This is a genomic window from Fusobacterium sp. JB019 (assembly GCA_030673965.1).
Taxonomy (GTDB): domain Bacteria; phylum Fusobacteriota; class Fusobacteriia; order Fusobacteriales; family Fusobacteriaceae; genus Fusobacterium_B.
The window spans coordinates 57,672-111,475 of the sequence record JAUTCN010000018.1; the positions used below are offsets into that span (position 1 = coordinate 57,672).

At 27.3% G+C, this 53,804-nt stretch carries 52 protein-coding genes and 3 tRNA genes (1 of these 55 only partly in view); 47 read left to right on the top strand and 8 right to left on the bottom strand.

The features are described 5' to 3' along the window. The 13 genes from Q7K47_09215 to Q7K47_09275 all read left to right on the top strand — a co-directional run. Positions 1–443: the 3' portion of an HAD-IIA family hydrolase gene (locus Q7K47_09215; protein ID MDP0507377.1), read on the top strand. The gene continues 349 nt to the left of window position 1, outside the view; the window shows 443 of its 792 coding nt (coding positions 350–792); its start codon lies off the left edge, out of view; its stop codon occupies positions 441–443. A gap of 307 nt (positions 444–750) precedes the next feature. Beyond that, positions 751–1,479: an MIP/aquaporin family protein gene (locus Q7K47_09220; protein ID MDP0507378.1), complete on the top strand. Its 729-nt coding sequence runs from the start codon at positions 751–753 to the stop codon at positions 1,477–1,479. 52 nt (positions 1,480–1,531) lie between these two features. Next, positions 1,532–3,028, top strand: a complete 1,497-nt coding sequence (glpK, locus tag Q7K47_09225; GenBank protein MDP0507379.1) for a glycerol kinase GlpK — start codon at positions 1,532–1,534, stop codon at positions 3,026–3,028. A gap of 91 nt (positions 3,029–3,119) precedes the next feature. Next, on the top strand, positions 3,120–4,115 hold the full coding sequence (gene dhaK / locus Q7K47_09230) for a dihydroxyacetone kinase subunit DhaK (protein ID MDP0507380.1): 996 nt from the start codon (positions 3,120–3,122) through the stop codon (positions 4,113–4,115). A gap of 12 nt (positions 4,116–4,127) precedes the next feature. Next, a complete protein-coding gene (dhaL, locus tag Q7K47_09235; GenBank protein ID MDP0507381.1) occupies positions 4,128–4,760 on the top strand; it encodes a dihydroxyacetone kinase subunit DhaL in 633 nt (210 codons plus the stop codon). After that, positions 4,757–5,155, top strand: a complete 399-nt coding sequence (gene dhaM, locus Q7K47_09240; GenBank protein MDP0507382.1) for a dihydroxyacetone kinase phosphoryl donor subunit DhaM — start codon at positions 4,757–4,759, stop codon at positions 5,153–5,155. The genes dhaL and dhaM overlap by 4 nt, the downstream gene beginning before the upstream one ends. Before the next feature lie 148 nt (positions 5,156–5,303). Further along, entirely contained in the window at positions 5,304–6,740 is a 1,437-nt protein-coding gene (locus Q7K47_09245; GenBank protein MDP0507383.1) for an NAD(P)/FAD-dependent oxidoreductase, read from the top strand. 13 nt (positions 6,741–6,753) lie between these two features. Continuing rightward, complete coding sequence (locus Q7K47_09250; protein ID MDP0507384.1) at positions 6,754–8,013, top strand: FAD-dependent oxidoreductase; 1,260 nt, start codon at positions 6,754–6,756, stop codon at positions 8,011–8,013. Further along, entirely contained in the window at positions 8,013–8,357 is a 345-nt protein-coding gene (locus Q7K47_09255) for a DUF1667 domain-containing protein (protein MDP0507385.1), read from the top strand. The genes Q7K47_09250 and Q7K47_09255 overlap by 1 nt, the downstream gene beginning before the upstream one ends. Before the next feature lie 130 nt (positions 8,358–8,487). Further along, the gene (gene rapZ, locus Q7K47_09260; GenBank protein ID MDP0507386.1) at positions 8,488–9,357 is read left to right on the top strand and encodes an RNase adapter RapZ; all 870 of its coding nucleotides are present in this window, start codon (positions 8,488–8,490) and stop codon (positions 9,355–9,357) included. Continuing rightward, entirely contained in the window at positions 9,348–11,132 is a 1,785-nt protein-coding gene (uvrC, locus tag Q7K47_09265) for an excinuclease ABC subunit UvrC (GenBank protein MDP0507387.1), read from the top strand. Before rapZ ends, uvrC begins: the two co-directional genes overlap by 10 nt. Positions 11,133–11,187: 55 nt before the next feature. Then, entirely contained in the window at positions 11,188–12,726 is a 1,539-nt protein-coding gene (locus tag Q7K47_09270) for a SpoIIE family protein phosphatase (protein MDP0507388.1), read from the top strand. Beyond that, positions 12,716–13,624, top strand: coding sequence for a DUF1385 domain-containing protein (locus Q7K47_09275; protein MDP0507389.1), 909 nt, complete (start codon positions 12,716–12,718; stop codon positions 13,622–13,624). Before Q7K47_09270 ends, Q7K47_09275 begins: the two co-directional genes overlap by 11 nt. Positions 13,625–13,671: 47 nt before the next feature. Here Q7K47_09275 and Q7K47_09280 read toward each other — a convergent pair whose 3' ends face one another. Beyond that, entirely contained in the window at positions 13,672–14,085 is a 414-nt protein-coding gene (locus Q7K47_09280; protein ID MDP0507390.1) for a hypothetical protein, read from the bottom strand. Positions 14,086–14,307: 222 nt separating this feature from the next. Between Q7K47_09280 and trmFO the strand changes: the two genes are divergently transcribed. The 7 genes from trmFO to Q7K47_09315 all read left to right on the top strand — a co-directional run bounded on the left by trmFO (position 14,308) and on the right by Q7K47_09315 (position 21,221). Further along, complete coding sequence (gene trmFO / locus Q7K47_09285) at positions 14,308–15,615, top strand: methylenetetrahydrofolate--tRNA-(uracil(54)-C(5))-methyltransferase (FADH(2)-oxidizing) TrmFO (GenBank protein MDP0507391.1); 1,308 nt, start codon at positions 14,308–14,310, stop codon at positions 15,613–15,615. 32 nt (positions 15,616–15,647) lie between these two features. Next, positions 15,648–16,526: a tyrosine-type recombinase/integrase gene (locus Q7K47_09290; GenBank protein ID MDP0507392.1), complete on the top strand. Its 879-nt coding sequence runs from the start codon at positions 15,648–15,650 to the stop codon at positions 16,524–16,526. 19 nt (positions 16,527–16,545) lie between these two features. Further along, positions 16,546–17,079 carry an ATP-dependent protease subunit HslV gene (hslV, locus tag Q7K47_09295; protein ID MDP0507393.1) on the top strand — a complete coding sequence of 178 codons (534 nt, stop codon included), beginning with the start codon at positions 16,546–16,548 and terminating at the stop codon, positions 17,077–17,079. A gap of 30 nt (positions 17,080–17,109) precedes the next feature. Next, complete coding sequence (gene yqeH / locus Q7K47_09300) at positions 17,110–18,234, top strand: ribosome biogenesis GTPase YqeH (protein ID MDP0507394.1); 1,125 nt, start codon at positions 17,110–17,112, stop codon at positions 18,232–18,234. Between the two features lie 10 nt (positions 18,235–18,244). Next, positions 18,245–18,730: a hypothetical protein gene (locus tag Q7K47_09305; GenBank protein ID MDP0507395.1), complete on the top strand. Its 486-nt coding sequence runs from the start codon at positions 18,245–18,247 to the stop codon at positions 18,728–18,730. A gap of 9 nt (positions 18,731–18,739) precedes the next feature. Next, positions 18,740–20,137 carry an FAD-binding protein gene (locus tag Q7K47_09310; protein ID MDP0507396.1) on the top strand — a complete coding sequence of 466 codons (1,398 nt, stop codon included), beginning with the start codon at positions 18,740–18,742 and terminating at the stop codon, positions 20,135–20,137. A 127-nt stretch (positions 20,138–20,264) separates the two neighbouring features. Then, complete coding sequence (locus Q7K47_09315; GenBank protein MDP0507397.1) at positions 20,265–21,221, top strand: L-lactate dehydrogenase; 957 nt, start codon at positions 20,265–20,267, stop codon at positions 21,219–21,221. Between the two features lie 91 nt (positions 21,222–21,312). On the opposite strand, the gene Q7K47_09320 is transcribed toward Q7K47_09315, so the two are convergent. After that, complete coding sequence (locus Q7K47_09320) at positions 21,313–22,374, bottom strand: branched-chain amino acid aminotransferase (GenBank protein ID MDP0507398.1); 1,062 nt, start codon at positions 22,372–22,374, stop codon at positions 21,313–21,315. A 489-nt stretch (positions 22,375–22,863) separates the two neighbouring features. On the opposite strand from Q7K47_09320, the gene Q7K47_09325 reads away from it, so the two are divergent. Further along, positions 22,864–23,841 carry a P1 family peptidase gene (locus Q7K47_09325; GenBank protein MDP0507399.1) on the top strand — a complete coding sequence of 326 codons (978 nt, stop codon included), beginning with the start codon at positions 22,864–22,866 and terminating at the stop codon, positions 23,839–23,841. 8 nt (positions 23,842–23,849) lie between these two features. After that, the gene (ade, locus tag Q7K47_09330; protein ID MDP0507400.1) at positions 23,850–25,613 is read left to right on the top strand and encodes an adenine deaminase; all 1,764 of its coding nucleotides are present in this window, start codon (positions 23,850–23,852) and stop codon (positions 25,611–25,613) included. A gap of 43 nt (positions 25,614–25,656) precedes the next feature. On the opposite strand, the gene rpmA is transcribed toward ade, so the two are convergent. From rpmA to rplU, 3 genes are read right to left on the bottom strand one after another with little or no spacing between them, the layout of a single operon-like run. Continuing rightward, positions 25,657–25,941: a 50S ribosomal protein L27 gene (rpmA, locus tag Q7K47_09335; GenBank protein ID MDP0507401.1), complete on the bottom strand. Its 285-nt coding sequence runs from the start codon at positions 25,939–25,941 to the stop codon at positions 25,657–25,659. Next, positions 25,942–26,277: a ribosomal-processing cysteine protease Prp gene (locus tag Q7K47_09340; GenBank protein ID MDP0507402.1), complete on the bottom strand. Its 336-nt coding sequence runs from the start codon at positions 26,275–26,277 to the stop codon at positions 25,942–25,944. A gap of 8 nt (positions 26,278–26,285) precedes the next feature. After that, positions 26,286–26,597, bottom strand: a complete 312-nt coding sequence (rplU, locus tag Q7K47_09345) for a 50S ribosomal protein L21 (protein ID MDP0507403.1) — start codon at positions 26,595–26,597, stop codon at positions 26,286–26,288. A gap of 191 nt (positions 26,598–26,788) precedes the next feature. Here rplU and Q7K47_09350 point away from each other — a divergent pair, with 191 nt between their 5' ends. The 4 genes from Q7K47_09350 to Q7K47_09365 are packed head-to-tail and all read left to right on the top strand — an operon-like array spanning position 26,789 to position 31,015. Beyond that, positions 26,789–27,520, top strand: coding sequence for a tRNA threonylcarbamoyladenosine dehydratase (locus tag Q7K47_09350; GenBank protein MDP0507404.1), 732 nt, complete (start codon positions 26,789–26,791; stop codon positions 27,518–27,520). 1 nt (position 27,521) lies between these two features. Next, a complete protein-coding gene (locus Q7K47_09355; protein ID MDP0507405.1) occupies positions 27,522–28,025 on the top strand; it encodes a flavodoxin in 504 nt (167 codons plus the stop codon). A gap of 23 nt (positions 28,026–28,048) precedes the next feature. Further along, positions 28,049–28,399 (top strand): Hpt domain-containing protein, encoded by a 351-nt coding sequence (locus tag Q7K47_09360; protein ID MDP0507406.1) that lies wholly within the window; start codon positions 28,049–28,051, stop codon positions 28,397–28,399. Positions 28,400–28,441: 42 nt separating this feature from the next. Then, positions 28,442–31,015: an EAL domain-containing protein gene (locus Q7K47_09365; GenBank protein ID MDP0507407.1), complete on the top strand. Its 2,574-nt coding sequence runs from the start codon at positions 28,442–28,444 to the stop codon at positions 31,013–31,015. Positions 31,016–31,082: 67 nt separating this feature from the next. Here the strand turns inward: Q7K47_09365 and Q7K47_09370 are convergent, their stop codons facing one another. After that, on the bottom strand, positions 31,083–32,429 hold the full coding sequence (locus Q7K47_09370; GenBank protein ID MDP0507408.1) for an MATE family efflux transporter: 1,347 nt from the start codon (positions 32,427–32,429) through the stop codon (positions 31,083–31,085). Between the two features lie 135 nt (positions 32,430–32,564). Between Q7K47_09370 and ligA the strand changes: the two genes are divergently transcribed. From ligA to Q7K47_09425, 11 genes are all read left to right on the top strand, one after another. Further along, entirely contained in the window at positions 32,565–34,595 is a 2,031-nt protein-coding gene (gene ligA, locus Q7K47_09375) for an NAD-dependent DNA ligase LigA (GenBank protein MDP0507409.1), read from the top strand. A gap of 102 nt (positions 34,596–34,697) precedes the next feature. Then, a complete protein-coding gene (gene secA / locus Q7K47_09380; GenBank protein MDP0507410.1) occupies positions 34,698–37,310 on the top strand; it encodes a preprotein translocase subunit SecA in 2,613 nt (870 codons plus the stop codon). A 17-nt stretch (positions 37,311–37,327) separates the two neighbouring features. Beyond that, entirely contained in the window at positions 37,328–38,053 is a 726-nt protein-coding gene (locus Q7K47_09385; GenBank protein ID MDP0507411.1) for a hypothetical protein, read from the top strand. Between the two features lie 63 nt (positions 38,054–38,116). Further along, on the top strand, positions 38,117–38,962 hold the full coding sequence (locus tag Q7K47_09390; GenBank protein ID MDP0507412.1) for a PHP domain-containing protein: 846 nt from the start codon (positions 38,117–38,119) through the stop codon (positions 38,960–38,962). A 48-nt stretch (positions 38,963–39,010) separates the two neighbouring features. Continuing rightward, positions 39,011–40,009, top strand: coding sequence for an ADP-glyceromanno-heptose 6-epimerase (rfaD, locus tag Q7K47_09395; protein MDP0507413.1), 999 nt, complete (start codon positions 39,011–39,013; stop codon positions 40,007–40,009). A gap of 8 nt (positions 40,010–40,017) precedes the next feature. Then, positions 40,018–40,827, top strand: coding sequence for an undecaprenyl-diphosphate phosphatase (locus tag Q7K47_09400; protein ID MDP0507414.1), 810 nt, complete (start codon positions 40,018–40,020; stop codon positions 40,825–40,827). Positions 40,828–40,848: 21 nt separating this feature from the next. Continuing rightward, complete coding sequence (locus Q7K47_09405) at positions 40,849–41,910, top strand: PilT/PilU family type 4a pilus ATPase (protein ID MDP0507415.1); 1,062 nt, start codon at positions 40,849–40,851, stop codon at positions 41,908–41,910. A 9-nt stretch (positions 41,911–41,919) separates the two neighbouring features. Further along, positions 41,920–43,317 carry a coproporphyrinogen III oxidase gene (locus Q7K47_09410; protein MDP0507416.1) on the top strand — a complete coding sequence of 466 codons (1,398 nt, stop codon included), beginning with the start codon at positions 41,920–41,922 and terminating at the stop codon, positions 43,315–43,317. Positions 43,318–43,336: 19 nt separating this feature from the next. After that, positions 43,337–43,834 (top strand): helix-hairpin-helix domain-containing protein, encoded by a 498-nt coding sequence (locus tag Q7K47_09415; GenBank protein ID MDP0507417.1) that lies wholly within the window; start codon positions 43,337–43,339, stop codon positions 43,832–43,834. 22 nt (positions 43,835–43,856) lie between these two features. Next, positions 43,857–44,756 (top strand): Hsp33 family molecular chaperone HslO, encoded by a 900-nt coding sequence (hslO, locus tag Q7K47_09420; GenBank protein MDP0507418.1) that lies wholly within the window; start codon positions 43,857–43,859, stop codon positions 44,754–44,756. 166 nt (positions 44,757–44,922) lie between these two features. Then, complete coding sequence (locus Q7K47_09425) at positions 44,923–46,128, top strand: nucleoside transporter C-terminal domain-containing protein (GenBank protein ID MDP0507419.1); 1,206 nt, start codon at positions 44,923–44,925, stop codon at positions 46,126–46,128. Between the two features lie 2 nt (positions 46,129–46,130). On the opposite strand, the gene Q7K47_09430 is transcribed toward Q7K47_09425, so the two are convergent. Then, the gene (locus tag Q7K47_09430; GenBank protein MDP0507420.1) at positions 46,131–46,772 is read right to left on the bottom strand and encodes a Crp/Fnr family transcriptional regulator; all 642 of its coding nucleotides are present in this window, start codon (positions 46,770–46,772) and stop codon (positions 46,131–46,133) included. A gap of 79 nt (positions 46,773–46,851) precedes the next feature. Between Q7K47_09430 and Q7K47_09435 the strand changes: the two genes are divergently transcribed. The 5 genes from Q7K47_09435 to Q7K47_09455 are packed head-to-tail and all read left to right on the top strand — an operon-like array spanning position 46,852 to position 51,345. Further along, a complete protein-coding gene (locus tag Q7K47_09435; protein MDP0507421.1) occupies positions 46,852–48,165 on the top strand; it encodes a thymidine phosphorylase in 1,314 nt (437 codons plus the stop codon). A gap of 44 nt (positions 48,166–48,209) precedes the next feature. Then, positions 48,210–48,854, top strand: coding sequence for a deoxyribose-phosphate aldolase (gene deoC / locus Q7K47_09440; GenBank protein ID MDP0507422.1), 645 nt, complete (start codon positions 48,210–48,212; stop codon positions 48,852–48,854). A gap of 1 nt (position 48,855) precedes the next feature. Next, positions 48,856–50,016, top strand: coding sequence for a phosphopentomutase (locus Q7K47_09445; GenBank protein MDP0507423.1), 1,161 nt, complete (start codon positions 48,856–48,858; stop codon positions 50,014–50,016). Positions 50,017–50,027: 11 nt separating this feature from the next. Beyond that, complete coding sequence (gene cdd, locus Q7K47_09450) at positions 50,028–50,420, top strand: cytidine deaminase (GenBank protein ID MDP0507424.1); 393 nt, start codon at positions 50,028–50,030, stop codon at positions 50,418–50,420. Positions 50,421–50,439: 19 nt separating this feature from the next. Next, positions 50,440–51,345: an arginine deiminase-related protein gene (locus Q7K47_09455; protein ID MDP0507425.1), complete on the top strand. Its 906-nt coding sequence runs from the start codon at positions 50,440–50,442 to the stop codon at positions 51,343–51,345. Positions 51,346–51,347: 2 nt separating this feature from the next. Here Q7K47_09455 and Q7K47_09460 read toward each other — a convergent pair whose 3' ends face one another. Beyond that, positions 51,348–52,238 (bottom strand): DMT family transporter, encoded by an 891-nt coding sequence (locus Q7K47_09460; protein ID MDP0507426.1) that lies wholly within the window; start codon positions 52,236–52,238, stop codon positions 51,348–51,350. Positions 52,239–52,408: 170 nt separating this feature from the next. On the opposite strand from Q7K47_09460, the gene Q7K47_09465 reads away from it, so the two are divergent. From Q7K47_09465 to Q7K47_09485, 5 genes are all read left to right on the top strand, one after another. Then, a complete protein-coding gene (locus Q7K47_09465) occupies positions 52,409–53,236 on the top strand; it encodes a radical SAM protein (protein ID MDP0507427.1) in 828 nt (275 codons plus the stop codon). 72 nt (positions 53,237–53,308) lie between these two features. Continuing rightward, positions 53,309–53,384, top strand: a tRNA-Thr gene (locus tag Q7K47_09470). Positions 53,385–53,392: 8 nt separating this feature from the next. Beyond that, positions 53,393–53,467: transfer RNA gene (locus Q7K47_09475), tRNA-Glu, on the top strand. Between the two features lie 18 nt (positions 53,468–53,485). Continuing rightward, positions 53,486–53,570 (top strand) — tRNA-Tyr (locus Q7K47_09480). Positions 53,571–53,695: 125 nt separating this feature from the next. Next, the coding region (locus Q7K47_09485) for a GTP-binding protein (GenBank protein MDP0507428.1) at positions 53,696–53,804 on the top strand (109 nt) is incomplete at its 3' end.

Consider the following 53,804-nt stretch of genomic DNA (forward strand, 5'->3'; position numbering starts at 1 on the left):
AAAAAATTGATTTTGTGGTATTAGGATTTGATACTACATTAACTTATGAAAAATTATGGATAGCTTGTGATTATATAGCTGAAGGAGTAGAGTATATAGCGACTCACCCTGATTTTGTGTGTCCTTTGGCTGAAGGTAAATGTATGCCAGATGTGGGATCGATAATAGCTTTAATAAAAGGAACTACAGGAAAAGAACCTTTAGTAGTGGGAAAACCTAATAAATATATTGTAGAAGCGATTTTAGAAAAATATAATTTAAAAAAAGAAGAAATAGCTATGGTTGGGGATAGATTGTATACGGATATTAGAACAGGATTAGATAATGGATTATCTTCTATTTTGGTAATGAGTGGAGAAACAGATAGAAAAATGTTAGAGGATACAAAATTTGTACCAAATTATGTGTTTAATTCAATAAAGGAAATGATTGAAATATTATAAAAAAAATTGATAGAGGGTGTTAAGTAAAAAAATAGTTTCCTAAAGAGTGAAGGCTTTCCTTTGCTCTTTTTTTGGTGGTTTATGTAAAAAAATAGATTATTTGAAACAGAAATGATACGTTCTGTATGTCAATATTTGTAATTTTATATTGACAAAAGAAAAAACATAGGGTATTCTTAAATTAACGGAATATAGCTCGGAGAAAAAGAAAGGAGGCTTAAAATAATAACTTTTCTAAAGTTATAATTTAAGGTTTTCTTTTTTTATTAATGTTATATTTTATCGTGAATTAAAAGGAGGAATTAATATGACACCAGGAGCAATGTATTTAGGAGAATTTGTAGGAACAGCAGCACTTTTATTTTTTGGTAACGGAGTTAATATGACGACAAGTTTAAATAAAAGTTATGGAAAGGGTTCCGGTTGGATAGTAACTTGTATAGGTTGGGGATTATCGGTTACTATGGCAGTTTATATGGTTGGTTGGGTTAGTGGAGCTCACATAAATCCAGCAGTAACTATTGGACTAGCAGCAGCAGGAATGTTTCCTTGGGAATTAGTTCCAGGGTATATTATTGCTCAAGTTGCAGGAGCTTTTGTAGGAGCTTGCCTAGCATGGCTAACTTATAAAGATTTAATGGATGAAGAACCAGAAGCAGGAACAAAATTAGGTGTTTTCTCTACAGGTCCAGCTATAGATAATAAACCAATGAATGTAGTGACAGAATTTTTGGGAACATTTTTATTGCTAGCAGGTTTATTAGCCATTGGATATGGAGATGGAGTTACAGGAGGAATGGCACCATTTGTTGTAGGAATGTTAATAGCAGTTATAGGAATGGCAACAGGTGGAGCAACAGGATTTGCTATAAATCCGGCCAGAGATTTAGGTCCAAGAATAGCTCATGCAATATTACCAATAAAAGGAAAAGGTGGATCAAATTGGGGATATGCTTTAGTACCAATAGTAGGACCTATATTAGGTGGAATAGTTGGTGGAGTTTTTTATGCAGGATTTATTGCAATAGCACATTAATTTTATAAAGCAATTTTAAATTTACAAAATTATTTATTAGGAGGAAAATAATATGAAATATATTGTAGCTTTAGATCAAGGGACAACATCTTCAAGAGCAATAATTTTTGATGAAAATCAAAATATGGTTGGGGTAGCTCAAAAAGAATTTGCTCAGATATATCCAAAAGAAGGTTGGGTAGAACATGATCCTATGGAAATTTGGTCTAGTCAAAGTGGAGTGCTTGCAGAAGTGATAGCAAGAACAGGGATTTCTCAACATGATATTATAGGATTAGGAATTACCAATCAAAGAGAAACTACAATAGTTTGGGATAAAAATACAGGAGAACCTATATATAATGCAATAGTTTGGCAATGTAGAAGAACTGCTGGAATTTGTGATAAGTTAAGAAAAAAACAAGGAATAGTAGAGTATATTAAAGAAAATACTGGATTAGTATTGGATGCTTATTTTTCAGGGACAAAGATTAAATGGATATTAGATAATGTTGAAGGAGCTAGAGAAAAAGCAGAAAAAGGTGATTTATTATTTGGAAATGTTGATTGTTGGTTAATATGGAAACTTACAAATGGAAAAGTTCATGCAACTGATTATACAAATGCTTCAAGAACTATGATTTATAATATTAAAGAATTAAAATGGGATGAAAAATTACTTGAAGAATTAGGAATTCCAAAATCAATGCTTCCAGAAGTAAAAGATTCTTCAGGGACATTTGGATATGCTAATTTAGGAGGAAAAGGCGGACATAGAGTTCCTATAGCAGGTGTAGCTGGAGACCAACAAGCAGCATTATTTGGTCAAGCTTGTTTTGAAAAAGGAGAAGCAAAAAATACATATGGAACAGGATGTTTCTTACTTATGAATACAGGTGAAGAAATGGTTCAAAGTAAAAATGGATTGTTAACTACAATAGCTATTGGATTAGATGGAAAAGTTCAATATGCTCTTGAAGGAAGTATTTTCGTAGGTGGGGCTAGTGTTCAGTGGTTAAGGGATGAATTACAGCTTGTTAATGAATCTAGAGATACAGAATATTTTGCTAGAAAAGTAAAAGATAGTGCAGGAGTATATGTAGTTCCAGCTTTTGTAGGGTTAGGAGCTCCTTATTGGGATATGTATGCAAGAGGAGCAATAGTAGGACTTACTCGTGGAGCAAATAAAAATCATATAATTAGAGCTACACTAGAGTCCATAGCTTATCAAACAAGAGATGTATTAGAAGCAATGCAAGAAGATTCTGGAATTGAATTAAATGGACTAAGAGTAGATGGTGGAGCAGCAGCTAATAATTTCTTAATGGAATTTCAATCTGATATATTAGGTAAGACAGTAAGAAGACCTACAGTTTTAGAAACTACAGCTTTAGGAGCTGCTTATTTAGCAGGGCTAGCAGTTGGTGTTTGGGAAACTAAAGAAGAAATTAGAGAAAATTGGGTATTAGATAAAGAATTTTCACCAGTTATGGATAAGGATTTAAGAGGGAAAAAATATAATGGTTGGAAAAAAGCTGTAAAAAGATCTATGGATTGGGAAGAAGAATAAAAAATAGAAAAAATTTAAATATAAAATAATATTAGGCTAGGTAAAGCGGCACTTTTCTTTATCTAGCCAAAATTTCTAAACAGGAGGATTTATGAAAAAAATATTAAATAACGTGGATAATATAGTTGATGAAATGTTAAGTGGAATGATAGATGCTCATGGAAATTTATTAGATAGGGTAGATGGAAGAAATATAATTATAAGAAGAAATAAAAAAATAGATAAAGTAGCTTTAATAAGTGGAGGAGGAAGTGGACATGAGCCAGCTCATGCAGGTTATGTAGGAAGAGGAATGCTTGATGCAGCAGTTTGTGGACAAATTTTTTCTTCTCCAGGAGCAGATGAGGTTTATGATGCAATAAAAGCAGTTGCTACGGATGCAGGAGTTTTATTGATAATAAAAAACTATAGTGGAGATGTAATGAATTTTGAAATGGCAGCAGAATTAGCAGCAGCAGATGGGATAAAAGTAGATAAGATAGTAGTTAATGATGATGTAGCAGTTGAAGGTAGTACTTATACAGTTGGAAGAAGAGGAATAGCAGGGACTGTTTTCGTTCATAAAATAGTTGGAGCAGCAGCAGAGAAAGGTTATTCTTTAGAAGAATTAAGAAAACTAGGAGAAAAAGTTATAGATAATGTAAAAACTATGGGGATGTCTTTAGAACCTTGTTTTGTACCTACAACAGGAAGAAAAAGTTTTGATATTGCAAATGATGAAGTAGAAATAGGATTAGGAATTCATGGGGAACCAGGAACTCATAGAGAAAAAATAAAAAGTGCAGAAATTCACGTTAAACAACTTTTAGATGAAATATTTAAACATTCAAACGCTAAAACAGATGATGAAGTAGCAGTTATGGTTAATGGATTAGGGGCTACCACATTAATAGAATTATATATTGCTAATAAAACAGTCAAAGAATTTTTAGATGAAAGAGAAATAAATATTTATAAAACTTTAGTAGGAAATTTTATGACTTCTATAGATATGGAAGGCTTTTCAATAAGCATATTGAAATTAGATGAAGAAATGAAAGAATTATTAGATGCTCAAAGTGATACTGTTGGGATGAAAAATCTATAAAAAGGGGATAATATGCAAAAAATAATTATAGAACTGATAAATAGAATTGCAGAAGTAATAAACACTAATAAAGATTATTTAACAGATTTAGATAGAACAATTGGTGATGGAGATCATGGAGTTAATTTAAATAGAGGCTTTTCTAAAATAAAGGAAGATGCAGGAGGATATTCTAATTTAAGTGATAGCGAAATATCTAATAAAATAGCAATGACTTTAATATCTAATGTTGGTGGAGCTTCAGGAGCTCTTTATGGTACTGCATTTATGAAAATGGCTATATTTTTGAAAGGGAAAGAAAATATTTCAAAAAATGATATACCTGATATTATCAGTGTAGGAATAGAAGGTATTAAAATGAGAGGGAAATCTGATGTTCAAGAAAAAACAATGTTAGATACTTTGGTTCCATTTTCTAATTATTTGAAAAAAAATATTCAAAAGGAAGAAAAATTAAATATAATTTTTTCAGAAGCTTTGATTAAAGCTAAGGAAGGTCGAGATTCAACTATTGATATGTTAGCTAAAAAAGGAAGAGCGAGTTATTTAAAGGAAAGAAGTATAGGACATTTAGACCCAGGAGCAGCATCTTCTTATTTAATATTAGAAACTATAACAGATGTATTGCGAGGTAAAGATATATGATAGGTATAGTAGTAGTATCTCATAATAAAAAATTAGGAGATGAAATAATCGAACTTTGTAAAGAAATGCAAAATAAAGAATTTAAGCTATTAAATGGTGGAGGAATGGAAGAAGGAAGATTTGGTTCTAATCCTTTAGTTATAAAAACAGCTATAGAAGAAGCTTATGAAAAAGATGGAGTTTTAATTTTTTGTGATTTAGGAAGTTCAATATTAAATTCAGAAATGGCTATAGAGTTTATAGAAGGAGAGGAGTATAATAAAGAACTAATAAAAATAGCAGATGCTCCTATAGTTGAAGGAGCTATTTTAGCAGTTTCAATGAATGATGAAAATATAAAAATAGAAAATATTGAAAAAGAATTGGAGGACCTAAAAGCTTTTAAAAAAGTTTAAAAACTAATTGACAAAATATCCTAAATAAGAGATAATTAAGTGTAAAAATAATATTGACTAGAGATCAAAGAGAGTCAAACAAAGGAAAGGGATATTACCCTCTTTTCTTTGTTTGACTATTTTTTTTTAAGAGTTCAGGGAGGTAAAAATGTTAGACGTGTTAGTAATAGGTGCTGGAATAATGGGGGCATCAGTTTCAAGAGAACTATCAAAGTATAATTTAAACGTTGCTGTATTAGAAAAAGAAAATGATGTATCTAATGGAACAACAAAAGCAAATTCAGCAATAGTCCATGCAGGTTATGATGCAAAAGAAGGATCTTTAATGGCAAAATATAATGTTGCAGGATGTGGAATGTATGAAGAATTAAGTAAGGAAGTAGATGCTCCTTATAGAAATATAGGTTCATACGTTATGGCTTTTTCAGAAGAAGAAAGAAAACATGTTGAAACTTTATATAAAAGAGGACTAGCTAATGGTGTTCCCGGTATGAAAATTATGGAAAAAGATGAAATATTAGCAAAAGAACCCAATATAAATAAAAATATAGTATGCGCTTTATGGGCACCATCTGCAGGAGTAACAGGACCATATGAATTTTGTATAAAATTATTTGAAAATGCAGCAGAAAATGGTGTAGACGTAATACTTAATGCTGAAGTTAAAAATATAGAAAAAAGAAACGGAAATTATAATGTAGTATTAAAAGATGGAAGAGAATATGAAACTAAAACTGTTATAAATGCAGCAGGAGTTTATGCTGATAAGATCAATGATATGGTTAGCAAAGAACATTTTGATATTCATCCAAGAATAGGAGAATATTATATTCTTGATAAAGTTCAAACACATTTAACAAATAGTGTTATATTTCAATGCCCTACAGAAATGGGAAAAGGAGTGTTAGTTGCACAAACAGTTCATGGAAATATAATAGTTGGACCAACTGCTCATGATGTTGAAGATAGAGATTGTGTAGCAAGTACGCAAGAAGGATTAGATGACATAAAAAGACAAGCAGAAAAAAGCATAAAAAATATAAACTATAGAGATAATATTAGAAACTTTACAGGAATAAGGGCAGAACCTAGTACAGGAGATTTTATAATAGGAGAAGCAAAAGATGCTGAAGGTTTCTTTAATATAGCTGGAACAAAGTCACCAGGACTTTCATCTGCTCCAGCAATAGGTAAAGATGTAGCTGAAATGGTTGCTGAAAAATTAAATGCTACTAAAAAAGAAAATTTTAAAAAGAATAAAAAACAAGTTCATTTCATGGAATTATCACAAGAAGAAAAAGCAGAAATGATAAAAAAAGACCCTAGATACGGAAGAATTATTTGTAGATGTGAAAGTATAACTGAAGGTGAGATAGTAGATGTTATTCATAGAAAAGTTGGAGCTCACACAGTTGACGGAGTTAAAAAAAGATGTAGACCTGGAACAGGAAGATGTCAAGGTGGTTTCTGTGGTCCAAGAGTTCAAGAGATACTAGCAAGAGAACTTGGGAAAGAGTTAAACGAAGTAGTTCAAGATAAAAAAGGTTCATACATTTTAACAAATGAGACTAAAGAAGTTAAATAGGGAGGGTCAGGAAATGAAATATGATTTAGTTGTAGTTGGTGGAGGACCAGCAGGTTTAGCTGCCGCAGTTGAAGCGAAAAAAAATGGAATAGAAAGTATACTAGTAATAGAAAGAGATAAAGAATTAGGTGGAATATTACAGCAATGTATTCATAATGGATTTGGACTTCATGAGTTTAAAGAACAATTGACAGGACCTGAGTATGCAGGAAGATTTATAAAACAATTAGAAGAAATGAATATAGAATTTAAATTAGATACAATGGTATTAGATGTAACTCCAGAAAAACAGATTCATGCAATAAATACAAAAGATGGATATATGTTAATAGATGCTAAAGCAATAGTTCTTGCTATGGGATGTAGAGAAAGAACTAGAGGAGCGATATCTATCCCAGGAGAAAGACCAGCTGGAATATTTACAGCAGGAACAGCTCAAAGATATGTAAATATGGAAGGATATATGGTAGGTAAAAAAGTACTTATTTTAGGGTCTGGAGATATTGGGCTTATAATGGCTAGAAGAATGACATTAGAAGGAGCAAAAGTAGAAGCAGTAGTAGAACTTATGCCTTTTTCTGGAGGATTAGCAAGAAACATAGCTCAATGTTTAAATGATTATGACATACCTTTATATTTATCACATACAATTATAGATATAAAAGGAAAAGATAGATTAGAGAGTGTAACTATAGCTGAAGTTGATGAAAATAGAAAACCAATTTCTGGAACTGAAAGGACATATGAAGTAGATACATTATTACTATCAGTTGGGCTTATACCAGAAAATGATATTTCAAGAGCAACTGGTATAGAGATAGATGGAAGAACAAATGGAGCAGTAGTAAATGAAATGATGCAAACTAATATTGATGGAATTTTCGCTTGTGGAAATGTTTTACATGTTCATGATTTAGTTGATTTCGTAAGTGCTGAAGCTAGAAAAGCAGGAGTTGCTGCATCAAAATATATAAAAGGAACAGTTTCAGAGGGAGAATATAAAGAAATCAAAAATGGATTTGGAATAGGATATACAGTTCCTCAAAAATTTAGAATGAATAATATAGATAAATCTCTAGAAGTATTTATGAGAGTTAGAAATATTTATCATGATATGAAACTTGAAGTTAAAGATGGGGAAAATGTAGTTATGAGTATAAAAAAACCTCATGTAGCTCCAGGGGAAATGGAAAAAATAATGATACCTAAAGTTATTTTAGAAAAAATTCAAGGAAATGAAATAACTGTTGAATTAGTTAGAGGTGATAAATAATGAAAAAAGAAATGATATGTATAGTTTGTCCAATGGGATGTCATTTATCTATTGATACAGATACTTTAGAAGTAACTGGAAATAATTGTCCAAGAGGGGAAGAATATGCTAAAGAAGAGTTAACAGCTCCAAAAAGAGTTATTACTTCAACTGTTAAAATAAAAGGAGGAATTCATAAAAGAGTTCCAGTTAAAACTGATGGAGCTATTCCAAAAGATTTTAATTTTAAATGTATGAGAGAATTAGATAAAATAGAGCTAGTATCACCAGTTAAGGTTGGAGACGTAATAATTGAAAATCTTTTAGGAACTGGTATAAATGTAGTAATTTGTAGAGATATGTAAAAACAATTACATATAAATGAAACAATCGCCCAAAAAACCACAGAATTTATTCTGTGGTTTTTTCTTTGAAAATTTAGTATAATTAAAATAATAGGTATATTTTAGTTATATTGAAAATAAGGAGTTTATCATGAAAGTAATAATTGTAACAGGATTAAGTGGAGCAGGGAAAACTACAGCATTACACGCTTTAGAAGATAAAGGCTATTTTACTATGGACAATACATTATGTAGAATTGCAATTTTTCTTTTGCAAAATATAGATAAAGGTGAAACAGAATTAAATATAGATAAATTAGCTTTGGGAATAGATAATAGAGCAATTTCTTCTAATAAAGAGTTTACTTTATTACTTCAATGTCTTGAGAGTATAGCAGTAGATTATGAAATTTTATTTTTAACTGCATCAAATGAAACGATACTAAATAGATATAGTTTAACAAGAAGAAGACATCCTTTTGGAGCTTCAACTTTATTACAAAGTATCAAAGAAGAAAGAAAAATAATGACTAATGTTAGAGAAAAATCAACATTTATTTTAGATACTTCTGATATGAAAGCCAAAGAATTAGCAAAAATGATTGGGGAGATAGGGAAGATAAATAAAAAACAACAAATAAGTATTCATATTAGATCTTTTGGTTTTAAATATGGAGTACCAATGGATACAGATTTAGTTTATGATGTAAGAATGCTTCCTAATCCTTATTACCTAGAAGAACTAAGAGATAAAACAGGCAATGATAAAGAAGTTTCAGACTATGTGATGAAGTATAAGGAATCTAAAGAATTATATTCGAAAATATTAGATATGGTTGAATTCTTACTTCCTCTTTATATAAAAGATAATAAACATCATTTAACTATTGGGATAGGATGCAGTGGAGGTCAGCATAGATCAGTAACTTTTGTAAATAAATTATCTAAAGATTTATCATTTAATAAAATAGGGAAAATATATGTAAGTCACAGAGAAGAGGAAAATAATCATTGGAAATAAAAAAATATAATATTCCTGAATTACCAGGTGTATATTTAATGAAAAAAAGTAATAAGGTAATTTATGTTGGAAAGGCTAAAAATTTAAAAAAAAGAGTTTATTCCTATTTTATTTCAGAGCAAAAAAGTGAAAAGACTAAAAAATTAGTTGAAAATATAGATGATATAGAAACTATTATTTGTAATAGTGAGATAGATGCATTTATTTTAGAAAATAATTTAATTAAAAAATATTTTCCTAAATATAATATTCAATTAAAAGATGAAAAAACTTATCCGTATATAAAGATTTCAAAAGAAAAGTTTCCAAAAATATCAATAATTAGGACAACTAAATTATTAAATAGAAAAAATGGAGATTATTTTGGCCCTTATCCAAGTGGAGCTTGGAAATTAAAAGATACTATTGCAAAATTATTTAAAATAAGAGATTGTAATAGAAATATGAATAAAAAATTTACAAGGCCTTGTTTAAAATATTATATGAAATTTTGCAGTGGCCCTTGTGTATACAAGGATATTGAGAAAGAATACAATGAAAATATTTCATTAGCAAAAGAAATATTAAAAGGAAAAGGTAAAAAGATAATAAAAGAATTAGAGTTATTAATGAAAATAGCTTCTGAGAAGATGGAGTTTGAAAAAGCAATAATTTATAGAGAACAAAAAAAAGAAATAGAAAATGCAGTAAATAATCAAATTTCCCAATATGGAGAGGGTTTAGATGAAGATGCATTTTGTATAGTTAAAGATGGCAATAAAATATTTGCTTGTATATTAAATATGAGAGAGGGTAAGATTTTAGGAAAAAGTTCAATTAATTTAAATTTAGAGAACAAAATAGAAGATAATATATTTGAAAATATAGTAAGAGAATACTATATAAAACATCCTATTCCAAATAATATTATATTTCAATATGAATATAAAGAGAATAAGGAATTAATTGAAGAGTGGTTAAAAATAAGAAAAAAAAGAAAAGTAAATTTAAGCTTTCCAGTGCGAAGTGGAAGAAGAAAAGAAGTGTTGAATATGGCTTATTTAAATTTAAATAAAGACATATTGAATTATTATCAGAAAAAAAGTGTCTTAGAAGAGTCGATGTTAAAATTATATAAAGTATTAAAATTAAAAAAATATCCACGTAAAATAGAGTGTTTTGATATTTCAAATATCCAAGGAAAAGATGCAGTAGCATCAATGAGTGTAACAATTGAAGGGAAAAGCTCTAAAAAAGATTACAGAAAATATAAGATTAAATCAAAAGATACTCCTGATGATTTTCAAATGATGAAAGAAGTTATAATTAGAAGATATTCAAAGTTAAAACTTGAAGAATTTCCAGATATAATATTAATTGATGGTGGACTAGGACAAATAAATTCAGCTGGAGAGGTTTTAAAATCAATAAATAGAGATGAAATATCAGACTTGCTAAGTATTGCTAAAAAAGAAGAATTAATTTATAAATATGGAGAGAAAGAACCGTATAAATTTTCTCAATCAGATGAAGCTTTAAAAATATTAATAAGATCCAGAGATGAAGCTCATAGATTTGGTATAACTTATCATAGAAAACTTAGAAGAAAAAGAATTATAAAAAGTCAATTAGACGATATAGAGGGAATTGGAGAAAAAAGAAGAAATGAATTATTAAAGTATTTTGGATCTGTAGAAAATATAAAAAGGTCAACTATTGAAGAAGTATCTAAAGTTGTTTCTTTAAAAATTGCAGAAAAAATTTTAAAAAAATTAAAAAAGCTAGATAATAACTAGAAATATTTGGTATAATATGTTTTAAGGTTATAAAATTAAATTTGGAGGATTTTTAATGGCAATATATTTAACTATATTAATTTTAATAGGGATATTTATTTTTCTTTTAAAAAATCAAGAAAAAGAAAGTATTCTTACGATTGAAAAGATATTAAAAAGTTTAAAGGATAAAAAATTCTATGATAAAATACCTCAAGAACTAAAAGAACAATATATAGAAACTTTAAAGAAGATTATAAAACAAGATTTAGAACTAGACAATTCTTTAGAAGAATTAAGAGAATATAGAAAAGAGTTAGAAGTTACTTACAATTCTTTATTAGAAAAATCTAAAAAATTAGAATATAGTAATCAAATATTGGAAACAAGAGTTACTAATCTTTCAAATATAAATGCTTTATCAAGAACAGTTTTATCTATAATAGAATTAGAACATATTATAAACATAATTTTGGATGCTTATTTTGTGTTAACAGGTGCAAAAAAAGTATCATTATATTTATGGGAAGATGGAAAACTAACAAATAAGCAAATAAGAGGAGACATTGATTTTAAAGGTGAGGTAGCCTACTCACTAGAAATTTTAAAAAAATTCACTTATCAAGACTATAAAAAAGTTTATGAAGATTTAAAAAAAGGGTTTACTTTAGAAAAGGATGAGATTGTAGTAATATCTCCTCTTTTAGTTAAAGGAAAAGAATTTGGGGTTATTTATATAATAGAGGATAAAAATAAATTTACTGATAGTGATGAAGAAACAATTTCGGCATTAACTATTCAGGTAGCGATAGCAATTAATAATGCTAAAATTTATGCGGATTTAAGAATTAAGGAAAGAATTTCTCAAGAGTTAGAAGTGGCTTCAAGAATTCAACAAAAAATCTTACCTAAAAATATAAAAGAAATATATGGACTTAGAATAGCAAATCATTTTAATCCTGCTAAAGAGGTTGGGGGAGATTATTATGATTATAATATTTTAGATAAAGAAAATTTTTCTATAACTATTGCAGATGTAAGTGGAAAGGGTGTTCCTGCAGCATTTTTAATGGCTTTAGGAAGATCTATATTAAAGACATTAGAAATTCAACATATAAATCCTTCTGAAAATATGGGGAAATTGAATAGGATTATTTATCCAGATATAACAGAAGATATGTTTATAACTATGATGCATACAAACTTTAATTATAAAACTAAAATATTGACATATTCAAATGCAGGTCATACACCTCTTATGGTATATAAAGCAAAAAAAGATAGAGTAGAGTTAGTTACAGTGAAAGGTGTTGCAATAGGATTCTTGTCAGAATATAAATATAGACAAGGGGAATTAAAACTTGATAAAGGAGATATTGTTGTTTATTATACTGATGGAATAACAGAGGCTGAAAATCCAAATAAAGAATTATTTGGTTTTGAAAGATTAAAGGAAGTTGTTTATAATAATAAAGAAAATGATGTTGATATTATAAAGAAAAATATATTAAATGAAATAGATATATTTTGTAAAGGATATCAACAAGTTGATGATATAACTTTTGTAGTAATAAAAAATACGGAAGAAGATAAAGGGGAAATAGATGAAAAATAAATGTACTAATGTGGGAGGACAAGCAGTTATTGAAGGGGTTATGATGAGGAATGGCTCTTTACTAGCTACTGCAGTAAGAAAAACAACGGGAGAAATAGTTTATAAAAAAACTTATTTTGCTGAAAATAGAAAAAAATTATCAAAGATTCCATTTGTTAGAGGTGCAGTTCTTTTGTTTGATTCTTTAGTTACAGGAGTGAAAGAATTAACATTTTCAGCTAATGAAAGTGAAGAAAATGAAGAAGAACAAATGACAAATAAAGATGCAATTTTGACAACTATTGTATCTTTAGGATTAGGGATATTATTATTTATAGTATTACCTTCATTATTAGGGAGTTTTGTTTTTAAAGAGAGTAGAGGTTATGCTAATATCTTAGAAGGAATTTTAAGGTTAGTTTTCTTTTTATTATATGTATGGATAATTTCCTTTTCTAAAGATGTAAAAAGAGTTTTTGAATATCACGGGGCAGAACATAAAACAATATATACTTATGAAAATAAATTAGACTTAACTCCAGAAAATGCAAAAGAATTTACTACATTACATCCAAGATGTGGAACAAGTTTTTTACTTATAGTTATGCTTATAGCAATAGTTGTATTTAGTATTATAGATTTTATATTACCTATTCCAACAACATTTTTAGGAAAGATATTATTAAAAGTATTGTTGAGAGTAATTTTAATGCCTTTTATAGCAGGATTATCTTATGAATTTCAAAGGTTTACAAGCAATCATTTGGATAATAAAATAATAAGAGGACTAGCTCTTCCTGGTTTATATCTTCAAAAATTAACAACTAAGGAGCCTGATGAAAAACAATTAGAAGTTGCTATAGTTGCTTTAAAAATAGCTTTAGATGAAGAAGTAGAGAATGCAAGAGAAGTTTTTTAAAAAAATAAAAAAAGACTAAAGGAAAATATCTTTAGTCTTTTTATTTTTTAATCAAATAATTCTTCAAAAGAGAAAACTAATTCTTCTCTTTTTTCTTTAAAGTTTTTAAGCTTTCTAATAGGAAAATCACTTCCATAAAGTTTGATGAAGAAATTTAAAATTTCTTTTTCAAGATTCTTTTTATTTACTTTACGGTCATCATAAAGTAAAGCTCTTTTTTCAACTTTATCTTGAATTTTAATAAGAAGCATTCCTCTTCTAAATCCAACTATTTCAATAGCTCTACATTTATCTTGATAATCATTTTCAAGGTTTTTAGCCTTTCTTTTTTCAGCATTTACTCTTTTGTTTTCAGTTCTTTGTTTAATTGCTCTTTCTTCTAAAATTCTTGTTTGTTTTCTTTTTGCTTTTACAACTGCAAAATCTTTTCCTTTAGGTTTATTTTTACTAATAACTTCCATTTTTTCACCTCTTTAAAATAAAAATATATACAAAAAATAAAAATTAATTGATATATCAAATGTTAGTAATTATATCATAGTTAATGGTTAAAATCAATATAATTAAATAATTCATAGGAAATTTTATTATTAAAAGATTTCCGATAATATGGAAATTATATATAAAATGTAGTATAATTGTTTGTAAAAACAAAAATAAAATTATAGAGGAGAAATATATAAATGATGAAGGAAGTAATTGTTATAGGTGCTGGTTTAGCAGGAAGTGAAGCAGCCTACCAACTTGCAGAAAGAGGAATAAAAGTTAAGTTATATGAGATGAGACCAAAAGAAAGTACGGAAGCACATAAAACAGAATATTTTTCAGAATTAGTATGTAGTAATTCTTTAGGAGGAGATCATTTAGGGAATGCTTCAGGTCTTATGAAAGAAGAATTAAGACGTTTAGGTTCTTTACTTGTAAAAACTGCTGATGAATTTAAAGTTCCTGCAGGTCAAGCTTTAGCAGTTGATAGAACTCTTTTTTCTGAAAAGATAACAAATACCTTAAAAAATCATGAAAATATAGAAATAATAAATGAGGAATTAAAAGAAATTCCAAAAGATAAAATAGTTTTAATTGCTAGTGGACCATTAACTTCTGAAAGTTTATCAGAAAATATAAAAGAATTAACAAAAGATGAACATTTATATTTTTATGATGCAGCAGCTCCTATTGTAACTTTAAGTTCTATAAATCTAGATAAAGTCTATTTTCAATCTCGTTATGATAAGGGAGAAGGAGAATATATAAATTGTCCCATGAATGAGGAAGAGTATAATAAATTTTATGAAAATTTAATAACTGCAGAAAGAGCACCTCTTAAAAAATTTGAAGAAGAAAAACTTTTTGAAGGATGTATGCCAGTTGAAAGAATAGCAAGTAGAGGAATTAAGACCTTATTATTTGGACCACTAAAACCTAAAGGATTAACTAATCCAAGAACAAATTCAAGGGATCATGCAGTTGTTCAATTAAGACAAGATGATAAAGAAGGAAAATTATATAATTTAGTAGGTTTTCAAACTAATTTAAAATGGGGAGAACAAAAAAGAGTTTTTTCAATGATTCCAGGATTAGAAAATGCTGAATTTGTAAGATATGGAGTTATGCATAGAAATACTTTTATAAATTCAACAAAATTATTAAATCCAACTTTGAATTTAAAAGATAATGAAAATATTTATTTTGCTGGACAGATAACAGGGGGAGAAGGTTATGTATGTGCAATGGCTACAGGACTTATGGCAGGAATAAATATATATAATAAAATTATGAATAAAGAAGAGTTTGTATTAGAAGATTTAAGTGCAACAGGTGCTATCATAAAATATATAACAGAAGAAAAAAAGAATTTCCAACCAATAGGACCTAATTTTGGGATGATAAGAGACTTAGAAGGTAAAAGGATAAGAGATAAAAGAGAAAGATATCATACAATTTCTAAAAGAGCATTAGAATATTTAGATGAAAAAATTAAGGGAATGTAAATAGAGTAAAAATAGAAAGGGAGGTTATAATTGTGTTTCAAAAAAATATAAAAAATTTCTTGTTTTATTCAGAATTTACAGAAAATAAAAGTGAAAACACAATAAAATCCTTAAAAAAAGATTTGGAACAATTGGAAGAATATTTGAAAGAAAATGGAGTTGAAAATTTTAAGGAAGTTAATTCTATTGATTTAAGAGGATTTATAGTTAATTTGCAAAAAAACAAAATCTCTAAGAGAAGTATGAGTAGAAAAATATCATCCATTAGAGTTTTTTATAGATATTTAAAAGAAAATAATTTTATTAGTAAAAATCCAGCAGAATTAATAATAGCTCCCAGTTTTCAAGTAGAAATTCCAGAAATTTTATCTATGGAAGAGATAGGGAAGTTAAGAGAGATAATAGATATATCAAAATGTAATGGACTGAGAGATAGATTGATATTAGAATTGTTATTTTCTTCAGGGATAACGCCTATGGAATTAATAATGTTAAGTGAACAAGCAATTAATATAGATAGAAGAGAAGCTGTGGTAAAAAATGGAAAAGAAATAAGAGTAGTGTTTTTTAGTGAGATTACAAGAAAATATTTAGAGTTATATATAGAGGCAAAAAAAATAAAATATAAAGATAAGTATAACAAAAATATAATTTTTGTTAATGGAGCAGGAACAAGATTAAGCGATAGATCTTTAAGAAGGCTGTTAGTTAAATATGGAAAAAAAGCAGAGATAAAAAAAGAAGTAAATCCATTTATATTTAGACATACTTTTGGTTCCTATATGTTATCTCATGGGATGAATATTAACTATTTAAAGGAACTTATGGGACATAAGAATATAGAAACCACAAAGTTGTATCAAGAATTAATAAAAAAACCAACAGTATTTAAAAGTTTAAATATTAACTGAAATTGGAGGAATATTTAATATGGAACAGATGAGAGCAACTACAATAATTTTAGCAAGAAGAGGGAAAAATATTGCTATTGCTGGAGATGGACAAGTAACTTTAGGAGATACAGTTTTTAAATCTAAAGCAAAAAAGATAAAAAAAATAAAAGATTATAATGTTTTAACTGGTTTTGCAGGTGGAGCAGCAGATTCTTTTTCTTTATTTGAGAAATTTGAAAAATATTTAGCTATGTATAAAGGAAATGTTAAAAAAGCTTCTGTTGAACTTGCAAATGAGTGGAGAAATGATAAAGCTTTAAGAAACTTAGATGCTATGTTAATAGTTGCAAGTAAAGAAGATCTTTTAGTTTTATCTGGAAATGGAGATATAATAGAACCTGATGAAGATGTAATAGCCATAGGAAGCGGGGGGAATTATGCTTATTCAGCTGGAATAGCTCTTTTGAAAAATACAGATTTTAGTCCAGAGAAAATAGTTTTAGAATCTTTAAAAATAGCATCGTCAATTTGTATATATACAAATTCAAATATAGTTGTGGAAAAAATTTAAATTTAATAAATTTTATAATTGGAGGAATGAATGTCAAAAAAATGTGTAGGGTGTGGAGTAGAATTACAAAGTGAAGATAAAAATAAAAGTGGTTATCTTCCTAAGAGTGCATTAGAAAATAAAAATAATAAAGGAAAAGATTTATATTGTCAAAGATGTTTTAAAATAAAAAATTATGGTGAATATATTCCTGTAGAAATGACAAGAGAAGATTATAGAAGAGAGGTACATGAAACAATTGAAGATGTAGATTTAGTATTAGCTGTGTTTGATGTAATTGATTTTGAAGGTTCTTTTGATGATGAAATATTGGATATTTTAAGAGAAAAAGAATCTATTGTAGTATTGAATAAAATAGATTTAATTCCTGGAGAAAAACATCCTTCTGAAGTTGCAGATTGGGCAAAATATAGATTAGGTGAAGAAGGAATAGCTCCTCTAGATATAGCTATAGTAAGTAGTAAAAATACTTATGGAATAAGTGGGATATATAAAAAGATAAATCATTTTTTTCCAAAAAGAGCAAAAGTTGCTGTTTTAGGAGTAACTAATGTTGGAAAATCAAGTATTATAAATAGACTTGTTGGACAAAAGATTGCTACTGAATCAAAATATCCAGGTACTACCTTAAAAAGTTCAAAGAAAAAGTTAACTAATGCTAATATAACTTTAATTGATACACCAGGACTTATTCCTGAAGGTAGATTTTCAGATTTAGTATGTGAAAATTGTAACTTAGACATAGTTCCTTCCATGGAAATTTCAAGAAAAACTTATAAAGAAGGAAAAGATAGAGTTATATTTATAGGAGGATTAGTAAAAATTAGAATAATAGGAGATAATGAATTAAAACCTATTTTCTCAGTATATGCTTCAAAAAATGTAAGTTATCATGATACTAATTTAGAAAAAGCAGAAGAGTTAATAGCAAGTAATAGAAGTGATTTATTTTATCCTCCTTGTAAAAGTTGTTTAGATGATTTAAAGAAAGAGGAAATAGTTACTGAAAAATTTGAGATTGAAACAGGTGAAGAAATAGTATTTAAAGGTTTAGCTTGGTTATCAGTTAAAAGAGGACCTTTAAATATAGAAATAACTTATCCTAAAAAAGGGGAAATAATAAGAAGAAAAGCATTTATAAAACCAAAAAGATAGGGTGATTGTTGTGGAGGAGAGAAATAAAATAAAATCTTGGTTAATACAACTATCATTAATAGCGTTAGGAATATTATTTTTAATTATTTATGTGATAATTCCTGGTTCTAAAGATATAAACTATACTAAAAAAGCTGAAAGTGTTGAAAAAAGTTTAAATGAAATAAGAGTTGCTTTAGAAGAATATTACAAAGTTACAGGAAAATATCCAGAACTAACTAAAAAAGGTGCCTATAATAATTTGAAAATATTAGATTATATAGATGAAAAAGGAAATAAGATTTCTTTTGCTAAAATATATAAAAAAAATTCAATAGAGTTTACAGAAGGAACTGATAAATTAGGAAAAAATAATAAAATTTTTGATACGGATGATTTTAAGACAAGAAATGGTTTAGCAGGTTGGAACTATGATTATAGTGGCCAGACTGGAGAAATTCATCCTAATTTACCAAATAATATGTATATGCAAAATATAAACTGGAGTGATCAATAGGAGGATAAAATGAAGTACGATATAATTTTTTTAGGCGGCGGACAGGCAGGAGTTTTTGGAGCCTATGAAGCTATGAAATTAAATCCCAATTTAAAAGTTTTAATTATAGATAAGGGAAGAATGTTAAAAGAAAGAGTATGTCCTAAAGAAAAATTAGGTAAATGTGTAAATTGTCCAACTTGTGCAATAATTTATGGAGTAAGTGGAGCAGGAGCATTTTCAGATTCTAAATTTAATTTAGATTATAAAGTTGGAGGAGATGTACATAAAATAGTAGATAAAGCAATTGTTAATGATACTATTAACTATGTTGTAGATATTTATAGAAAATTTGGTTTTAATGAGGAAGCTACAGGTTTAAAATATAATACAGCAATGGAAGAAATCAAAAGAAAATGTATAGAAAATAGAATTCAGTTAGTAGATACACCTACAATGCATTTAGGTACAGATGGTTCAAGAAAATTATATACAAAATTAATTGATGAACTTTTAGAAAAAGGTGTTGAATTTAAAATAGAGAGAGATATTGAAGAATTAATAATAGAAGAAGGAAAAATTAAAGGGGCTAAGTGTCTATATAAAGGAGAACTTGAAGAATATTATTCTGATAATGTTTTACTTGCAATGGGAAGAAGTGGAGCTCATAAAGTTATGGAAATGAGCCATAAATATGGAGTTGATTGTACTAATGGAGCGATAGATATCGGAGTTAGAGTGGAAATTCCAGATATTATAATGAAAGAAATTAATGAAAATTTTTATGAAGCAAAAATGATATATTATACAAAAACTTATAGAGATAGGATGAGAACTTTTTGTAGTAACCCAAGTGGTTTTATAGCAGCAGAAAAGCATTCTGATAGTATAGTATTAGCAAATGGACATGCATATAAAAATAAAAAATCAAAAAATACAAATTTAGCATTATTATGTACAAAAACATTTACTAAACCATTTGATCAACCTTTTGAATATGCAGAAGCAATTGCAAAAATGTCTTCAATGCTTACAGGAGGAAAATTACTTCTTCAATCTTACGGTGATTTAAAAGAAGGAAGACGTTCAACAGATGAAAAATTAGAAAGATTAAATATAGTTCCAACAACTACAGATTATGTTGCTGGTGACATTTCCTTAGCTTGTCCCAAAAGAATTTTAGACAATATAATGGAATTTATTGAAGCACATGATAAAATTACTCCAGGATTTGCATCTTCAGATTTATTATTATATTTTCCAGAAATTAAATTTAGAAGTACAAGAATGACTTTAAATGAAAATATGATGACAAATATAGAAGGACTTTATGCTGCTGGTGATGGTTCAGGTTATGGAAGTGGGCTTAATATAGCTGCAGTAATGGGAGTATTAGCAGTAAGAGATATGGTAGAAAAGATATCATAATTTAAAAGAGACTTTTTAAAGTCTCTTTTTTTTGTAAATGTAAATAATGTTGACAAATAAGATAATAAAAGTTATTCTATAATGGTATTGGTTGGACCAATACCATTATAGAATAGAGGTGAACTAAATGAAAATAAAATCAAGAAAAGTTATAGTTATAGGGGCAGGACATGTAGGTTCTCATGTTGGATTTTCTTTTGTAACCCAAGGAGCATGTGATGAGTTAGTATATATTGATATAGATGAAAAGAAAGCCCAAGCTCAATCAGAAGATACGGAAGATTCGGTTGTTTATTTACCACATCATGTTAAAGTAAAAGCAGGAGATTATTCTGATGTTGATGATGCAGAAATAATTGTAATTTCAGCAGGACCTTTACCTGATGCAGGAAAAACAAGAATGGAGAGTTTAGGTACAACTTTAGAGTGTTTAGAATCAATAGTACAAGGAATAAAAAATTCTAAATTTTCAGGTATAATAATAAATATTTCTAATCCAGCAGATGTGGTTACAGCTTATTTACAAAAAAGATTAAATTATCCAACTGAGAGAATTTTATCTACAAGCACAACATTAGATTCAGCTAGATTAAGAAAGGCTTTAGCTAGAAATTTAAATATAGATCAAAAATCAATATATGCTTATGTTATGGGGGAGCATGGAGAAAGTCAAATGGTTCCTTGGTCATGTGCTAGTATATTTGGAAAATCATTATTAGATTTAATGAAAGAAAATCCAGATACTTACGGGAAATTAGATTTAAATAAAATAGCAGATGAAGCAAGAGCAGGAGCTTGGGTAGTTATTGATGGAAAGGGTTCCACTGAATTTGGAATAGGAACTTCATGTGTAGAAATTGCAAAAACAATTTTTGCAAATGAAAGAAAAGTTTGTATGATATCAACTTTATTAAAAGGAGAATATGGACAAGAAAATGTTTATGCAAGTGTACCTGCAATTTTAGGAAATGAAGGAGTGATTAAAGTTATAGAATTACCTTTAACAGAAAAAGAATTAATTGAATTTGGTAATTCATGTGAAATAATGAGGAAAAATACAAATAAAGCATTAAATATGAATTAATCATTATTAGGGTTAACCCAACCTGTTGGTTAGACAGGTTGGATTAAGGATGTATGGCTAAACTGCTTCATTTGAAGCAGTTTTTGGCTAATTAAAGTTTTTGAGTCCAATTAAATGGATCTTCAGTTTTTCCCCACTGAATATCAGTAAGGGTATTATAAAGTTTTTGAGTCACTTTTCCAGTTTTAAAATTATTGATGATAACAGTTTCTCCTTTATAGAAAAGTTCTCCAATAGGAGAAATAACTGCAGCAGTTCCAGTTCCAAAAGCTTCTTCTAGTTTACCAGTTCTTCCAGCGTCCATAAGAAAGTCTATTGAAAAATGTTCTTCAGCTACTTCATAACCCCAACTTTTTAAAAGTTTGATACAAGAATCACGAGTAACACCAGGAAGTACAGTTCCATCAATAGGTGAAGTATAAATTTTACCGTCTATTTTAAAAAGAGCGTTCATAGAACCAACCTCTTCTACATATTTCCTTTTTTCTCCATCTAACCAAAGTACTTGAGTATAACCTTTTTCTTGAGCTTGAACTTGAGCAAGCATACTTGCAGCATAATTTCCACCACATTTAGTAAATCCTGTACCACCTTTTGAAGCACGAACTAATTGATCTTCTACGTATATTTTTACTGGATTAACTCCTTCAGGATAATAGTTTCCAACAGGGCAAAGGATTACAATAAATTTGAAATTACCAGCAGCATGAAGTCCAACTGTTTGTTCAGTTGAAAAAATAAATGGACGTATGTATAAAGAAGTTCCTTCAAGATGAGGTATCCAATCTTGTTCAACTTCTAAAAGAGAGTTAATTGCTTCTAAAAAAACATCCTCAGATATTTTAGGAATACATAATCTTTCGCAAGAACTTTGTAATCTTCTAGCATTCATCTCTGGTCTAAAAAGTTGAATATTATTGTCCGGAGTTCTATAAGCTTTCATTCCCTCGAAGACTTCTTGAGCATAATGAAGAACAAAAGAGGCAGGACTTAAAGATAAAGGGCCATAAGGAACTATTTTAGCATTATGCCATCCTTTTTCATTAGTATAATCCATTGTTAACATATGATCAGTAAAATATTTACCAAAGCCTAAGTTGCTTTCATCTGGTTTTGTTTTTAAATTGTTAGATTTTTCAAATTTAATATTCATTGTAAATCCCCCTTGAAGTTATAAAAAAAACACAATCTTAAACAAGATTGTGTAAATGATTAATAAAATTATCAAAATATTTAAATTAAAATATAAATTTAAATATAACTATTTGATAAAGATGGAAAAACATTTATTATCTTGCTGGGCATAATTTTTTTACAAATACGTATAAGAAATATTATTAAGACGCTAAATAATATTAGTGATATTAGTATAAAAATTATGACGTTAAGTAATAGCATATTTTTCCTCCTTCTTAAAATTTTGATTTATTAAAAATAAGTATAAATGAAATTAATGAAAAAAGCAAGTAAAATTTTCAATAATTTTTTTTAGGTGAAGGAATATTTCGTTTAAGTCTTTTAAATAGAGTATATTTTAATTATAAAAGAAATAAAAAATTTAAATTAAGTTAAGAAAAATTTTTTGATATAAAAATAATAAGGTATAATAGTTTTACATAGAAAATTGAAAAGGAGAAGTAAATTGAAAGAGATAAAACTGACTGAAATAAATGGAATAAAAATAGGGAATGCTCAAAATATAGAAGGGGCAACAGGATGTACCGTTATTTTATGTGAAGAAGGAGGGATAGCGGGAGTAGATGTAAGGGGAGGAGCACCAGCTTCTAGAGAAACAGAATTATTAAAATCAGAAAATACTGTGGAAGAGGTGCATGGAATAATATTAAGTGGAGGAAGTGCTTATGGTCTAGATGCAGCAGCAGGAGTAATGGAATATTTAGAAGAAAAAGGAAAAGGTTTTGATGTTAAAGTTGGAGTTGTTCCTATTGTTTGTGGAGCTTCTTTGTTTGATTTAATTATTGGAGATTCTAAATGTAGACCAGATAAAAAAATGGGATATAATGCTTGCTTAAATTCAGAAAAGAATGAAATAAAAGAAGGGAATGTAGGAGCAGGAACAGGGGCAAGTATAGGGAAAATAACTGGAGTAGAAAGAGCAATGAAGGGTGGACTTGGAGTTTATACACTTCAAATTGGAGAATTAAAAGTTGGAGCAGTTGTTGCAGTAAATGCCTTAGGAGATGTTGTTGATATAGATACAAATAAAATAATGGCAGGATTGTTAAATTCAGAAAAAAATGATTTAGCTAGCACAGAAGAAGAACTATATTCTCAATATAGATATTCAGAAAAAAATGTTTTTAATGGAAATACAACGATAGGTTGCATAATCACAAATGCAAAATTAACAAAATCTCAAATGAATAAATTAGCTTCTATTTCCCATAATGGTTATGCTAAAGCTATTTCTCCTGTTCATACTACAGTTGATGGGGATACAATATTTACGTTGTCAACAAATAAAGTAGAAGCTATGCCTGATGCAGTTGGAGTTTTAGCAACTAAAGTTATGAGTAAAGCTATAAATAGAGCAATTTTAAATGCTGAATCAGCCTACAACTTAAAATCAATAAATGATATAAGAAAAAATTTGAAATAGGAGATGAAATGAAAAAAATTGAAAGAAGAAATTTAATAAAAGCCTCTTTAGGGATATTGAAATGTACTTTAAAATTAGAAAATGCAAATTTAATAAATGTTTTTTCTGGTGAAATATATTTAGCTAATGTATATGTTTATGATAATTATATTGTAGATGTGGTAGAAAGTTTAAAGGATACCAATAAAGTAGTTGATAAAGTTATAGATTTAAAAGGAAAATATTTAGCTCCAGGTTTAATAGATTCTCATATGCATATAGAAAGTACCCATTTAACTCCTTATTATTTTGCGCAAGCAGTTCTTCCAAAAGGAACAACTACGGTGATAGCAGATCCTCATGAAATAGTAAATGTTCTAGGAGAAGAGGGACTAGATTATATGCTAGAAGCCTCTAAAAAATTACCAATGAATCAATATTTTTTAATTCCTTCTTGTGTTCCTTCAGTTTTAAATTTAGAAAATTCAGGAGCAACTGTAACTGCAAAAGATGTTGGAAAATGGTTAGATAAAGATAGAATTCTTGGTCTTGGAGAAATTATGGATTTTTTAGGTGTGATAAACTGTGATGAGAGAATGGAAGATATAATAGATATAGCTTATCAAAAAGGAAAATTTTTACAAGGACATGCTCCAGGATTAACTGGTGATAAATTATCAGCTTACTTATGTGGAGGTCCTGTTTCTTGCCATGAAACAAGAGATGGATTTAAAGCTATTGAAAAAATAAGGAAAGGAATAACTGTTGACGCTAGAGAAAGTTCAATGTCTAAAAATATAACTTCAATAGTTGAAAATATAGTATCCAAAGGGTTTAAATCTCCTAGAAATTTAACTCTTTGTACAGATGATAGAGAACCAAAGGATATAATCGAAAATGGACATTTAAATAATTGTTTAAAAGTTGCTGTAAAAGCTGGTTTAGATCCAATTGAAGCAATAAGGGCGGTAACAATAAATGCAGCTTGTGAAGTTAAGATAGAAAAATTAGGAGCTATAGCTCCTGGCTATTTTGCAGATATGGTTGTTTTTGATGATTTAAAAGATTTTAATGTAGAAAAAACATTTTATAGAGGAAAGTTGGTTTCTGAATTTGGGAAGATGAAAGTAGAAATAGAGCAAAAACAATTAGAAATAGAAAAAAGAAATACAGTTTATATTCCTTTAGTTGAAGAAAATCAATTGAAAATAAAGACAGATAAAAAAGAAGGGCTAGTAAAAATAAAAGGCATTTTTTATGAAGATACAAAAAGAACCTTTACAAAATTAAAAGAATTTGAAGTTCCAGTTAAAAATTATTTTGTTGATTTATCTTCTACAGATTTAAATTTCGTGGCAGTGATTAATAGGCATCAAGGAAATAATAATATATCATTAGCGGTAGTTGAAAATTTTAAAATGAAAGAAGGAGGAGTTGGAACAACTTATTCACATGATGCTCATAATATGACAATAGTATATACTAATCCAAAAGATGCAGTAATTATAGCAAATAGATTAAAAAATATTGGTGGTGGAGTAGTTATAGCAGAAAAAGAAAAAATTAAAGATGAAATTAATTTTCCAATTGCGGGCATGCTTTCAAATGAAGATGCTTATAAAACAGGAAATAATATAGAAAGGATTAATAATCTTTTGAGAAAAATGGGTATAGAATGTGATAGTCCTATAACAAGGCCAAGTTCTCTAGCTTTAATAGTGATACCAGAAGTTAAAATAAGTGATTTAGGGATAATTGATGTATTAAATCAAAAAATAATAAAACAAATTTAGAAATAAAAAAAGCCTCATTAATGAGGCTTTTATTTTTAAATCATTATTTAGTTTCGTATACAGAAACTTGCTTTTTGTCTCTACCTAATCTTTCGAATTTTACATATCCGTCAATTAATGCAAATAAAGTATGGTCTTTTCCTTGACCGATATTATTACCGGCATGGAATTTATTCCCTCTTTGTCTGATTATGATGTTTCCAGCTTTAACAGCTTCTCCATCATACTTTTTTACACCAAGGTATTTAGGGTTAGAATCTCTTCCGTTTTTAACAGAACCTTGACCTTTTTTATGTGCAAATAATTGTATATTTAATGAAAATAACATTTAAAATTCCTCCTTCTCTACAAGCTTTATATTTTTTGGATAATTCTTCGATAGTTCTTTAAGAACTACCATCATGCTTTCCAAAAGAGTATGCACTTCTCTTTCTTTACCATTTAGGTCCATATTGTTTAAATCAACAGATATAAGACCATCAGAAGATAACTCAAATCTAGGATAGATTTCTAAAACATCTTGGAATCCTGCAAGAGGAAACTGCAATGCGGTAGAAAGTGCTGCACACACTATATCTGATCCATATTCATTATATTCTGCATGTCCAGTAGCTTTATATCTAATAATTCTACCGTTTTTTCTAAAAATTTCAATCTTAGTCATAATATTAACTATGCGTTAATTGATTTAACTCTGATTTCAGTAAATAGTTGTCTGTGACCTTTTTTTCTATGGTATCCTGTTTTTGGCTTGTATTTGAAGTTAATAACTTTTTCACCTTTACCTTGGTTTAAAATCTCAACTGCAACTTTAGCTCCTTCAACTACTGGAGTTCCAACTTTTACATCTTCACCATTAGCTACTAAAAGAACATCAGTTAATTCTACAGTTTCGTTAACTTCAGCATTAAGCTTTTCAACTCTTAAAACATCACCTTCTGCAACTTTGTACTGTTTACCACCAGTTTTTATAACTGCGTACATTCCAACACCTCCAAAAGTATTTATTCGCTAGCTAGGGTTGCTGACTACCGTCGCTAAGCGTAACTACAAAATAATATCATAAAAGCTCTTTAATGTCAATGGTTTTTTTGTTTAAAAACATAATTGATTTTTTATAAATATAAAGGTATAATTTTTTAGTGAAGAAATAATTAAGATATTAAGGAGAAGCCATGAGATTTCAAAGAGAAAAACTTTTAATAGGAGAGGAAAATTTTAAAAAATTAGAAGAATCCCATATTATAGTTTTTGGAGTAGGAGGAGTAGGAGGATTTGTAGTTGAAGCTTTAGTTAGAGCAGGAGTAGGGAAAATTACAGTTGTTGATTTTGATACTATTGACATAACTAATATCAATAGACAAATTATAGCTAATGAAAAAACAATAGGAAAAGATAAAGTTAAAATTATTGAAGAAAGAATGAAAGAGATTAATCCCAAATTAATGATTAGAGGGATAAAAGAAAAATATTCTTCTGAAACAAGAAATATTTTTTTCGATGAAGAGTATGATTATATTGTAGATGCTATTGATATAGTAACTGCTAAATTAGATTTAATAGAAATGGCTAATGAAAAAAATATATCTATAATTTCATCAATGGGAACAGGAAATAAGATAAATCCAATGATGCTAGAAATTACAGATATAAATAAAACTTCAGTTTGTCCTTTGGCCAGAGTTATGAGAAAAGAATTAAAAGAAAGAAGAATAAAAAAATTAAAAGTAGTATATTCTAAAGAAGTTCCAATTAAACCTTTAAATTTAGATGGAAATAGAGAAAAAAGCTCAAATGTGGGAAGTATTTCCTTTGTTCCTTCTGTAGCTGGGTTGATAATTGGAAGTGAAGTGGTGAAAGATATTTGTAAAATAAAAAACATAAATGGTAAGATAGAAAGGAAATAATATGAAAAAAATAGGAATTTTTTACGGTACAAATACGGGGAAAACAGAAGCAATAGTAGATGAAATAGAGTTTAATTTAAGAAGAGAAGATTATGAAGTTATAAATGTAAAAAATGGAATAGAAAAAATAAAAGAATTTGAAAATATAATTATGGTAACTCCTTCTTATGGAGTCGGAGAGCCTCAAGAAGATTGGGTTAGAAATTTAGAAAAATTAAAAAGCATAGATTTTAAAGATAAAAGAATTGCTTTGGTAGGCTTAGGAAATCAATTTGCTTTTGGAGAATCATTTGTTGGTGGGATGAGAGTATTATATGATATAGTAAGTGCCAATAATGGAATATTGGTAGGTTTTACTTCTATAGAGGGATATTCTTTTGAAGAAAGTGAAGCGATTATTGAAGGCAAGTTTATAGGTTTAGCTTTAGATGAAAATAATCAAGATGATGAGACACCAAACAGGATAAATAAATGGATAAATGAAATAAAAGAAAAATTTATTTAAAAAATAAAACGGAGGAATAAATCATGAGTATTTTATCAGAATTAGACAATTATGGATGTAATATAAAAGAAGCCTTAGACAGGGTTTTAGGTGACGAAGAATTATATATGATTTGTTTAGAAAAATTTATGGATGATGAAGGATTTAATAGATTGGGAGAATTTATAGAAGAAAAGGATATAGAAAAAGCTTTTAATGAAAGTCATACTTTAAAAGGAGTATCAGGAAATTTAGGGTTAATTCCTTTATATGAATTATTAGTTAAAATTGTCGAACAATTAAGGAAGAATTCTCTAGAAGGAGTTTTAGAAGATTATAAAAAAATAATGAGATCTTATAATGAAATAAAAAAAATTAGCAGACAAAAAATATAAAGATGAATCTAAGTATAAAAATTTATTTAAAAGGAGTCATCGATGATAAAAAAAGATATAGAACTTGGCAAGGCATTATCAAAAGAAGATTATTTTGATAAAATTTTAACTAGAGATATTTCAAGCGATATATCTATATTATTAAAAATAGATTTAGGCTTAAAAGAAATAATTCAATATAAAGATTTAAAAAAATTTTTAAAGTTAAAAAAAATAGTAAGTTATGAAAATATTATTGAAGAGATAGGAAAACATATTTTAAAAAAAGAAAAGCAGGAAAAATATTATAAGTTTATTAGTATAGAAAATATTTTAAAGAGTTATAATAAGGGTGAGAGTATTTTATCTTTTCAGTATGAACATGTAAATGATTTAGGGCAAATATTTTGGTGTACTATAATAACAGATTCTTATTTTGATATGAAGGATAAAAAAAATTATACAAGAATTTTTATAAAAGATGTAACATATCGTAAAAAATTAGAATTGTCCCTAGATAGTAAATTTAAATTAGATAAAAATACAGGCCTATATAATAGAATAACAATTGAAAAGATGATAATAAATGAGATAGAAAAAAGAAAACCTTGTGTAATGGGAATTTTATCTATTAACAATATAAAAGATTTAAAGGAAAAAATAGGAGAGGAAAATTTTAAAAAATTATTCTCAGAATTGGCAGACGCTTTAAAAATTAATTTTCATTCTAATATATTATTAGGAAGAATATCTGAAAATGAAATAATAATGTTTGCTAAAAATTTTTCTAAATTTAAATTAAAAGAAAAAGTAGAAAGAATTTATTTTAAAACTTTCACAAAAAAAAATAGATTTTCTTTTGCATACTATTTTAAATTTTCTGTAGGAATTGGTTTTACAAAGGGGAACATAACTTTTAATAATCTTTATTCTAAAACACAGAAAGCTTTATTAATAGCTAAAGAAAAAGGACATAATAATTATTATATTTATGAAAAAGAGAAAAATGATCGTAAAGAGTTATTACAAGAAATAAATTATAAAAAAATAAGTAGCTTAACTAAGGAAGAATTTATTTTTGAAATTATTTCATTATTAAATAAATCTTGTGATTTTGAAAACGTAGTGCAAAAGATTTTAAAATATATAAAAAATTATTTTCAATTGGATAAAGTTCAACTAAATTTGAAATATAATAGATATTTTTATGACCATTTTAGTGAATTTAAAAAAAGTTTAGGTGAAAGTTTTGGAAGTTTAGATATATTAAGTATACCTTTAATTTTAAATAAAAGAGTATCTGGGAAATTAATTTTAGAACACTTTAAAAAAAATATAGAAAATAAAGATATTTTAAATATAGTAGCTCAGCTTATTTCATATGATTATATGAAATATAAAATATTAAAAGAAGAGTTTTGTTCAGGAAAATATGACAAACTGACAGGACTTTTAAATCATAGTAGTTATTCAAAAAAAATTGATAAATTAAAAATAGAAAGTCTATCTTCTTTAGGAGTTTTATATATAGATATAAATAATTTTAAAAATATTAATTTAAGTTTTGGAAGAAAATATGGGGATGAAGTTTTAAAAAAAATAGCATCTTCATTTTCTAAATATTTCCCAGTAAGTTTAAAATTTCGTCTATATGGGGATATATTTTTTATATTATTTGAAGATTTAACTTATAAAAAGTTTGAAATAAGCATAAAAGAATGGGAAAAATTTATTGATGAAAATTTTACAGTTAGTATTTCAATAGGAAAAGCTTGGTCAGATATGGATATAGATTTTAACAAATTATGTAGAAATGCAGAAGAGTTTTTAAGGTATTCCAAAGAAGAGTATTGTGATAAAAAAAGTATAGAAGCTTTTCAAAAAATTGAAAGAAAAATAAAGTTTATGAAAAACTTGAAAAACGGAAATTATAAAATGCATTTGCAACCAAAAGCAGATACAAAAGATGGTGAGATTTTTGGTGCAGAGGCATTAACGAGACTTTATTTAGATGGAGAAGTTCTATCTCCTTATAGATTTATTCCTCAGTTAGAAAGGGATGGGTTTATTAAGTATTTAGATAAATATATTTTTGAAGAAGTTTGTAAACTATTAGCAAAATGGGAAAGAGAAGGGAAAAAATTAATTAAAATATCTTTAAATTTTTCAAGAGCAACATTTATGACTAAAGGGATTGTTGAAGATATTATAGAGATTGCAAATAGATATAATGTTTCTAGGGAACATATAGAAATAGAAATGACAGAAACTATGGGAGAATTAGATAAAGAGAGTATAAAAGAAATTTGTTCAAGAATAACAAAAGAAGGCTTTTTAATATCGCTAGATGATTTTGGAGCTAAATATAGCAATATGGCAGTATTAATATATATGTATTTTAATACAGTTAAGTTAGATAAAAGCTTAATTAATGACGTGATATCAAATGATAAAAGTAAAATAATTATAAAAAATATATTTAAAATATGTAAAGAACTAGGAATAAATAGCATTGCAGAAGGAGTTGAAACTGAAGAACAATTCAAGGCATTAAAAAAATTAGGTTGTGATGCAGTTCAAGGCTATTTATTTAACAAACCTATACCAGTAAAATATTTTGAAGAATTATATATTTAAAAAAGAGTTATAAATATAGGGCACCCAAAATTTTAGATAAATAAGATTTTGGGTGCATTTTTTATGTTTAATTTTTTTGAATTTTATTGTGAATTTCTTTTTTAAATTTTTTATATAAATAAAAAGTAAGTAAAAATCCTCCAATATCACCAATTATTTGAGTTCCAGGAAGCCCATAAAAACCAATTAGTTTAGGTAAAATTAAAATAACAGGTATGAAGAAAAAGCCCTGTCTAGAAGAGGTAGTTAAAAAGGCATAAAGCCCTTTTCCTAAACTTTGAAATAAGGTAGTTATAATTATTTGAAATCCATTTAAAGAAAATGTTAAAGCAGATCCTCTTAAAAATAAACTTCCGTAATGTATAATGTTAGAATCATTAGTAAATATAGAAATTAAATATTTTGCAAAAATTATAAAAAATAGTGAAGATAAAATAGAAAAATTATTAGCTAATTTTAAAGTATAGCTAATAGATTCTTTAACTCTTTCAAATTTTTTAGCTCCATAGTTATATGCAACTATTGGCTGGAAAGCTTGTCCTAATCCAAATAACACAAAAACATTAATAGAATTAATTCTCATGGCAACTCCAAGACCTGCAATAGCTTCTGGACCAAATAAATTAGCAGCTGAATTCACAAGAGCTACAGCTATACTAACCAAGAGTTGTCTAACAAATGATGGGAAACCTATTTTTAATAATTCTTTAAACATTTTTATTTTAAAATTAATTTCTTTTATTTTAAATTTAATAATTGAGTTTTTAGATAGGTAAAACTTCAATAAAAATAAAGTAGATATAAATTGAGACAAACCAGTTGCAATAGCAGCTCCGGATACGCCTAAATCTAAATAAAAAATGAAAATAGGATCTAAAATAACATTTATAAAAGCTCCTAGATTTAAAGCATGCATACTATATTTAGCATTTCCTTCTCCCCTAATACTATTATTAAGACACATATTAATGGTTGTAAAAGGAGCGGCAATGAATATCCACTTTATGAAATTTTCAAAATATAATTTTAATTTTCCACTTATTCCAAAAATTTTTGAAATAAGATCAGTATTAAAAAATCCAAGTATTCCAATAGTAATTCCAACAAAAAAAGAAAAAAGAATTATAGTGGAAAAAATAGAATTAGCTTTTTTAAATTTTTTTTCTCCTAATGTTCTCGAAAGTAAAGCTCCAAGCCCGATACCTAAAGTTAGAGCAATAGCAGTTATTATCATAATTGTAGGAAAGGCTATGGAAACAGCACCTAATGCATAAGGGTCATTTAATTTTCCTACAAAAAAAGTATCAACAACATTATAAATAGCATTAACTAACATTCCTGTAATAGCAGGAAAAGCAAGGGATTTAACAAGAGATGGGATTGGTTCAGTTTCTAGTCGTAATTGATTTTTCATATACCCTCCATAATTTTAAATGTATTCTTACATTCTATAAAAAAAAATGCATTAATGCAAGAAATTATTTTATAAATAAAATATAAATGATATAATAATTTAAATGAATAAAGAATTAGGTGAGGTAGGTAATTAATGAACGAAAAAGCGGAAAAAATAAAAGAATTAAAAGAAAAAATAAAAAATTATAATGAATACTATTATAGTAAGAATCAAAGTTTAGTGTCTGATAAAGAGTATGATAGTTTGTTAAAAGAATTAGAGAATTTAGAAAGCAAAAATCCTCAATATAAAATGTTTGATTCTCCTACTTTACAAGTAGGGTCAAGTTTAAGTAATACTAAATTTAAAAAAATAAATCATAGAAAGCCTATGCTAAGTTTGTCAAATAGTTACAATATAAATGAGATAGACGATTTTATAAAAAGAGTTGAAAAAAACTTATATAAAGAAAAAACTGAAGAAAAAAAATTATCTTATATTTTAGAAGTTAAGTTAGATGGATTATCTATCAGTGTAATTTATAAAGGTGGAAAATTAGTTCAAGCTGTTACAAGAGGAGATGGGAAAATAGGTGAAGATGTAACAGAAAACATCATGCAGATAAAATCAATACCTCATGTTTTAGATGAGGAAATTGATTTAGAAGTTAGAGGAGAAGTTATATTACCTTTAAGTAAGTTTGAAAAAATAAATAAAGAAAGATTAGCTAATGGAGAAGAAGTGTTTGCAAATCCAAGGAATGCAGCAAGTGGTACTCTTAGACAATTAGATGCGAGAATAGTAAAACAAAGAGAGCTTGATTGTTATTTTTATTTTTTAGTGGATCCTTTAAATTATAATTTAAAGAGTCATGAAGAAGTTTTATCTTTTATAGAGGATAAGGGATTAAAAACAACAGGTATTGGGGAAAAGTTTATAAGTACACAAGAATTAGATGAAAGAATAAAATACTGGGGAGAAGAAAGAGTAAAATTAGATTATGAAACAGATGGAATGGTAATAAAAGTAAATGAAATCAAATTTTGGAATGTTTTAGGAAATACAACAAAGAGTCCAAGATGGGCAATAGCTTATAAATTTCCAGCAAAGCAAGTATCAACTAAATTATTAGATATAACATGGCAAGTTGGAAGAACAGGAAAAGTTACTCCAGTTGCAGAGTTAGAAGAGGTAGAAGTTTCAGGAAGCCGTGTGAAAAGAGCAAGCTTACATAATTTTGATGAAATACTAAGAAAAGATATAAAAATCGGGGATAGAGTATTTATAGAAAAAGCAGCAGAAATTATACCTCAAGTTGTAAAGCCAATAAAAGAGATGAGAACAGGAGAGGAAAAAGAAATTTTACCGCCAGAAAAATGTCCAGTATGCAATAGTATTTTAGAGAAAGAAGATGGGCTAGTAGACTTAAAATGTAAAAATAAACATTGTAGTGCAAAACTTCAAGGAAAAATAGAATATTTTGTTTCTAGGGATGGAATGAATATAATAGGGTTTGGTCAAAAAATAGTAGAAAAATTTATAGAGTTAGGTTTAATTAAAGATATCACAGACATCTATAGTTTGAAGGATTACAGGAATAAAATAGAAAGCTTAGAAAAAATGGGAAAGAAAAGTGTGGATAATATAATAAATTCCATAGAAGAAAGTAAAAAAAGAGATTATTCTAAAGTTTTATATTCTTTAGGTATTCCTGAAATAGGAAAGTTTTTAGCTAATTTACTTGCTCAAGAGACTTTAAATATAGATGTTTTAATGAGTATGGGAAAAGAAGAATTAATAAAAATAGATGGTGTTGGAGAGAAAGTTGCCAATTCTGTTTATGAATTTTTTAGAAAAGAAGAAAATATTTTAATTATTAATAAATTAAAAACTATAGGGATAAACTTTTCTTCAGAAAACGAGTCTAAGATAGAGGAAAATATATTTGAAAACAAAACATTTTTAGCTACAGGTAAGTTAGAGCATTTTAGTAGAAATGAAATAAAAGAAGAAGTGGAAAAATTTGGAGGTAAAAATTTATCAGGAGTGAGTAAAAAATTAGATTTTCTAATAGTGGGAAAAGCTGCAGGAAGCAAGCTAAAGAAAGCTAAAGAAATTCCTTCTATAAAAATTATAACTGAAGAAGAATTTTTTGAAATGGTAAAAGGTAAAAATAGTAAATAACTAAATTATTTTTTTAAATATGTTAGGTTTGACTAGTTACTATTTATTGTGATAATATTTATAGTATACGATGAAAATAAAAGATAGAGAGGGAATTTTAATATGATAGCTAATTTATTAAAAGGGATTTTCGGTACAAAAAATGATAGAGAAATTAAGAGAATTTCTAAAAGAGTAACAGAAATAAATGCATTAGAAAATGAATATGAAAAATTGTCAGATGAAGAATTAAAAGGTAAAACAAAAGAGTTTCAAAATAGATTAAAGAATGGAGAAACTCTTGATGATTTATTAGTTGAAGCTTTTGCTGTTGTTAGAGAAGGATCAAAAAGAGTTTTAAAAATGAGACATTATGATGTTCAACTTATTGGAGGAATAGTTCTTCATGAGGGAAAAATAACAGAAATGAAGACAGGAGAAGGAAAAACATTAGTGGCAACTTGTCCAATTTATTTAAATGCTCTTACTGAAAAGGGAGTTCATGTAATAACTGTAAATGACTATCTTGCAAGAAGAGATAAAGAACAAATGGGTCAATTATTTGAATTTTTAGGATTAACAACAGGAGTTTTAGTTAGTAATCTTCCTAATTATGAAAGAAAAGCAGCATATAATTGTCATATAACTTATGGAACAAATTCTGAGTTTGGTTTTGATTATTTAAGAGATAATATGGTTGGAACTTTGGAAGAAAAAGTTCAAAGAGATTTAAATTTTTGTATAGTAGACGAGGTTGACTCTATATTAATTGATGAAGCAAGAACACCATTAATAATTTCAGGAGCAGCAGAAAATACCTCTAAACTATATAAAACATTTAATCAAGTAGCAGGGCTTTTAGAAAGAAGTAGAGAAACAGAAAAAATAACTGATGTTAAAAAGAAAAAAGAAATGAATATTCCAGATGAAAAGTGGAAAGATTATGAAGTTGATGAAAAAGCTAAAAATATAGTTCTTACTGAAAAGGGTGTCAAAAAAGTTGAAAAAATGTTAAATTTAGAAAACTTATATGCTCCTGAAAATATAGAATTGACTCATTATTTAATGCAATGTTTAAAAGCTAAAGAATTATTTGAAAGAGATAAGGATTATTTAGTTAAAGGAAGCGATGTTGTAATAATAGATGAATTTACAGGAAGGGCTCTTGAAGGAAGAAGATATTCTGATGGATTACATCAGGCTATTGAAGCTAAAGAGGGAGTTAAAATAGCTGGTGAAAATCAAACTTTAGCATCAATAACACTTCAAAATTATTTTAGAATGTATGAAAAATTATCAGGAATGACAGGAACAGCAGAAACTGAAGCTTCTGAGTTTATGTTTATTTATGAATTACCTGTAGTCGTTATACCAACAAATAAACCAATTATTAGAAAAGATAATGGAGATATTATATATAAAAGTAAAGAAGAAAAAATAGAAGCTATTGTAGAGGAAATTAAAAGACTTTATGAAAAAGGGCAACCAGTATTGGTGGGAACAATAACTATTCAAGGCTCAGAATTATTATCAAATGAGCTAAAGAAATTAAATATAGCCCACAATGTTCTAAATGCTAAATTCCATGAAAAAGAGGCAGAAATAGTTGCTCAAGCAGGAAGATATAAAGCAGTAACAATCGCTACAAATATGGCAGGTAGAGGAACAGATATAATGTTAGGTGGGAACCCAATATTTATGGCTAAAAATGAAGCTAAAACAGATGAAGATTACAAGAAAGCTTTAGAAAAATATACTATTCAATGTGAGGAAGAAAAAGAAAAGGTATTATCTATAGGTGGATTATATATTCTTGGAACAGAAAGACATGAATCAAGAAGAATTGATAATCAGTTAAGAGGAAGAGCAGGAAGACAAGGAGATCCAGGAGAATCACAATTTTATTTATCTTTAGAAGATGATCTTATGAAATTATTTGGATCAGACAGGGTAAAAAGTGTTATGGAAAGATTAGGTATTCCTAAAGGAGAACCAATAACTCATAGAATGATAACTAAATCTATAGAAAACGCACAAAAGAAAGTAGAATCAAGAAACTTTGGAATCAGAAAATCTTTGCTTGAGTTTGATGATGTAATGAATAAACAAAGAGAAGCTATTTATGCAAGCAGAAATGAAGCTTTATCTAAAGAAGAATTAAAAGATACAATTCAGCATATGCTTAAAGGAAGTATTGAAAGTGCTGTAGTTTCAAGATTTGTAGGAGAATACAAAGAGGAATGGAATGTTAAAGGACTTGCAGAATTTTTAGAAGAAAAATATAATTATGAGATAAAAGATTTAGAGGAATACAAAGCTTTTGGAATAGAGGAATATGCAGAAAAATTATTTAAAGATATTGAAAAGAAATATCAAGAAAAAGAAGAGGAAATTACTCCTGATATAATGAGACAAATAGAAAAATATGTTCTTTTAGAAGTTGTTGATAATAGATGGAGAGAGCATTTAAAGGCTCTTGATGGATTAAGAGAAGGAATATACTTAAGATCTTATGGTCAAAGAGATCCTGTTGTAGAATATAAATTAGTTTCTGGTGATTTATATGGTAGAATGCTTGAAACAATAAAAGTAGATACAACTTCTTATATGTTTAAAATAGTTGTAAAAACTAAGGAAGAAGCTGAAGAAGAAAATAAATATGGTGGTCCAGATAATCCAAATGGAGTTTGTCCTTGTGGCAGTGGAAAAAAATATAAAAAATGTTGTGGAAGATAATGAGGGGAGCTAATAGTATGAAAAAAATATTAATTTTATTATCCGTAGTAATGTTAACCGCTTGTACTTCTTTAAAGAGTAAAGAAACTCAAGAACCTAAATATAATAAAGAAAGTATGAAAAATTGGGAAGAAACTATATCTAAAGAAATTGAAAATAAAGCATATATTTCTGATTTGTATGGAGATGAAAATCCAATATATTATTTAAGAAAAACTGGTAAGATGTCTAAAAAGCATTATGATTTTTTCAAAACTCTTGCAACTAAAAAAGAGATAACAGTTGAAGATAGTGAAAAATTTCAAGGGATAGTTGATAAATATGTATCTAAATTAAATAGAAAATTTTATTTGAAAGATAATAATTTAAAAAATCCTAAAGGTTTAGTTGATAAAATGGTTTCAGACTCTTATTTAAGAATGAAAAACCCTTCTAATCATATAGCTAATAAAGTAGCAACGCCTGAAGAGTGGGAAAAAATAGTTGAATTTTCTAAACAAAAAGATTTAAATGAAAAAGATGTTAAAAAATTAAGAAAGATATTAAATAAATTTATAAAAAGAACAGAGTTCTTTGATTCTGAAAGTTGGTATGGTTCTGAAATTTCAGAAAGAGTTCAAATATTAGCTCACTTATCAAGTGAAGTAAAAAAATCTAAAAACAATATAAACAACATAAATGCAAAGGCTTTATATGTTGCTTATCCAAATGATTTTTCTCCTTTAGAAAATTGGGGAAATTAAATATAGTATAGTGAAGGCTGTTTCTTAATGAAACAGCCTTATTATAATAAGAAAGGAGATAAAATGAATGAAAAAATAGTTGCAGATTTACATACTCATACAGAAAATTCAGATGGAACATATTCAGTAGAAAATTTAGTGAAATTAGCTAAAGAAAAAGAATTGAAAGTTATAGCAATAACAGATCATGATACTATTAGTGGGCTTTTTCAAACAAAAGAATTATCTGAAAAATATAAAATAGAAATAATAAATGGGATAGAAATGTCATGTAATTTAAATGGAAAAGATGTCCATATTTTAGGATATGGAGTAAATATTGAGGATTCTAATTTTAAAAAAGAGTTAATCAGAATAAAGAAGATTAGAGAAGAAAGAAATGATAAAATAATAGAGAAATTAAATAAATTAAAATTAAATGTTTCTTTAGAGGAATTAAAAGAAATAGCAAAAGGAGATATAATAAGTAAAGCTCATTTTGCAGAATTGATGATGAATAAAGGATATGTTTATAGTAAAAGAGAGGCTTTTAAAAATTATTTAGGAAAAGCGGGGTTAGCTTTTGTAGAGAAAAAAAATTATGAACCAATAGACGCGGTAAAAATGTTGAAAAAAAATGGGGCTTTTATATCTTTAGCTCATCCTAAGCTAGTTACTGAAAATGATAATGAATTAGAAAATTTAATTAAAGAATTAAAAAAAGAAGGGCTAGAAGGTTTAGAAGTTAATTATTATAGCTTTAATAAAAATGATAAAAAAAGATATAATAAAATAGCTGAAAAATATAATTTAATTATTACTGGAGGATCAGATTTTCATGGGAAAAATAGAGTAGATGTTTCTTTAGGAGAATCGGGTTTAAATGAAAAAGAGTATATAGAATTTAAAAAAAGTTTAAAAAAAAAGTAAAAGATGGTAAAATTGAATAGAATGATAAAAGAAATTAGGAGGCAAAAAATGATAATAGTAACAGGGGCAGCAGGATTTATAGGTAGTGCATTTATATGGAAATTAAACGAAATGGGAATAAATGATATATTAGCAGTGGATAAAATGAGAACAGAAGAAAAATGGCTTAATTTAAGAAAAAGAGATTATGCTGATTGGATGGATAGAGATAATCTTTTTGAATGGCTAGAAGATGAGAAAAATGCTAAAAAAATAACTGCTGTAGCTCATTTTGGAGCTTGTTCAGCAACAACAGAAAAAGATGCAGATTTTTTAATGAGTAATAATTATGGTTACACTAAAAAATTATTTAAATTTTGTGCAAAGCATAATATAAACTTTGTAAATGCTTCTTCAGCAGCAACTTACGGTGGTGGTGAATTAGGGTATGATGATGATATAACAGTTGAGGAATATAAAAAATTAATGCCTCTTAATAAATATGGATATTCTAAAAAATTATTTGATGATTGGTCTTTTAAACAAGAAGAAACTCCAAAGCAATGGGTAAGTTGTAAATTCTTTAATGTTTATGGTCCCCAAGAATATCATAAGGGAAGAATGGCATCTATGGTATTCCATACGTTCAATCAATATAAGGAAAATGGTGGAGTTAAATTATTTAAATCTCATAAAGAAGGATTTAAAGATGGAGAACAATTAAGAGATTTTGTTTATATTAAAGACGTTGTAAATATGTTATATTATTTTTTAACAGAAAAAGTAAAATCAGGAGTATATAATGTGGGAACAGGAAAATCTAGAAGTTTTAAAGATTTATCTATGGCTACAATGAAATCAGCTTCTAAAAATGAAAATTTAAAAGAAGAAGATGTGGTAGAATTTGTTCCTATGCCTGAAGATTTAAGAGGAAGATATCAGTATTTTACCGAAGCTAAAATGGAAAAAGCTAGAAAAGCAGGTTATTTAGATAAATTTTATTCATTAGAAGAGGGAGTTTATGATTATGTTGTAAACTATCTATCTAAAGAAGATAAGTATTTATAGGAGGAAATATGAATCCTTTTTTACTTGTTTTAATTCTTGGGATAGTGGAAGGTATTACTGAATTTTTACCAGTGAGTAGTACTGGGCATATGATATTAGTTGAAAAATTTATAAATTGTCCTTATGTTTCAAAAAGTTTTATGGATAATTTTTTAATAATAGTTCAATTTGGAGCTATTATTTCAGTAATATTATATTTTTGGAAAGATATTCATCCCTTTGTAAAATCCAAAGATATTTTTAAGGAGAGAATGTCTCTTTGGAGCAAAATAATAGTTGGAGTTTTACCAGCGGGAGTAATTGGATTATTAGCAGATGATTATATTACTGAATTTTTTTTAGGAAACACTTTTATAGTTGCTCTGATGTTGATACTTTATGGTATAATTTTATTTTTTATAGAAGACAAGATAAACAAAGTTAGAAAAATTAATTCAATGAGTGAAATATCATATAAGATTGCTTTTATAATTGGTTTTTTTCAATGTTTAGCTATGATTCCAGGAACTTCAAGATCTGGAGCAACAATAATAGGAGCTTTACTTTTAGGTTTATCCAAAGGAGTGGCAGCAGAATTTTCATTTTTCTTAGCTATTCCAACAATGATGGGAGCTACACTTTTGAAATTAATGAAGAGTGGTCTTAATTTTACAAATTTAGAATGGGAATTATTAGCTGTTGGTTTTATAGTTTCCTTTGTAGTTGCTTATCTAGTAATAAAATGGTTTATGGGATACATAAAAACAAGAACATTTAAATTGTTTGGAGTGTATCGTATTATTTTAGGAACTTTAGTTATTATTTTATTGAATATTTAGTTTTAATAGAGGGGGAATGCTATGACTGAAGAAACTTTTTTTAAAATTATAAAAAAAGGAAGGGAAATACAAGCTTCAGATGTACATCTTCTCGTTGGAGAAATTCCAATATTAAGAGTTAATGGAAATTTAATAAAAATAGAAAATTATTCTTCTTTATCTGAAGAAGAGATGGAAGAAATGCTAAATTTTATTTTAGATAAAGAGGGAAAAAATAAATTAGAATTAGAAAGAGAAATAGATTTATCTTTGAAGGATAAGGATGGAAATTGTAGATTGAATATTTTTTATGAGAAAAACAAACTATCAATAGTTATAAGGATAGTAAAAAATAGGATACCAACTTTAAAAGAATTAAACATTAATGAAAAAATTTATGATTTTTTAGATTCTAAACAAGGTTTATTAATTATAGCTGGGAAAAGTGGAAGTGGGAAAAGTACAACAATAGCTTCTATTATAGAAGAAATTAATAAAAATAAAGCATGTAATATATTAACTATAGAAGATCCTATAGAGTATATATTTGAAAATAAAGAAAGTATAATAAGACAAAGAGAAATAGGAGAGGATGTAACTGATTTTTCATCAGGAATAAAATCTTCCTTGCGTCAAGATACAGATATAATAATGGTAGGAGAGTTAAGGGATTTAGAAAGTATTGAAATGGCTATAGTAGGAGCAGAAACAGGTCATTTAGTTATATCAACTCTTCATACAACAGGGGCTATAGACACTATAGATAGAATAGTTTCAATGTTTTCAAATGAAAAAAAAGAATTTATTCAAAGGATTTTATCAACAAATTTAATTGGAGTTATTTATCAAGAATTTATAGAAAATATAACTCAAGATAAAAAAACAAAGGTTCCTTTATGTGAAATGATGTATGTGAATAAAGGAATTAGTAATTTAATAAGAACAGGACGTACAAATCAGATTTCTTCTTTCATAGAAGTTAGTGGAAGAAAAGGGATATTAAATAAAAAAGAATGTTTAAAATCTCTTTATAGGAATGATAAAATAAATAATAAAACATATGAAGAATATTTAAGAAAAATAAGAAGAGAAGAAACTTTATAGGAGAAAAAATTGGAAATAAAATTAGATTTTAAAAGTAAAGAAAATACTATTTTAGAATTTAAAAGGATATTATTAGGGGATATAAATATAGAGAAATTTTCTGTAAAAACTTTAGAAGAAAATGAAGATGAAATATCCTTAGAAATAAGCGCAGATAAATTAAAAAAAGTATTTACTTTAAAAAATTATACTGATAATATGGTGGATCAAAAAACAGTAATGACAAAAGCAGGACTGTTATTATTATTTGAAAAAAAATATCCATGGGGAGCATTGGTAGGAGTAAGACCAACTAAATTAGTTAGAAGATTTCTTGTTATGGGATATTCTTTTGAAGAAATTGATGAAATATTAGAAAAATTATATTTTGTATTTCCTGAGAAGAGAAAATTATTGTTAGAAGTTGTAAAAACAGAAAATAAATATTTGAATGATGAAGGACTAAATATGTATGTTGGAATTCCATATTGTCCAACAAGATGTAAATATTGTTCTTTTGCTTCTTATGAAATAAACAGTAAATTAGGGAGTTTTTATGATGATTTTGTAAAAACATTAATAGAAGAAATAGAGTTAACTGGAGAAATGCTAAAAGGAAAAAATTATAACATAGAATCTTTATATTTTGGAGGAGGAACTCCGAGTATTTTAAAAGAAAAAGATTTAGAAAAGATAATAAAAACCTTATATAAAAATATTGATTTAAGTAACTTAAAAGAATTTACATTTGAAGCTGGAAGAGAGGATACTTTAAATATAAAAAAATTAAATATATTAAAGAATCTGGGAGTGGACAGGGTTAGTTTAAATCCACAGAGTTTTAATGAAACAGTTTTAAAAGATTTAAATAGAAATTTTGATAGAAAACATTTTGATGAAATGTTTAAAGAAATAAAAAAACTAGGATTCATTGTAAATATGGATTTTATAATAGGATTACCAGGAGAGAATGTAGATGATATTCTAAATACTTTAGAACAAGTTAAAAATTACGAAATAGATAATTTTACAATACATACCTTAGCTATAAAAAAAGGTTCTAATTTAATAAAAGATAATTATAAAATAGGAAAAATAGAGAATGAAAGAATAGACAATAAAATAAAAGAGATCATAACTTTAAAAAAATTATATCCTTATTATCTTTACAGACAAAAAAATACTCATGAATGGGGAGAAAATATAGGATATTCTCTTTTAGGAAAAGAATCTATTTTTAATATTGAAATGATAGAGGAAAATCAATCAACAATTGGATTAGGTGGAGGAGCTATAAGTAAAAAAGTAGAGAAGATAAGTAAAACTAGATTAGCTATAGAAAGATTTATAAATCCTAAAGATCCTTATATGTATATATGCGAGATGAAAGAAAGAGTAAAACAAAAAAATAAACTTTTTGAATTTTAAAATTAAAGAAGGTGATTTTTTGAAAAAGATAATAAAAAGAATAGTGTATTTATTTTTTTTAATATCTATATTAACATATTCTATGGATACAGAATATAAAATTAATTATAGTGATTCTTCTTCGGGGAAATTAGATATAAATTTAGCAACAAAATCTCAAATGTTAAAAGCAGGAGTAGCCCAAAGTTATGTTTATAAAATTTTAGAATTTAGGACTTTAGTAGGAGGAATTGATAATTTTAATCAATTAAATAGAATAAAAGGTATTGGTAAAAGTACTTGTAATAAATTAAAAAAATATTTTATAATAGATGAAGTGCCTGAGTATAAAGAATTATATATTAATAGAGCAGATGATAAAATTTTAAAATATTATGGGTTTGAAAAAAAGCAAATAAAATTACTTAGAAAATATTTGAAAGAAAATAATTTGATATTAGATAATAGAGAAATAAAGAAAATATTAACTAAAAAACAGTATAATGAATATAAAGATATAATAAATTATAATCAATAAAAAAATAGGAAGGTGACATATAATGGAAAGCAGAATGATAAGAGGAGCCAGTAAAAATGCAAGATTTTTTGTGATAGATTCCACGGAAATAGTGCAAGAGGCTTTGAATATACATAAATGTAGTCCAACAGCAATAAATGCTTTTGGAAGATTTTTAACAGCAGGTTTAATCATGGGAGGAACATTAAAAGGAAAAGATTTACTATCAATAGTTACTGATACTGATGGACTTGTAAATCAAATGATAGTTACAGCAAATGGAGAAGGAGAAGTTAAGGGATATTTAAATAATCCTCAAGCTGATTTACCAAATAAGCAGTTAACTAATAAACCTGATGTAGCTAATTTAATAGGAAAAGGAACTCTTAGAGTAATAAAAGATATGGGTTTAAAAGAACCTTATGTTGGACTTTCTGAAATCGTATCAGGAGAAATAGCAGAAGATGTAGCTTATTATTATGTTACTTCTGAACAAATTCCAACAGTGATAGCTTTAGGAGTTGAATTATCTGATGAGAAAACGGTTAAAGTTGCAGGGGGGTATATGATTCAATTATTCCCAGATGCAGATGATAAATTTATAGATCTTTTAGAAGAAAAAATAAAAGCAATGAGAAATATAACTGAGCTTTTAAAAGGTGGAATGGATTTAGAAAGAATAGTTAAATTAATTTATGAAGATATGACAGATGAAAATTATGAAAAATTAATAGAGTCTTATGAAGTATTAGAATCTAAGAATGTTAAATATTTTTGTAATTGTAATAAAGAAAAATATTATAAAGGATTAATTACTTTAGGAAAAGAAGAAATTGAAAAAGTTTTAAATGAAACTGGTGGAGAAATAGAAACAGAATGTCATTTTTGTGGTAAAAGATACAAATTTAATAGAGATGACTTAAAAGAATTTTTAGAAAAATAAAATATTTTAAAATAGGAAATATAATTATTTCCTATTTTTTTTATGTTTTTTTATATAATAGGACATCTGTCCTATAAAAAAAAATAGAATAGTTGTACTCTTTATATAGAACAAAATTTTCTAAAAAAAATCTTTTCAACAAAAAAAAGAACAGAGGGTGATGGAAATGAGGGGAATAGTAGGAATTGTAGTAGTTATTTTTATAGGGTGGTTATTATCTTATGAAAGAAAAAGTGTAAACTGGAGAATTATTGGGGCAGGATTTTCACTTCAAATTTTATTTGCATTTATTGTTTTAAAAACTAAAGTGGGTGCTTATATTTTAGGAAAGATGGCAGCAGGAATTTCCAGTATAATGTTTCAAGCTAATGCGGGAATAAGTTTTTTGTTTGGAAGTTTAGGCTCTCCTGATAATTTAGGTATGATATTTGCATTTCAAGTTTTACCTTTGATTGTTTTTTTTGGAGCGTTAGTTTCTGTTTTATATTATCTAGGAATTATGCAATTAGTAATAAAATATATAGGAGGTTTTATAGGTAAAGTTGTAGGTACTAAAGAAGTTGAATCTATCTCAGCAGCAGCGAATATATTTTTAGGACAAACAGATGCTCCTCTTTTAGTAAAACCTTATATATCCAATTTAAGTCGGTCAGAATTATTTGCAGTTTTAACTGGTGGGGTTGCCTCTGTTTCAGGAACAGTTTTAGCAGGTTATGCAGCTTTGGGAGTTCCCATGAAATATTTAATTGCAGGATCATTTATGGCAGCTCCAAGTGGTCTTATTTTTGCAAAGTTAATAATGCCAGAAAAATCTGGAAATATAAAAGATAATAAAAAAGTTGTGTTTCATAAAAGTGAAGCAGTGAATATAGCTGATGCAGCAGCAAAAGGAACTATGGATGGATTGAAAATGGCAGTTTCTATGGGGGCATTGTTAGTTGCGTTTATAGGATTGATAACTTTGGCGAATACTATAGTTGCTGACATAGGTGGATTTTTTGGAGTGAATATTACAATTCAAAAAATATTAGGATATTTATTTTCTCCTTTAGCTTATGTTATGGGAATTCCTTGGAATGAAGCAGTTACAGCAGGAAGTCTTTTAGGAGAAAAGATGGTATTAAATGAATTTGTTGCATATGCTTCTTTTGGTAAAATAATGGATGGATTATCAGAAAAGACAATAACAATTATGAGTTTTGCTCTTTTAGGATTTGCAAATATTTCTTCAATAGCAATTTTAATAGGAGGAGTTGGAGGATTAGCTCCTGATAGGAAAAAAGATATTGCTAAAATGGGGGTAAGAGCTATCTTAGGAGGATTTTTGGCATCAATATTAAATGGGATAATAGCAGGAGTATTTTTTGGATAATATTAAAGTTCTTCAGCTAGATCTAAAAATTTTTCTTTATCAATAACAATTATAGAATGTTTAGTTTTGATAATGATATTTTCTTTGAGAAGATATTTTATAACTCTAGTAAGATTTCTATAACTAGAATTTAATTTAATAGATAATTCTTTTAAAGAATCGAAGTAAATTTTAAAATTATTTTGAATAATATAATTAACAAGTAAAGATTTTAGATTTAGAGATTTATTCGCAATAACAATATGATTAGTATCAAGAATTTTTTTATTAGTTTCAATACATAAAAGTTTCCAAAAATAAACATTGTCATTTAAAAAAATATCAATAATATTAAAGGGTAATAAAATTATAGTGGTGTCTCCAATGGCAGAGACATCGTATATAGTATTGCATTTGTTAACATACTCAACATCTCCAAAAAAATCTCCTTTTTCAAGAGAGTTTAAAAAAAGATGTTTTCCAGAGGATGTTATATATGAAATTTCAACTTTACCCTTTACAATAAAATATATATTATTTACTTTGTTGTGTGAGTTTAAAATTATTTCATTTGGAGAATAATTTTTTATAAAAATTTTAGATTTGATTTTAGGGGTAATTATATGTGAAAGATGATTGTTATAGATATAGTCGTCAATATTCATTTTAGCTCCTTAAAAATAAAAATATGTAATATAATTATATCATAAGATGAAAATAAAAGATAAAATAGAGGAGGAAATTATGAGAGCAGTAGATATAATACAAGACAAAAGAGATGGTAAAATTCTTTCTAAAGAGGAAATTAGTTTTCTTTTAGATGGTTATTTAAAAGGTGAAATTCCTGATTATCAAATGTCATCTTTTTTAATGGCAGTATATTTTAAAGGGATGTCTAAAGAAGAATTGAAAGTGTTTACGGAAAAAATGGTGAATAGTGGAGAAATAATAAAATTTGAAGGAGTGAATAAATTTTTAATAGATAAACATTCTACTGGTGGAGTTGGAGATAAAACAACAATTGCTTTAGCTGGTTTGTTTGCTAGTTTTGATATAGGGACTGCTAAACTTTCTGGTAGAGGGCTTGGACATACAGGAGGAACAATAGATAAATTTGAATCAATAGAAGGATTTACTTTTCCTCAAACAAAGGAAGAATTAATATGTATGACAAATACAACAGGAACTGGAGTAATGGGAGCTTCAAGTAAAATAGTTCCACTTGATAAAAAAATATATGCGTTAAGGGATGTTACAGCTACAGTTCAGAGTATACCATTAATTGCAAGTTCAATAATGAGTAAAAAACTTGCAGTTCATGCAGATGGTTTAATTTTGGATGTTAAAGTTGGTTCAGGAGCTTTTATGAAAAATATTGAAGAAGCAAGAAAATTAGCAAAATCTATGTTGGATATAGGGGAAAGTTTTGGAAGAAAAGTAGCAGCAATATTAACTAATATGGATGAACCTCTAGGATTAGCAGTAGGAAATTCAAATGAAGTAATAGAAGCAATAGAAACTTTAAAAGGAAAAGGACCTGAAGATTTTACAGAACTTGTAGAGACTCTAACAGCAATGGCTCTAATGATAAAGGGTGATGTTAAAGATTTAGAAACAGGTAAATTAAAAGTTAAAGAAGTTATAGAGTCAGGGAAGGCAATTAAATATTTAAAAGATTTTATAAAATATGCAGGAGGAAATCCTGATTTGACAGATGATTATTCTTTATTACCTTTAGCTAAAAATGAATTTTTAGTTAAAGCTGATTGTAATGGTTGGGTAAAGGGAATAGAAGCAGAAAAAGTAGGAAAAGCGGGAATGGTTTTAGGAGCAGGAAGAGCAACAAAAGAAGATATTATAGATCATTCAGTAGGTGTTATTCTTAATAAAAAAACAGGAGATAAAGTTAAAATAGGAGATGTTATAGCTAAACTGCAATATAATGATAATAAAAACTTAGATTCATCTATTAATTTTATAAAGGAAGCTTTTGAAATTTCAAAAGAAAAAGCTATACCTAAAAAAGTAATATTTGAAATTCATACTGTAAATATATAGATAAAAAATAAAAAAAAGAATATACTAATAAGGAGAAATAAAAAATGAAAATAAATAAATATATCGATCATACACTTTTAAAGGCTGTAGCAACATCAGAAGATATTGAGAAATTATGTGAGGAAGCTAAAGAATATAACTTTGCTTCAGTGTGTGTAAATAGTTGTTATGTAAAAACATGTTTTGAAATATTAAAGGGTACAGATGTTAAGGTTTGTGCAGTTATTGGATTTCCTTTGGGAGCAATGTCAACAGCAAGCAAAATTTTTGAAGCTAAGGATTGTATAAAAAATGGAGCTAAAGAAGTAGATATGGTTATAAATGTGGGGATGCTAAAAGCCAAAAAATATAACTATATTGAAGAAGAAATACGAAAAATAAAAGAAGCTGTAGGAGAAAATATATTAAAAGTAATAATTGAAACTTGTTATTTAACAGATGCTGAAAAAATTAAAGTTTGCGAACTTTCAATGAAGGCTCATGCTGATTTTGTAAAGACTTCAACAGGATTTGGAACAGGAGGTGCAACTTTTGAAGATGTAGCTTTAATGAAAAAAGTAGTTGGAAATATTTGTAAAGTTAAGGCTTCTGGTGGAGTAAGAGATTTAAAAACAGCATTAAAATATATTGAAATAGGAGCAGAAAGACTTGGAACGAGTTCAGGAATTAAACTTATGAAAGGAGAGTAATATGGATTCTATAAAAAGAGTGATATTAATAGTACTGGATAGTGCTGGTGTAGGTGAATTACCAGATGCTGAATTATTTGGAGATGTGGGATCGAATACTTTTGGACATATAGGAGAAATAACAGGAGGACTAGATTTACCTAACATGCAAAAATTAGGGTTAGGAAATATTATTGAGATAAAAGGTGTTCCTAAAGAAAAAAAACCTACAGGATTATATGGGAAAGCTAAAGAGTTAGCAAAAGGAAAAGATACAACAACAGGTCACTGGGAAATAGCTGGACTTGTAACAAAGACTCCATTTCCTACTTATCCTAATGGATTTCCAAAAGATACAATAGAAGAATTTGAAAAAAGAACAGGAAGAAAAATATTATGTAACTTACCATATTCAGGAACAGAAGTAATAAATGATTATGGAGATGAAGCAGTTAAAAATAAAAACTTTATAGTTTATACAAGTGCAGATCCAGTTTTTCAAATAGCAGCTCATGAAAAACACATTTCATTAGATGAATTGTATGAAGCTTGCAAAGTTGCATTAGAAATATGTAATGAAAAATCTCCAGTAGCTAGAGTTATAGCAAGACCGTTTATAGGAAAAAATGGGGATTATACGAGAACATCTAATAGACATGACTTTTCGGTTCTTCCTTCTGGGAAAACTCTTTTAGACGAATTAAAAGAAAATAAGTTAGATGTTATTAGTATAGGGAAAATAAGTGATATTTTTGCAGGTCAAGGAATAACTAAAAATAAAGGAAGTAATAAAGATAATTTAGATGGAATTTTAAAAACAATAGCTGCTATAGAAGAAGATACCAAGGGTCTAATTTTTACTAATTTAGTTGATTTTGATGCTAAGTACGGACATAGAAGAAATGCCTTTGGATATAAAGAAGCTTTAGAAGAATTTGATAATTATCTTCCTAAAATAATTTCAAAAATGAAGGATTCAGATTTATTAATTATAACAGCAGATCATGGCTGTGATCCTACATTTAAAGGAACAGATCATACAAGAGAATATATACCTATTTTAGCCTATTCAAAAAATATAAAAAGTGGTAATATAGGTATAAGAGAAAGCTTTTCGGATATAGCTGCAACAATAAAAAAAATATTATTAGAAAAAGAAGAAAAAAATAGTTTTATAAAATAAAGGGGGAATATATGAATGAAGATCAGATATTATCTTATATTGATGAAGCTATAAAAGTAAGATCCAAAGCTTACGCAAAGTATTCTAATTTTAAGGTAGGGGCTATACTTATAGATAATAAAGATAATATGTACAAAGGGGTTAATGTTGAAAATAGCTCCTATGGATTGTCAAATTGTGCAGAGAGAAGTGCTATATTTTCTGCAGTTTCAGGTGGAATGAAAAATATAAAAGTTCTTTGTGTTGTAGGGGATACATCGAATCCAATATCTCCTTGTGGAGCATGTAGACAAGTTATAAAAGAATTTTCAAATGATGAAACAGTTATTATTCTTTCTAATTTAAAAAAAGAATATAAAGTATATAATATTGAAGAATTGCTTCCTTATGGTTTTAAATTATAAAATGAAATGAGGGAAAAAGATGTCTAGGCAAATAACTAATAGAGTTTTTATGGTGAAACCAATAAAATTTGATTATAACAAAGAAACAGCTAAAGATAATATTTATCAAAAAAATAATAATTTAAAGAAAGAAGAGATTCAAAAAAGAGCATTAAAAGAATTTGAATTATTAGTGGATAAATTAAAAAAAAATGGAGTAGAAGTAAATGTTTTTAAGGATACGCTTTTACCTGAAACTCCAGATAGTATATTTCCAAATAATTGGTTTAGTTCTCATGAAGATTCGATTGCTTTTTATCCTATGTATGCTAAAAATAGAAGAGAAGAATTGAAAAAATTTAAAGAATCCTTATTAGGATTAGTTGATTTAGAAAAAATAAAAAAAATAGATTTAAGTTTTAAAAGTTTTGAAAATAAATTTTTAGAAGGGACAGGAAGTTTAGTTTTAGATAGAAAATTTAAGAAAGCATATTGTTGTATTTCTAAAAGATCGAACAAAAAATTATTTCTAAGAACTTGTAAAAAATTAGGCTATAAACCAGTATGTTTTAAAGCTTATCAACAAGGGAGTCCTATTTATCATACGAATGTTTTAATGAGTATAGGTGAAAAAATAGCATTAGTTTGTCTTGAAGCTATAAAGAGTTCTAAAGAGAGAGAAAAAGTAAAAAAAGAATTATTAAGTTCTGGGAAAGAGATTATAGAAATTTCCTTAAATCAAGTTTTAAAATATTTAGGAAATATTTTGGAACTTCAAGGAGAAAATGGAAATTTTATAATTTTATCTGAAACTGCATATAATTCTTTAACAGTAAAACAAAAACAGACTATATTGAAATTCACAAGAATAGTTACCTCTAATGTAGAAACTATTGAGCATTTTGGAGGGGGTTCTGTTAGGTGTATGATAGGAGAACTTTTTTAAGATTAAAAAAAGAAAATAGATATTCCTATAATAGAAATTAGAGCACCTAAAATTTCATATTTTTTAATTTTTTCTTTAAAAAATATTATTGAAATAGGAATTATTAATATTGGACTAGTGGATGAAATAGTAGAGGCTACAGATGCGTTTGAATGTTTAAAAGCTTCAACTAAAGCAGCGATTCCAAATATAGATGTAAAAGTACCACAACATATAAAAAACATATTTCTAGTATTTTTTAAGGCTGAGATTAATTCTTGGCCTTTTTTTTGAGCTAAAATTAAAATACCAAATCCTAAAATTGCAGCAATAAGTCTGATTTGAGTTGTTGCTAGTGAGTCATAGGATGTAGAACCTAGTTTAGTTAAAATAACTCCTAGAGACTGTCCTAAAGTGGCTAAAAAAGCGTATAATAAACCTGTAGGAGAAAAATTAAAAGTGATTTTATTTTCAGAGTTGTTTGGTCTTAAAATGACGATAGCTACTCCTAAACAAGTTATAAATATCGCGGTTAATTGTAATGAGGATAAATGAACTCCTAGAAAGATAAAATCTATTAAAGCAACAATAATAGGAGATAAAGTCATAATCAGCATAGTTATTCTAGCTCCAATTTTTTTGAAAGCTTTAAAAAGAAAAAAATCTCCAAGAAACATTCCAATAAAACCAGAAAGCAAAAGAAGTCCTAAGTCATTTGAAGGGACATCGATAGGGAAAAAAAGATGGCGTTTTGTAAAAAGACAAACTATACCAAGCATAAAAGTTCCGATACAAACTCTTAAAAAATTAGCTATTTGGGGGTGTATTTTTCTGGCAATATTTTCAAATATTAAAGATGATGTAGTCCAACTTAGTGCTGTGAATAAAGCTAAAAATTCTCCTAAAAAATTCATAGATCCTCCTATTTAAAATTAAATAATTAAAGAGTATAATATCTTAAAATAAATTAAAAGTCAAGGAGATTTAAAATTGTAATAATACAATTTTTATAATTTGTGAGATTTTTTTTAACAAAGTGGTATATAATTTATCTAAAGATTAAGAATTAAAAGAGGTGATTATTATGTATAAATATTTATTTGGTCCAGTGCCTTCAAGAAGATTAGGGAGATCTTTAGGGATAGATATAGTTAATCCTAAAACTTGTAACATGAATTGTATATTTTGTGAATGTGGAATAACTAAAGAATTAATAAAAGAAAGAAAAAGTTATATAGATTTAGAGGAAATGAAAAAAGAATTTTTACATGCTTTAGATACAGTAGAATTTGATTGTGTAACATTATCAGGAAGTGGTGAACCAACTTTAAATAAAGATTTAGGAGAAATAATAAATTGGTTAAAAAAAGTAACTGATAAAAAAGTAGTCTTAATTACAAATTCTGGTTTACTAATGAAAAAAGAAGTTAGAAATCAATTGAAAAATTTAGATATTATATTGCCTACAATAAATAGTGTTTGCAATTCTACATTTAAAAAGATTAATAGAGCTTATGAAGATTTAAGTATTGATGATATAAAAAATGGGTTAAAATCTTTAGGGGAAGAATTTAATGGAGAAATTTTATTAGAAACATTTATTATAGAAGGAATAAATGATACAAAAAAAGAATTGGATGGATTAGCTAATTTTTTGAAATCAATAAGATATACTAAAATTCAACTAAATACATTAGATAGAATAGGAGCTGAAGAGTGGGTAAAACCATCTTCAAAAGAAAGATTAGAAATAATAAAAAAATATTTAGAATTAAAGAATGTTAAAAATATAGAAATTATAGGAAAATTTAAAACAGAAGATAAAATAGAAAAAAATGAAAACCTTTTAAAAAACATGAAATCTAAAAGGAAGTACAGTGAAGAGGAATTGAAAAATATATTTATAAAATAAAAAAATAAAAATATAATAAAAAAAATGTTGACAAAAAATAGGAAATAGATTATAATCATTCTTGTGTGTGATGCCGCTTTAGCTCATCTGGTAGAGCAACTGACTTGTAATCAGTAGGTGACTGGTTCGATTCCGGTAAGCGGCACCATTATTTTTGCCCCGTTCGTTCAACGGTTAGGACATCAGATTTTCACTCTGGAGACAGGGGTTCGATTCCCCTACGGGGTACCATTACAATTTAATAATGTCGGTGAGGTTCCCGAGTGGTCAAAGGGAGCAGACTGTAAATCTGCCAGCTCAGCTTTCGAAGGTTCAAATCCTTCCCTCACCACCACTTAAAAACTACACTGTCAAAAAAAATAGGAAAGTGTGGCTTTTTTTTTAAATATAGGGTAAAATAAGAATACAGTGTAAAATATAAAATTAGAAAATTAATAAAAATTTAGGAGGACAAAAAAAATGGCAAAAGAAAAATTTGACAGAAGTAAACCCCATGTAAACATTGGTACAATAGGACACGTTGACCACGGAAAAACAACTACAACAGCAGCTATCTCTAAGGTATTAG

What these genes read in the sequence shown, in the direction of transcription:
- Q7K47_09220 (MDP0507378.1), top strand. Translation starts at nt 751, where the DNA reads ATGACACCAGGAGCAATGTATTTAGGAGAATTTGTAGGAACAGCAGCA.
- glpK (MDP0507379.1), top strand. Translation starts at nt 1,532, where the DNA reads ATGAAATATATTGTAGCTTTAGATCAAGGGACAACATCTTCAAGAGCA.
- dhaK (MDP0507380.1), top strand. Translation starts at nt 3,120, where the DNA reads ATGAAAAAAATATTAAATAACGTGGATAATATAGTTGATGAAATGTTA.
- dhaL (MDP0507381.1), top strand. Translation starts at nt 4,128, where the DNA reads ATGCAAAAAATAATTATAGAACTGATAAATAGAATTGCAGAAGTAATA.
- dhaM (MDP0507382.1), top strand. Translation starts at nt 4,757, where the DNA reads ATGATAGGTATAGTAGTAGTATCTCATAATAAAAAATTAGGAGATGAA.
- Q7K47_09245 (MDP0507383.1), top strand. Translation starts at nt 5,304, where the DNA reads ATGTTAGACGTGTTAGTAATAGGTGCTGGAATAATGGGGGCATCAGTT.
- Q7K47_09250 (MDP0507384.1), top strand. Translation starts at nt 6,754, where the DNA reads ATGAAATATGATTTAGTTGTAGTTGGTGGAGGACCAGCAGGTTTAGCT.
- Q7K47_09255 (MDP0507385.1), top strand. Translation starts at nt 8,013, where the DNA reads ATGAAAAAAGAAATGATATGTATAGTTTGTCCAATGGGATGTCATTTA.
- rapZ (MDP0507386.1), top strand. Translation starts at nt 8,488, where the DNA reads ATGAAAGTAATAATTGTAACAGGATTAAGTGGAGCAGGGAAAACTACA.
- Q7K47_09270 (MDP0507388.1), top strand. Translation starts at nt 11,188, where the DNA reads ATGGCAATATATTTAACTATATTAATTTTAATAGGGATATTTATTTTT.
- Q7K47_09275 (MDP0507389.1), top strand. Translation starts at nt 12,716, where the DNA reads ATGAAAAATAAATGTACTAATGTGGGAGGACAAGCAGTTATTGAAGGG.
- Q7K47_09280 (MDP0507390.1), bottom strand. Translation starts at nt 14,085, where the DNA reads ATGGAAGTTATTAGTAAAAATAAACCTAAAGGAAAAGATTTTGCAGTT.
- trmFO (MDP0507391.1), top strand. Translation starts at nt 14,308, where the DNA reads ATGATGAAGGAAGTAATTGTTATAGGTGCTGGTTTAGCAGGAAGTGAA.
- hslV (MDP0507393.1), top strand. Translation starts at nt 16,546, where the DNA reads ATGGAACAGATGAGAGCAACTACAATAATTTTAGCAAGAAGAGGGAAA.
- yqeH (MDP0507394.1), top strand. Translation starts at nt 17,110, where the DNA reads ATGTCAAAAAAATGTGTAGGGTGTGGAGTAGAATTACAAAGTGAAGAT.
- Q7K47_09310 (MDP0507396.1), top strand. Translation starts at nt 18,740, where the DNA reads ATGAAGTACGATATAATTTTTTTAGGCGGCGGACAGGCAGGAGTTTTT.
- Q7K47_09315 (MDP0507397.1), top strand. Translation starts at nt 20,265, where the DNA reads ATGAAAATAAAATCAAGAAAAGTTATAGTTATAGGGGCAGGACATGTA.
- Q7K47_09320 (MDP0507398.1), bottom strand. Translation starts at nt 22,374, where the DNA reads ATGAATATTAAATTTGAAAAATCTAACAATTTAAAAACAAAACCAGAT.
- ade (MDP0507400.1), top strand. Translation starts at nt 23,850, where the DNA reads ATGAAAAAAATTGAAAGAAGAAATTTAATAAAAGCCTCTTTAGGGATA.
- rpmA (MDP0507401.1), bottom strand. Translation starts at nt 25,941, where the DNA reads ATGTTATTTTCATTAAATATACAATTATTTGCACATAAAAAAGGTCAA.
- Q7K47_09340 (MDP0507402.1), bottom strand. Translation starts at nt 26,277, where the DNA reads ATGACTAAGATTGAAATTTTTAGAAAAAACGGTAGAATTATTAGATAT.
- rplU (MDP0507403.1), bottom strand. Translation starts at nt 26,597, where the DNA reads ATGTACGCAGTTATAAAAACTGGTGGTAAACAGTACAAAGTTGCAGAA.
- Q7K47_09350 (MDP0507404.1), top strand. Translation starts at nt 26,789, where the DNA reads ATGAGATTTCAAAGAGAAAAACTTTTAATAGGAGAGGAAAATTTTAAA.
- Q7K47_09355 (MDP0507405.1), top strand. Translation starts at nt 27,522, where the DNA reads ATGAAAAAAATAGGAATTTTTTACGGTACAAATACGGGGAAAACAGAA.
- Q7K47_09360 (MDP0507406.1), top strand. Translation starts at nt 28,049, where the DNA reads ATGAGTATTTTATCAGAATTAGACAATTATGGATGTAATATAAAAGAA.
- Q7K47_09365 (MDP0507407.1), top strand. Translation starts at nt 28,442, where the DNA reads ATGATAAAAAAAGATATAGAACTTGGCAAGGCATTATCAAAAGAAGAT.
- Q7K47_09370 (MDP0507408.1), bottom strand. Translation starts at nt 32,429, where the DNA reads ATGAAAAATCAATTACGACTAGAAACTGAACCAATCCCATCTCTTGTT.
- ligA (MDP0507409.1), top strand. Translation starts at nt 32,565, where the DNA reads ATGAACGAAAAAGCGGAAAAAATAAAAGAATTAAAAGAAAAAATAAAA.
- secA (MDP0507410.1), top strand. Translation starts at nt 34,698, where the DNA reads ATGATAGCTAATTTATTAAAAGGGATTTTCGGTACAAAAAATGATAGA.
- Q7K47_09385 (MDP0507411.1), top strand. Translation starts at nt 37,328, where the DNA reads ATGAAAAAAATATTAATTTTATTATCCGTAGTAATGTTAACCGCTTGT.
- Q7K47_09390 (MDP0507412.1), top strand. Translation starts at nt 38,117, where the DNA reads ATGAATGAAAAAATAGTTGCAGATTTACATACTCATACAGAAAATTCA.
- rfaD (MDP0507413.1), top strand. Translation starts at nt 39,011, where the DNA reads ATGATAATAGTAACAGGGGCAGCAGGATTTATAGGTAGTGCATTTATA.
- Q7K47_09400 (MDP0507414.1), top strand. Translation starts at nt 40,018, where the DNA reads ATGAATCCTTTTTTACTTGTTTTAATTCTTGGGATAGTGGAAGGTATT.
- Q7K47_09405 (MDP0507415.1), top strand. Translation starts at nt 40,849, where the DNA reads ATGACTGAAGAAACTTTTTTTAAAATTATAAAAAAAGGAAGGGAAATA.
- hslO (MDP0507418.1), top strand. Translation starts at nt 43,857, where the DNA reads ATGGAAAGCAGAATGATAAGAGGAGCCAGTAAAAATGCAAGATTTTTT.
- Q7K47_09425 (MDP0507419.1), top strand. Translation starts at nt 44,923, where the DNA reads ATGAGGGGAATAGTAGGAATTGTAGTAGTTATTTTTATAGGGTGGTTA.
- Q7K47_09430 (MDP0507420.1), bottom strand. Translation starts at nt 46,772, where the DNA reads ATGAATATTGACGACTATATCTATAACAATCATCTTTCACATATAATT.
- Q7K47_09435 (MDP0507421.1), top strand. Translation starts at nt 46,852, where the DNA reads ATGAGAGCAGTAGATATAATACAAGACAAAAGAGATGGTAAAATTCTT.
- deoC (MDP0507422.1), top strand. Translation starts at nt 48,210, where the DNA reads ATGAAAATAAATAAATATATCGATCATACACTTTTAAAGGCTGTAGCA.
- Q7K47_09445 (MDP0507423.1), top strand. Translation starts at nt 48,856, where the DNA reads ATGGATTCTATAAAAAGAGTGATATTAATAGTACTGGATAGTGCTGGT.
- cdd (MDP0507424.1), top strand. Translation starts at nt 50,028, where the DNA reads ATGAATGAAGATCAGATATTATCTTATATTGATGAAGCTATAAAAGTA.
- Q7K47_09455 (MDP0507425.1), top strand. Translation starts at nt 50,440, where the DNA reads ATGTCTAGGCAAATAACTAATAGAGTTTTTATGGTGAAACCAATAAAA.
- Q7K47_09460 (MDP0507426.1), bottom strand. Translation starts at nt 52,238, where the DNA reads ATGAATTTTTTAGGAGAATTTTTAGCTTTATTCACAGCACTAAGTTGG.
- Q7K47_09465 (MDP0507427.1), top strand. Translation starts at nt 52,409, where the DNA reads ATGTATAAATATTTATTTGGTCCAGTGCCTTCAAGAAGATTAGGGAGA.